Annotated in this window: 56 protein-coding genes and 1 pseudogene (2 of these 57 cut by a window edge); 30 read left to right on the forward strand and 27 right to left on the reverse strand. The window is 40.8% G+C overall.

What is annotated here, in order from left to right:
- The 4 genes from hisH to gshA form a co-directional block, all read left to right on the forward strand.
- Window positions 1-413 carry the 3' portion of an imidazole glycerol phosphate synthase subunit HisH gene (gene hisH, locus ACMUMJ_RS07205; protein WP_414678137.1) on the forward strand. The gene continues 250 nt to the left of window position 1, outside the view, so 413 of the gene's 663 nt are visible here — the last part of the coding sequence; its start codon lies off the left edge, out of view; it ends in the stop codon at window positions 411-413.
- A 47-nt stretch (window positions 414-460) separates the two neighbouring features.
- Window positions 461-1234, forward strand: coding sequence for an imidazole glycerol phosphate synthase subunit HisF (gene hisF / locus ACMUMJ_RS07210; protein ID WP_414678138.1), 774 nt, complete (start codon window positions 461-463; stop codon window positions 1232-1234).
- 357 nt (window positions 1235-1591) lie between these two features.
- On the forward strand, window positions 1592-2011 hold the full coding sequence (locus ACMUMJ_RS07215; protein WP_414678139.1) for a hypothetical protein: 420 nt from the start codon (window positions 1592-1594) through the stop codon (window positions 2009-2011).
- Between the two features lie 183 nt (window positions 2012-2194).
- Window positions 2195-3889 (forward strand): glutamate--cysteine ligase, encoded by a 1695-nt coding sequence (gene gshA, locus ACMUMJ_RS07220; protein WP_414678140.1) that lies wholly within the window; start codon window positions 2195-2197, stop codon window positions 3887-3889.
- 68 nt (window positions 3890-3957) lie between these two features.
- Here gshA and yihA read toward each other — a convergent pair whose 3' ends face one another.
- Complete coding sequence (yihA, locus tag ACMUMJ_RS07225) at window positions 3958-4584, reverse strand: ribosome biogenesis GTP-binding protein YihA/YsxC (RefSeq protein WP_414678141.1); 627 nt, start codon at window positions 4582-4584, stop codon at window positions 3958-3960.
- Window positions 4585-4793: 209 nt separating this feature from the next.
- Here yihA and ACMUMJ_RS07230 point away from each other — a divergent pair, with 209 nt between their 5' ends.
- The 10 genes from ACMUMJ_RS07230 to ACMUMJ_RS07275 all read left to right on the forward strand — a co-directional run bounded on the left by ACMUMJ_RS07230 (window position 4794) and on the right by ACMUMJ_RS07275 (window position 13197).
- Entirely contained in the window at window positions 4794-5396 is a 603-nt protein-coding gene (locus tag ACMUMJ_RS07230) for a c-type cytochrome (protein ID WP_414678142.1), read from the forward strand.
- A gap of 220 nt (window positions 5397-5616) precedes the next feature.
- Window positions 5617-6240 carry a thiol:disulfide interchange protein DsbA/DsbL gene (locus ACMUMJ_RS07235; protein ID WP_414678143.1) on the forward strand — a complete coding sequence of 208 codons (624 nt, stop codon included), beginning with the start codon at window positions 5617-5619 and terminating at the stop codon, window positions 6238-6240.
- Window positions 6241-6255: 15 nt separating this feature from the next.
- The gene (locus ACMUMJ_RS07240; RefSeq protein ID WP_414678144.1) at window positions 6256-7797 is read left to right on the forward strand and encodes a GGDEF domain-containing protein; all 1542 of its coding nucleotides are present in this window, start codon (window positions 6256-6258) and stop codon (window positions 7795-7797) included.
- A gap of 148 nt (window positions 7798-7945) precedes the next feature.
- The gene (gene ubiE, locus ACMUMJ_RS07245) at window positions 7946-8701 is read left to right on the forward strand and encodes a bifunctional demethylmenaquinone methyltransferase/2-methoxy-6-polyprenyl-1,4-benzoquinol methylase UbiE (protein ID WP_414678145.1); all 756 of its coding nucleotides are present in this window, start codon (window positions 7946-7948) and stop codon (window positions 8699-8701) included.
- Between the two features lie 2 nt (window positions 8702-8703).
- Window positions 8704-10347, forward strand: coding sequence for a ubiquinone biosynthesis regulatory protein kinase UbiB (gene ubiB, locus ACMUMJ_RS07250; RefSeq protein WP_414678147.1), 1644 nt, complete (start codon window positions 8704-8706; stop codon window positions 10345-10347).
- 16 nt (window positions 10348-10363) lie between these two features.
- Window positions 10364-10696, forward strand: coding sequence for a phosphoribosyl-ATP diphosphatase (locus tag ACMUMJ_RS07255; protein ID WP_414678148.1), 333 nt, complete (start codon window positions 10364-10366; stop codon window positions 10694-10696).
- 10 nt (window positions 10697-10706) lie between these two features.
- A complete protein-coding gene (gene tatA, locus ACMUMJ_RS07260; RefSeq protein WP_414678149.1) occupies window positions 10707-10919 on the forward strand; it encodes a Sec-independent protein translocase subunit TatA in 213 nt (70 codons plus the stop codon).
- Window positions 10920-10922: 3 nt separating this feature from the next.
- The gene (tatB, locus tag ACMUMJ_RS07265) at window positions 10923-11327 is read left to right on the forward strand and encodes a Sec-independent protein translocase protein TatB (RefSeq protein WP_414678150.1); all 405 of its coding nucleotides are present in this window, start codon (window positions 10923-10925) and stop codon (window positions 11325-11327) included.
- 38 nt (window positions 11328-11365) lie between these two features.
- A complete protein-coding gene (tatC, locus tag ACMUMJ_RS07270; RefSeq protein ID WP_414678151.1) occupies window positions 11366-12133 on the forward strand; it encodes a twin-arginine translocase subunit TatC in 768 nt (255 codons plus the stop codon).
- Window positions 12134-12336: 203 nt separating this feature from the next.
- A complete protein-coding gene (locus ACMUMJ_RS07275; protein ID WP_414678152.1) occupies window positions 12337-13197 on the forward strand; it encodes a TauD/TfdA family dioxygenase in 861 nt (286 codons plus the stop codon).
- A gap of 245 nt (window positions 13198-13442) precedes the next feature.
- Here the strand turns inward: ACMUMJ_RS07275 and dtd are convergent, their stop codons facing one another.
- The 8 genes from dtd to ACMUMJ_RS07315 all read right to left on the reverse strand — a co-directional run bounded on the left by dtd (window position 13443) and on the right by ACMUMJ_RS07315 (window position 22575).
- Window positions 13443-13877 carry a D-aminoacyl-tRNA deacylase gene (gene dtd / locus ACMUMJ_RS07280; RefSeq protein ID WP_414678153.1) on the reverse strand — a complete coding sequence of 145 codons (435 nt, stop codon included), beginning with the start codon at window positions 13875-13877 and terminating at the stop codon, window positions 13443-13445.
- A 151-nt stretch (window positions 13878-14028) separates the two neighbouring features.
- Window positions 14029-15660 carry a GMC family oxidoreductase gene (locus tag ACMUMJ_RS07285; RefSeq protein WP_414678154.1) on the reverse strand — a complete coding sequence of 544 codons (1632 nt, stop codon included), beginning with the start codon at window positions 15658-15660 and terminating at the stop codon, window positions 14029-14031.
- A gap of 43 nt (window positions 15661-15703) precedes the next feature.
- Window positions 15704-17095, reverse strand: coding sequence for an aldehyde dehydrogenase family protein (locus ACMUMJ_RS07290; protein ID WP_414678155.1), 1392 nt, complete (start codon window positions 17093-17095; stop codon window positions 15704-15706).
- A 159-nt stretch (window positions 17096-17254) separates the two neighbouring features.
- Complete coding sequence (locus ACMUMJ_RS07295; protein ID WP_414678156.1) at window positions 17255-18619, reverse strand: glutamine synthetase family protein; 1365 nt, start codon at window positions 18617-18619, stop codon at window positions 17255-17257.
- A 76-nt stretch (window positions 18620-18695) separates the two neighbouring features.
- On the reverse strand, window positions 18696-19439 hold the full coding sequence (locus tag ACMUMJ_RS07300) for an N-formylglutamate amidohydrolase (protein WP_414678243.1): 744 nt from the start codon (window positions 19437-19439) through the stop codon (window positions 18696-18698).
- Between the two features lie 94 nt (window positions 19440-19533).
- A complete protein-coding gene (locus tag ACMUMJ_RS07305; protein ID WP_414678157.1) occupies window positions 19534-20856 on the reverse strand; it encodes a TRAP transporter large permease in 1323 nt (440 codons plus the stop codon).
- Window positions 20853-21392, reverse strand: a complete 540-nt coding sequence (locus ACMUMJ_RS07310; protein WP_414678158.1) for a TRAP transporter small permease subunit — start codon at window positions 21390-21392, stop codon at window positions 20853-20855. The genes ACMUMJ_RS07305 and ACMUMJ_RS07310 overlap by 4 nt, the downstream gene beginning before the upstream one ends.
- Window positions 21393-21528: 136 nt before the next feature.
- Window positions 21529-22575, reverse strand: coding sequence for a TRAP transporter substrate-binding protein (locus ACMUMJ_RS07315; RefSeq protein WP_414678159.1), 1047 nt, complete (start codon window positions 22573-22575; stop codon window positions 21529-21531).
- Between the two features lie 439 nt (window positions 22576-23014).
- Here ACMUMJ_RS07315 and ACMUMJ_RS07320 point away from each other — a divergent pair, with 439 nt between their 5' ends.
- Window positions 23015-23905, forward strand: coding sequence for a MurR/RpiR family transcriptional regulator (locus tag ACMUMJ_RS07320; RefSeq protein WP_414678160.1), 891 nt, complete (start codon window positions 23015-23017; stop codon window positions 23903-23905).
- Window positions 23906-24069: 164 nt separating this feature from the next.
- On the forward strand, window positions 24070-25251 hold the full coding sequence (locus tag ACMUMJ_RS07325) for a murein transglycosylase domain-containing protein (RefSeq protein ID WP_414678161.1): 1182 nt from the start codon (window positions 24070-24072) through the stop codon (window positions 25249-25251).
- 301 nt (window positions 25252-25552) lie between these two features.
- Here the strand turns inward: ACMUMJ_RS07325 and typA are convergent, their stop codons facing one another.
- Together typA and thiI are read right to left on the reverse strand one after the other, a co-directional pair.
- The gene (gene typA, locus ACMUMJ_RS07330; protein WP_414678162.1) at window positions 25553-27373 is read right to left on the reverse strand and encodes a translational GTPase TypA; all 1821 of its coding nucleotides are present in this window, start codon (window positions 27371-27373) and stop codon (window positions 25553-25555) included.
- Window positions 27374-27657: 284 nt separating this feature from the next.
- Window positions 27658-29109, reverse strand: coding sequence for a tRNA uracil 4-sulfurtransferase ThiI (gene thiI, locus ACMUMJ_RS07335; protein WP_414678163.1), 1452 nt, complete (start codon window positions 29107-29109; stop codon window positions 27658-27660).
- A 335-nt stretch (window positions 29110-29444) separates the two neighbouring features.
- Here thiI and glnA point away from each other — a divergent pair, with 335 nt between their 5' ends.
- The 5 genes from glnA to tsaC all read left to right on the forward strand — a co-directional run bounded on the left by glnA (window position 29445) and on the right by tsaC (window position 34702).
- Entirely contained in the window at window positions 29445-30851 is a 1407-nt protein-coding gene (gene glnA / locus ACMUMJ_RS07340; protein ID WP_414678164.1) for a glutamate--ammonia ligase, read from the forward strand.
- 208 nt (window positions 30852-31059) lie between these two features.
- Window positions 31060-32127, forward strand: coding sequence for a nitrogen regulation protein NR(II) (glnL, locus tag ACMUMJ_RS07345; protein WP_414678165.1), 1068 nt, complete (start codon window positions 31060-31062; stop codon window positions 32125-32127).
- A gap of 11 nt (window positions 32128-32138) precedes the next feature.
- Entirely contained in the window at window positions 32139-33578 is a 1440-nt protein-coding gene (glnG, locus tag ACMUMJ_RS07350) for a nitrogen regulation protein NR(I) (RefSeq protein WP_414678166.1), read from the forward strand.
- A 102-nt stretch (window positions 33579-33680) separates the two neighbouring features.
- Window positions 33681-34058 carry a DUF3461 family protein gene (locus ACMUMJ_RS07355; RefSeq protein ID WP_414678167.1) on the forward strand — a complete coding sequence of 126 codons (378 nt, stop codon included), beginning with the start codon at window positions 33681-33683 and terminating at the stop codon, window positions 34056-34058.
- 86 nt (window positions 34059-34144) lie between these two features.
- Window positions 34145-34702 carry an L-threonylcarbamoyladenylate synthase type 1 TsaC gene (tsaC, locus tag ACMUMJ_RS07360; protein ID WP_414678169.1) on the forward strand — a complete coding sequence of 186 codons (558 nt, stop codon included), beginning with the start codon at window positions 34145-34147 and terminating at the stop codon, window positions 34700-34702.
- A gap of 43 nt (window positions 34703-34745) precedes the next feature.
- On the opposite strand, the gene ACMUMJ_RS07365 is transcribed toward tsaC, so the two are convergent.
- From ACMUMJ_RS07365 to ACMUMJ_RS07385, 5 genes are all read right to left on the reverse strand, one after another.
- On the reverse strand, window positions 34746-35894 hold the full coding sequence (locus ACMUMJ_RS07365) for a divergent polysaccharide deacetylase family protein (protein WP_414678170.1): 1149 nt from the start codon (window positions 35892-35894) through the stop codon (window positions 34746-34748).
- Window position 35895: 1 nt separating this feature from the next.
- Window positions 35896-37179 (reverse strand): carboxyl-terminal processing protease CtpA, encoded by a 1284-nt coding sequence (gene ctpA, locus ACMUMJ_RS07370; RefSeq protein ID WP_414678171.1) that lies wholly within the window; start codon window positions 37177-37179, stop codon window positions 35896-35898.
- A 92-nt stretch (window positions 37180-37271) separates the two neighbouring features.
- Entirely contained in the window at window positions 37272-38393 is a 1122-nt protein-coding gene (locus ACMUMJ_RS07375) for a murein hydrolase activator EnvC family protein (protein ID WP_414678172.1), read from the reverse strand.
- A gap of 46 nt (window positions 38394-38439) precedes the next feature.
- Window positions 38440-39969: a 2,3-bisphosphoglycerate-independent phosphoglycerate mutase gene (gene gpmI / locus ACMUMJ_RS07380; protein ID WP_414678173.1), complete on the reverse strand. Its 1530-nt coding sequence runs from the start codon at window positions 39967-39969 to the stop codon at window positions 38440-38442.
- 104 nt (window positions 39970-40073) lie between these two features.
- Window positions 40074-40964, reverse strand: a complete 891-nt coding sequence (locus ACMUMJ_RS07385) for a LysR substrate-binding domain-containing protein (protein WP_414678174.1) — start codon at window positions 40962-40964, stop codon at window positions 40074-40076.
- 256 nt (window positions 40965-41220) lie between these two features.
- Between ACMUMJ_RS07385 and ACMUMJ_RS07390 the strand changes: the two genes are divergently transcribed.
- Window positions 41221-42021, forward strand: a complete 801-nt coding sequence (locus ACMUMJ_RS07390; protein WP_414678175.1) for a DUF1338 domain-containing protein — start codon at window positions 41221-41223, stop codon at window positions 42019-42021.
- 6 nt (window positions 42022-42027) lie between these two features.
- On the opposite strand, the gene ACMUMJ_RS07395 is transcribed toward ACMUMJ_RS07390, so the two are convergent.
- On the reverse strand, window positions 42028-42678 hold the full coding sequence (locus tag ACMUMJ_RS07395; RefSeq protein WP_414678176.1) for a hypothetical protein: 651 nt from the start codon (window positions 42676-42678) through the stop codon (window positions 42028-42030).
- A 130-nt stretch (window positions 42679-42808) separates the two neighbouring features.
- On the opposite strand from ACMUMJ_RS07395, the gene ACMUMJ_RS07400 reads away from it, so the two are divergent.
- The 6 genes from ACMUMJ_RS07400 to ACMUMJ_RS07425 all read left to right on the forward strand — a co-directional run bounded on the left by ACMUMJ_RS07400 (window position 42809) and on the right by ACMUMJ_RS07425 (window position 47646).
- Entirely contained in the window at window positions 42809-43225 is a 417-nt protein-coding gene (locus tag ACMUMJ_RS07400; protein ID WP_414678177.1) for a rhodanese-like domain-containing protein, read from the forward strand.
- Between the two features lie 13 nt (window positions 43226-43238).
- A complete protein-coding gene (gene grxC, locus ACMUMJ_RS07405) occupies window positions 43239-43493 on the forward strand; it encodes a glutaredoxin 3 (protein ID WP_414678178.1) in 255 nt (84 codons plus the stop codon).
- A gap of 27 nt (window positions 43494-43520) precedes the next feature.
- Window positions 43521-44009, forward strand: a complete 489-nt coding sequence (gene secB / locus ACMUMJ_RS07410; protein WP_414678179.1) for a protein-export chaperone SecB — start codon at window positions 43521-43523, stop codon at window positions 44007-44009.
- A 247-nt stretch (window positions 44010-44256) separates the two neighbouring features.
- Window positions 44257-45954 carry a COG3014 family protein gene (locus tag ACMUMJ_RS07415; protein WP_414678180.1) on the forward strand — a complete coding sequence of 566 codons (1698 nt, stop codon included), beginning with the start codon at window positions 44257-44259 and terminating at the stop codon, window positions 45952-45954.
- Between the two features lie 55 nt (window positions 45955-46009).
- A complete protein-coding gene (locus tag ACMUMJ_RS07420) occupies window positions 46010-46609 on the forward strand; it encodes a penicillin-binding protein activator LpoB (protein WP_414678181.1) in 600 nt (199 codons plus the stop codon).
- Between the two features lie 2 nt (window positions 46610-46611).
- Window positions 46612-47646, forward strand: coding sequence for an LPP20 family lipoprotein (locus ACMUMJ_RS07425; protein WP_414678182.1), 1035 nt, complete (start codon window positions 46612-46614; stop codon window positions 47644-47646).
- 237 nt (window positions 47647-47883) lie between these two features.
- On the opposite strand, the gene ACMUMJ_RS07430 is transcribed toward ACMUMJ_RS07425, so the two are convergent.
- Window positions 47884-48453 (reverse strand): TetR/AcrR family transcriptional regulator, encoded by a 570-nt coding sequence (locus tag ACMUMJ_RS07430; RefSeq protein WP_414678183.1) that lies wholly within the window; start codon window positions 48451-48453, stop codon window positions 47884-47886.
- Between the two features lie 131 nt (window positions 48454-48584).
- On the opposite strand from ACMUMJ_RS07430, the gene trpB reads away from it, so the two are divergent.
- On the forward strand, window positions 48585-49838 hold the full coding sequence (trpB, locus tag ACMUMJ_RS07435; protein WP_414678184.1) for a tryptophan synthase subunit beta: 1254 nt from the start codon (window positions 48585-48587) through the stop codon (window positions 49836-49838).
- Window positions 49839-49852: 14 nt separating this feature from the next.
- Window positions 49853-50668, forward strand: coding sequence for a tryptophan synthase subunit alpha (gene trpA, locus ACMUMJ_RS07440; RefSeq protein ID WP_414678185.1), 816 nt, complete (start codon window positions 49853-49855; stop codon window positions 50666-50668).
- A 60-nt stretch (window positions 50669-50728) separates the two neighbouring features.
- Here trpA and ACMUMJ_RS07445 read toward each other — a convergent pair whose 3' ends face one another.
- The 9 genes and pseudogenes from ACMUMJ_RS07445 to ACMUMJ_RS07485 all read right to left on the reverse strand — a co-directional run.
- Window positions 50729-51769 carry a sensor domain-containing diguanylate cyclase gene (locus ACMUMJ_RS07445; RefSeq protein ID WP_414678186.1) on the reverse strand — a complete coding sequence of 347 codons (1041 nt, stop codon included), beginning with the start codon at window positions 51767-51769 and terminating at the stop codon, window positions 50729-50731.
- Between the two features lie 161 nt (window positions 51770-51930).
- The gene (locus ACMUMJ_RS07450; protein ID WP_414678187.1) at window positions 51931-52587 is read right to left on the reverse strand and encodes an anthranilate synthase component II; all 657 of its coding nucleotides are present in this window, start codon (window positions 52585-52587) and stop codon (window positions 51931-51933) included.
- A gap of 14 nt (window positions 52588-52601) precedes the next feature.
- Window positions 52602-54008 (reverse strand): anthranilate synthase component I family protein, encoded by a 1407-nt coding sequence (locus tag ACMUMJ_RS07455; protein WP_414678244.1) that lies wholly within the window; start codon window positions 54006-54008, stop codon window positions 52602-52604.
- Window positions 54008-54256 (reverse strand): annotated as a pseudogene (locus ACMUMJ_RS07460) (Trp family transcriptional regulator); the annotation flags it as partial. The pseudogene ACMUMJ_RS07460 and the gene ACMUMJ_RS07455, both read right to left, overlap by 1 nt.
- 117 nt (window positions 54257-54373) lie before the next feature.
- Window positions 54374-54730, reverse strand: a complete 357-nt coding sequence (locus ACMUMJ_RS07465; RefSeq protein WP_414678188.1) for a phosphorylase family protein — start codon at window positions 54728-54730, stop codon at window positions 54374-54376.
- A 373-nt stretch (window positions 54731-55103) separates the two neighbouring features.
- Entirely contained in the window at window positions 55104-55508 is a 405-nt protein-coding gene (gene cdd, locus ACMUMJ_RS07470; RefSeq protein ID WP_414678189.1) for a cytidine deaminase, read from the reverse strand.
- A 1-nt stretch (window position 55509) separates the two neighbouring features.
- Complete coding sequence (locus ACMUMJ_RS07475; RefSeq protein WP_414678190.1) at window positions 55510-56478, reverse strand: ABC transporter permease; 969 nt, start codon at window positions 56476-56478, stop codon at window positions 55510-55512.
- 9 nt (window positions 56479-56487) lie between these two features.
- Window positions 56488-57585: an ABC transporter permease gene (locus tag ACMUMJ_RS07480; RefSeq protein WP_414678191.1), complete on the reverse strand. Its 1098-nt coding sequence runs from the start codon at window positions 57583-57585 to the stop codon at window positions 56488-56490.
- Window positions 57582-57671 carry the 3' end of an ABC transporter ATP-binding protein gene (locus ACMUMJ_RS07485; RefSeq protein WP_414678192.1) on the reverse strand. It continues 1470 nt past the right edge of the window, so the window shows 90 of its 1560 coding nt (coding positions 1471-1560); the start codon falls outside the window, past its right edge — the gene reads right to left on this strand; its stop codon occupies window positions 57582-57584. The genes ACMUMJ_RS07480 and ACMUMJ_RS07485 overlap by 4 nt, the downstream gene beginning before the upstream one ends.

The raw sequence follows: 57671 nt of genomic DNA on the forward strand, positions 1-57671 counted from the left end.
TTTTAGCCATCTGTGTTGGTATTCAATCTTTAATGTCCCACAGTGAAGAAAACGATGGCGTTGATTGCTTGAATCATTTTCAAGGTACTGCCCTTTTTTTTGGTGAAGCACATAAAGATTATGATGGCAGCAAATTAAAAGTCCCTCATATAGGTTGGAACCAAGTATCACAAGCCATCAAGCACCCGCTATGGAAAGACATCCCAGATAATGAGCGTTTTTATTTTGTACACAGCTTTTATGTTGTGCCAGAGAATAAAAATGAAGTCGCTGGAACGTGTGATTATGGGTTGAACTTCTGTGTGGCCTTAGCAAAAGATAACGTCTTTGCTGTTCAATTCCACCCAGAGAAAAGCCACAAGTATGGCTTGCAACTTTATAAGAACTTCATCAATTGGGATGGTAAGCCTTAACTTTACCGCATCATCCTTTAGCGTAAACTGATTTTAGGAGCCGAAAAATGGGCTTAGCAAAACGCATCATTCCTTGCCTTGATGTTGACAATGGCCGTGTTGTAAAAGGCGTTCAATTCCTTGACATCCGAGATGCGGGAGACCCTGTTGAAGTAGCCAAGAGATACAATGAACAAGGTGCCGATGAGATTACTTTTTTAGACATCACCGCCAGTTCAGATGACAGAGCAACCACCGTGCATATGGTTGAGGCCATTGCCAGTGAAGTTTTTATACCCTTAACCGTCGGTGGCGGCATCCGCACTTGTGATGATATACGACTCATGTTGAATGCAGGCGCCGATAAAGTTGGCATTAACACAGCGGCGGTATTTAATCCTGAATTTGTACGAGAAGCCGCTCAGCGCTTTGGCTCGCAATGCATTGTTGTTGCTATTGATGCAAAAAAAGTCAGCAAAGAAGGTGAAGCAGACAAATGGGAAATATTCACTCATGGTGGCAGAAAACCTACGGGGCTTGATGCTGTTGAATGGGCGAAGAAAATGGTCAAGTTCGGTGCAGGTGAAATTCTGTTAACCAGCATGGATCGTGATGGTACAAAGAATGGTTTTGATCTTGGAGTCACACGTGCGATTAGCGAAGCCGTGCATGTTCCGGTCATTGCCTCTGGTGGTGTTGGCAATTTAGACCACTTAGTTGATGGCATAAAAGAAGGCAAAGCGGATGCGGTTCTTGCTGCAAGTATTTTTCATTTCGCAGAGTACAGCATTCAAGAAGCCAAAGAAAAGATGCAAACAGCCGGAATAGAAATGCGCTTATAAAACAAGCTAATCCATCAATATATAACTCATCAAAAAACATCTATTTTTTAAATAGTAGATGTTTTTTTCCTCTCCATGCTAATTTTAATAGTCGGCTCATACTTCTCTGACGTTCACATTACGTCTCAGCATGTGAAATGTCATGATAAATCCCGCCAATCTGACATTTCTTACTTATTAAAACCTTAATTCTTTCTCACAGCGTAAAAACCAAGATAATACTTTGAATGGTTTATTCATCCTATTGAGTGACATGCGTTTTTCTTTAGACTACGCCGCTTGCTCATTCAGACTATCTGGTATTCCTCGTCGGAATATCTTTTAGAAATCATTTTTTACACAATATAAGGTTTTGCTATGAATACTGTATCCGTACCACAAGAAAAACTAAGCTGGGTGTTATTTGGTATACGCGCAAGTGTTTTTCTTGTTTTTATCATGTGGACGTTGGATAAATTCGTCCATCCCGAGCATACTGCGGCTGTTTTCAAAGCCTTTTACGCCATTTCCGATATTAACCCTTCTATTATCTTACTCATTGGCATAATACAAGCAATTATCGTTCTCAGTTTTTTGGTAGGCTTTCAAAAACGCTGGATGACTTTGACTATCCTAATTCTTCACCTAGGGTCAACTATTGCACCGATGGCACGCTATTTCGATCCATTTGCTAATCTTTTATTTTTTGCGGCTTGGCCTATTCTAGCGGGCATTGTGACACTTTATGTTTTACGTGATTTCGATACAAAGTTCTCAATTGACAAACCGATAAAGTAAAAAACAAATAAAAAGCGTGGATTCATCTACATAAGCAATTGAATTCACGCTTTTATTCATACAAAACATACTTATCTAACTATCGTTATTTTTAAACCTCATCCTCATATATCGAACTCCGTATTACCACTGCGTACTGTTACAAGTAATAAATAATGGCTAAATCACCCCACGTAATCAGCAATGAATGTGGAAACTATTCCTTCCTCTATTGATGCTACGATTCACACAAGAGTACAATCAGCAAAACCGTTATTAAACGCCTTACGTAAGAAGGAAAACAATTTGACTACTCCGCTTTCCAATGCCTTAACGGCACTCGATTTATTCTGTGAGAAGAACATCGACGCGACACCATTAACCTTCCACCGAGGCGTTGAGCGTGAAGCCTTGAGGGTCAAAAAAAGTAACGGAAGAATCTCTCACCTTCCACACCCAAAAGCATTAGGGTCGGCTCTCACTCACGGATCAATTACTACTGATTATTCAGAATCATTAATGGAATTCATCACAGGCGTACATCCAAGTGTAGAAGAGGTTATTTCTGAATTAAAAACCATTCACCACGTTGTTAACCATACACTATCAAAACAAGATGAATGTTTGTGGCCTGCTAGCATGCCATGTTACTTAGACGATAATACCGACGTCCCAATTGCAGATTATGGTACATCCAACGTAGGTAAATTAAAGTACGTATATAGAGAAGGTTTATCAAATCGTTATGGTCGCATAATGCAATGCATTGCAGGTATGCACTATAATTTCTCTTTCGACAACAGCTTTTGGCACTTCTTACAATCTTATAGGACAGAGTCACGAACAAATGAATCATTACAAGATTTTAAATCCAACAACTACTTTGCATTAATTCGTAATTTTAGACGCAATTCTTGGTTGCTCTCTTATTTGTTTGGCGCGTCACCTGCCGTAGATGCAAGTTTTTTCACTAAAGGTACGGACAAGTTACAGACACTGGGCACAGATACTTATTATGGAAAGCACGCAACCTCACTTCGTATGAGTGATCTTGGTTATCAAAATAACGCTCAAGCGGACTTGTTTGTCTGCTATAACGAAGTGGGTACTTACATAGATACGCTGAAACAAGCCCTTAAGACCCCTTATGCAAAGTATCAAGACATTGGATTAAAAGTCGAAGGGGAATATCGGCAGTTAAACACCAATATTCTTCAAATCGAAAACGAATATTACAGCGATATTAGACCTAAAAGGGTCGCAAAGCCCGGTGAACACCCAAGTACAGCCCTTCATGCACGAGGTGTTGAATACATTGAAGTGCGTATCATGGACATTGACCCGTTTTCACCTATCGGAATGAACGAAGATACCTTATATTTCATCGATGTTTTCTTAGTCTTTTGTATGTTGGCTGGCGACAGTCAATTAGAAGAAGAAGAATGCCACGCCCTTAGGGATCTCCAACAAGAAATCGCAACACATGGTCGAGACAACAATTACTTATTCGACTTTGGAAAAGGCAAAGTACCATTACAAACTCAGGGCCTAGATCTACTTAATGAACTCAAAAAAGTTGCCGAGTTTTTAACTGCTAAAACAGGTAATGAGAATTATCTACTCTCAATCGAAAAAGAAATTTCTGTCTTTAACGCCCCAACCAATTTACCTTCCAATAAAATATTAGCTTTGACAGAAAATGCCTCTGGATATAAAACAGCCATGTTGGAATTGGCAAACAGTCAACAAGAAGGTTGGTTAACGACACAACTCCCTAATGAAATAGCAAAGAAATTCTCTCAATTAGCGGAAGAATCATTGAAAAATCAACTAGATATTGAATCCTCTGACGAGATGGACTTTGATACTTACTTAACCGAATACTTACAGCCACAATAAAAAAATGGGGCTGATATGCTTTATATCAGCCCCATTTTTAGAGTATTCGATGGAGGTTTCAAGAGAGTTTACTCTTTAGTAAATTCGCCTAACTCTAACCACTCTCCAAGCTTCATTCTTAACTCATCTAAACCTTCACCAGAAAGCCCTGAAAAAGTCTGTACTGATCCGATCACGCCACGATCATTTAAGTTCCTCTGAACTCTCAACATCGTCGATTTGGCAGGACCTCGCTTTAACTTATCTGATTTTGTTAATAAAACATGCACCGGCATTTTATTCGCTTGAGCCCAATCTAGCATTAATTCATCGAACTCTTTTAGTGGATGACGGATGTCCATCACCAAAACAAATCCAATCAATGAATGTCGATTCATTAAATAGTCTTGCATATGAGCCTGCCAATTTACCTTCATAGCAATAGGCACTTTAGCAAAACCATAACCTGGCAAATCAATTAGCCGTCTGTTTTCAACATTTAAGCCAAAGCAATTAATCAGCTGAGTTCGACCTGGTGTCTTAGATGTTCTTGCTAATTTCTTTTGGTCAGTCAATGTATTCAGTGCCGTAGATTTGCCAGCATTCGACCGGCCAGCAAATGCGACCTCGAAACCTTGGTCAACAGGGCACTGGGACAGTTTCTCAGCACTTTTAATAAAATGAGCTGAGTGAAAAATAGGATCAAAGGGGGTCATAAGTTGATATTCGTCAATAGAGTCTGATTAGCGTTCACGTTTTTCATTTGGTTGTATATAATGCCTTCTAAATTGTTTATTTACCATGCTTTAACTCGGTACTTCTTGATTACTCTAGTGCAGTAGGTAAGTATACAGACCATATATAGGTTTATTTTGTCATGCCAGTCAAAATAAACGCATTTTTATCGATATTTCAGGGGCAGCGAATGAAAAAAGTAATAGTAGGTATGTTGATCTCAATTGGAGCAACTTCAGTAGCTATGGCGGAAGGCAATGCCGAAGCTGGAAAAGAATTGACCGCTGTTTGCGCTGCGTGTCATGCCACAGACGGCAACAGCCTAGCGCCTAGTTTTCCAAAACTCGCTGGCCAGCAAGAAAAATACCTTCTGAAACAATTAAACGATATTAAGTCTGGTAGTCGTCCTGTTGCTCAAATGACAGGCTTACTTGATAACTTAACAAAAGAAAATTTGGCTGATATTGCTGCTTATTTTGCAAGTAACCCCACTGTTATTGGCCAAGCAGACCCTGAATTAGTTGCAGCAGGTGAAGCTATTTATCGTACAGGTAATCCAAAAACAGGCGTTCCAGCTTGTACCGCGTGCCATGGGCCAGCAGGAAAAGGTCTAGGGTCAGCCGCGTTTCCAGCCTTAAGTGGACAACATGCAGATTATACTAACGCGCAATTAAAATCTTTCCAGAAAGGTGAACGTGCAAACGACCCCTCTAAAATCATGAGAGACATTGCGTTTAAAATGAATGATCGTGAAATTGAAGCTGTGTCCAGCTACATTCAGGGTTTATATTAGGGCTGATAGCAAAATCTAATGTTTTATAAGGGCATAATAGTCAGAAAGCATGATTCACGAAGCCTCTCTTGACAGGATGTTTAGGAGGGGTCGTCGTAAACATTACGTAAAGTTAACGAAAACAACCGCTTTTAACGCCTATGTAATGTCAAAATCTAGGTAAAATTTCTACGAAAAATTCGTACAACTATTTGCTTAATAACATTATTTGGAGAATACAATGAAAAGATTGTTGATATCGCTTGTACTTGCTTTTGTTTTACCGGCACTCGCCCTTGCAGCTGAATACAGCCCAGGAAACGGCTACACACTTATAAAAACACCGGTAAGAACAGCATCACCTGATAAGATAGAAGTCGTTGAAATCTTTTGGTACGGCTGCCCACATTGTTTTGCATTAGAACCGTTAACGCACGCATGGTTAGCAGACCTACCTAGCGATGTTGATTTTAAATTCACTCCAGCCGTTTTTGGTCGTAATTGGCTTGCTCACGCAAAAGCTTATCATATTGCTGATATTCTTGATGTTTTAGATAAAACACATATGGCTCTATTTAACAGCATACATTTAGACAAACGTCGTCTAAACTCAGAAGACGATTTAGCAGAGTTTTTTGCTCAGCATGGTGTTAGTAAAGCCGAGTTTAAAAAGCAATATAATTCTTTCGCAGTTAATAGTCGCTTAAAACAAGCTGATGCAAAAATTAGAGCGTACGGTGCTCGTGGTGTACCTGGTTTGATTGTGAATGGAAAATATTTGGTAACGGCAGAAACAGCAAATGGTAGCAATAATATCTACAATGTCGTTGACTATCTAATTGAGCAAGAACGTAAAACAATGTAGTTAAAGAGAGGCAAAATGTCAGATCCAGCAACAACACAGCTGATAGAAGCACTCCGTAAGGCTGTTTCAAGAACAAGCATTATGGCAGAGGGCATCGACCCTCAGCTGGATCTGGCACTTAAAGAAATACGAAATATCATTACATCAAACATAGATGTGGATACAATGAACAAGGCATTAAAAGACCTTGAGCCAAAGTTATTACAAGCCGATAAAGCACGAGATTTACGCTCAAAAAAACTTCGTGACACTTTGCATGATTTGGTAGATCTATTAGAACACATTCTAGGTCACTCCGTACCGCAAAAACAAAAGAAAGATTTACTTACGAAAATACGTAGCAATTGGCAATATATTCACCAATGGCCAGATTTAATTGAATCTTATATCAACTTAATAGAAACGACCTTAGAGCAGTCTGCCGGAGAAAAAACGGAGAAACATTCACTTTTTCAAAAACTTTTTTCTAAAGAGGATAATAAGAACCAAGGAGCGTCAAACCAGGATTATACAAGTGTCGTATTAGATGTATCTCAAACACTCACCACCTTGTTAGACAATTTATCATTACCTGAAAACTTTGATGACCAAATCAGTGATATAAAATCTTTTCTCAATGAGTCCAAAGAGTTACAACACATTCCTAAAATGGTTGCAGAAACCACCAATTTAGCCATGATTGCGCTTGGAAAAAATCAGAAAGATTTGACCTCTTATTTAAGTCAGCTCAACTCCCAACTGGCTTCCATCAATGCCAGCATTGTCACCAGTTATAAAAGCCAAAAAACGCTAACAAATACACGCAATGATTTTAATTCAAATTTGCAACAACAAGTTGCTGACACTTCATCTCATGTATCTCAAGCCACTGATTTAGGCAGTTTGAAAAGCCTAATCGGAGAAAGATTAGGCACGATAGCCTCAACAATGGATCAATATCAGAAACAGATGATTGAGCAAGATAAACAAGCCGCTCAATCGATCTCCCAATTACGCAATAAAGTTAGTAGAATGGAGAAAGACGCCTCCACTCTACGCCTTAATTTGCAGCATAAATTGGCTCAAGCAATGACAGACAGCCTCACGAATCTACCCAACCGTGCCGCATACCAAGATTCAGTTTTACCTCTGTGTAATATAAACAAAAAAGCCAATACTCAACTGGCACTTGCGGTATGCGACATCGATCATTTTAAAAATGTAAATGACACGTGGGGGCATTTAGCAGGAGATAAAGTTCTGAGATTAATTCCTAGACAAATCCGCAGTGCTTTAACAGAAAAAGACATGGTGTTTCGCTACGGAGGAGAAGAGTTTGTCATATTAATATCCAATACCACCCCTGACGAAGCAAAAATGAAAATGGAAGCCATTCGTCAAGCTGTCGAAGAAATGCCATTTAATGTTCAAGGCCAACCAGTACCGATTACTATTTCTATTGGCATTGCTTTATTAACAGGCAACGAAACACATGAAGAGCTGTTTGAGCGTGCGGACAAAAACCTTTATGTTGCGAAAGAACAAGGTCGAAACCAAGTAATATTCAACTCTAACTAACACGTTTTTCTATAAAATTTAAATAGGTATCTAAATCATCTACAGATTAAGGTATCCTATCCAAGAATTGATGTATTTTTAAAAATACTGTGTTTTTTATTGAGTGTTGAATAATAAACACAGAACAGCCTTTTGATTGAGTTTAATTATGCAAGAGTCTTCAAGTAAAACCACACACTTTGGATTTAAAGAAATCCCTACCGATGAGAAAGTCGATGCGGTTGCTCAAGTATTCCATTCTGTTGCCGCAAAATACGACATTATGAATGACTTGATGTCAGGTGGTATTCACCGCCTTTGGAAAATGCACACTATTAACCAATCGGGTGTCCGATCTGGTCATCAAGTACTAGACATTGCAGGTGGAACGGGGGACTTAACCCTTAGGTTTTCTCGTATCGTCGGCTCTACTGGGCAAGTAGTACTGGCCGATATCAACGATTCAATGTTAAAAGTTGGGCGAGACAAGCTTGCAAATAAGGGCGTTGTTGGCAATGTAAAGTTTGCTCAAGCAAACGCAGAAGCACTGCCTTTCGCAGACAATACGTTTGACTGTATTACTATTGCGCTTGGTTTGAGAAACGTGACAGACAAAGATGCCGCTTTAAAATCAATGTATCGCGTTCTTAAACCTGGTGGAAGATTACTGGTATTAGAGTTTTCCAAGCCTGAATCTGGGTGCTTATCTACAATCTACGACCATTACTCTTTTAAACTTCTTCCTCTAATGGGTCAAATCATTGCTAATGATGCCGACAGTTATCGATATTTAGCAGAATCCATTCGTATGCACCCAGATCAAGAAACACTAAAAGACATGATGAGCAATGCAGGTTTCGAACGTACTTCTTATCAAAATCTCACTGGTGGTATCGTTGCTTTACACAAAGGGTTTAAATATTAATTATGTGGCAAAACCTAACACGTGCATGGCGCATTTTTTATGTCGTTATACGTTATCGACTAGACACTTTCATACCGCTTGATAAATTACCCTGGTTTATAAGATCGACTCTGGGTTACCTATCTTCTAAAGGAAGAGAAAAACTAACAGAGACCAGAGGAGAGCGTCTTCGTCTTGCTCTGGAAGACTTAGGCCCTATTTTTGTCAAATTCGGACAACTGCTATCCACTCGCCGTGATTTATTAGACGATGACTTAGCTGATCAACTGGCCAAACTGCAAGATAAAGTCCCTCCCTTTTCTGGAGAACAAGCAAAGCACATCATCGAAACAGCCTTACATACCCCAATTGATGAGCACTTTATCAACTTTTCTTTAGAACCACTTGCTTCTGCGTCCATCGCACAAGTACATACAGCCACACTTAAAACAGGCGAAGACGTTGTTATTAAAGTAATTCGCCCAAATATTGAACACACTATTAACCAAGATATCGGATTACTGTATAGCATCGCTAAGCTAATCAATAAGTACAGTAAGGATGGTCGTCGTCTAAAACCCATCGAAGTTGTAAACGACTACGAATACACCATTTTAGATGAGTTAGATCTTGCTAAAGAAGCAGCGAATACAGGTCTTCTACAACGAAACTTCCAAGATTCAGAACTTTTGTATGTTCCTCAGGTACATTGGGATTATTGCCGTAATAACATCATGGTAATTGAGCGTATTTCTGGTATTCCTGTTGCTAATATTGATGATCTTAATAACGCCAATGTTGACATGAAATGCTTGGCGGAAAGAGGAGTAGAAATCTTTTTCACTCAGGTATTTGATCACAGTTTTTTCCATGCGGACATGCACCCTGGCAACATTTTCGTTGACTCGAGTAAACCAGAATCACCAAAATACATTGCAATTGATTGCGCCATTATGGGCAGCTTAACCGATGAAGATAAAAGTTATTTAGCACGAAATCTCCTCGCATTTTTTGAAAGAGACTACCGTATGGTAGCTCAACTGCATGTTGAAAGTGGCTGGGTGCCAAAAGATACACCCGTTCATGCTTTTGAAACGGCCATTCGTAGTGTGTGTGAGCCAATGTTTGCAAAACCCCTGAAAGACATCTCTTTTGGTCAAGTTTTGATTGGACTGTTTCAAACGGCCAGACGCTTTAATATGGAAGTTCAGCCACAGCTCGTGTTATTAGAAAAGACATTGTTAAACATAGAAGGTCTAGGCAGACAACTGTATCCAGATCTAGATTTATGGGTGACCGCTAAACCATTTTTAGAAAAGTGGATGAAACGACAAATTGGCCCTCAACGAATCTGGGAGGAGCTAAAAAAACAAGCACCTGAGTGGGCAGGACAGTTTCCACAAATACCGAATCTTGTTTATTCAGCACTTGCCCAAGCCAGCCAACAAGAACAAAGGTCAAACGCTCAAACAATGGCAATACTCAGCCTCAATAAAGAGTTCAAACGTAACCGCCGTAACACCCCTTTTAAAGTATTAGGCATATTAAGCATAATTAGTGCTTGGATTGTATCGGATCCCGTTGCCTTAGAGCATTTAGCCAGTGCCGATATAATGAGCTTAGGACTTTTTATTGCAGGTATATACCTGCTAGTATTAAAACCGTAACATTTGAGAGCGTATAATGAGTACTGACATTTTAACCGAATTAGCTAAAACGCTTGAACAAAGGAAGTCTGAATCACCAGACACCTCTTATGTTGCTAGCTTACACGCTAAAGGCTTAAATAAAATCTTAGAAAAAGTGGGCGAAGAGAGTATTGAAACCATTCTTGCCGCAAAAGATGCAAACCACGCTGATAGCAAGAATCACCTTGTGTATGAAACAGCCGATTTGTGGTTCCACACTTTAGTCATGCTATCTCATTTAGATTTAGGTCCTGAAGACGTTCTAAATGAGCTTGCTCGTCGATTTAACTTATCTGGCTTAGATGAAAAAGCCAGTCGATCTCAGTAGGAGAAACATCATGCTTGGTGGTATTAGTATCTGGCAATTACTTATTGTATTAGCCATTCTTATCCTTATTTTTGGCACAAAAAAATTAAAAAATCTAGGCTCTGATTTGGGTGGTGCCGTGAAAGGTTTTAAAGAAGCGGTAAATAAGGAAGATGAAAATAAAGACGAACCTCAAGCTCAAAGCAAAACGATCGAAAACGATAAAAATGACAAGAGTGCATAATCTGTGTTTGATATAGGTTTCTCAGAACTTCTTATCGTTTTCATTGTGGGTCTACTAATCCTAGGCCCTGAACGTCTTCCCCATGCAGCAAAAACAGCGGGCTTATGGATCAGAAAAATCAAACGAAGTATTGGTTCTGTACAGCGTGAGATAAATGAACAGCTTGATCAAGAAGAGTTACAGCAAAAGATTCTAGAAACAAACAATCGGATTATGGCTGAATCCAATGCGATTCAAAATACCATTACTCCATTGCCTGAAAACCCAGATGAAAAAGAAAAGTATCAAGAAAAACAAGAATTTAAAACTCACGAGCCAGCAGATACGCCATTAGACACAAACACTGAAGCGGCAATACCTTCACAGTTATCTGATGAAACGAAAGTCGCTCAAACAGAAAAAACTTAGTTCTATTTATTAGACATTCATTACAGGGCGCCTCTCTAATGAGTCATAACAGTACCACGTCTCCAACTCCTTTAGTTTCTCATTTAATTGAATTACGCAATCGTTTATTAAAAACCGTTGTGGTTATTTTAGTCTTGTTTCTTGGGCTGTACGTTTTTGCCAATGATCTTTATTTAATTGTGTCTGAGCCATTGAGACTCCTATTACCAGAGGGAAGTTCTCTTATTGCAACCGAAGTGGCATCCCCATTCCTTGCACCATTAAAACTAACATTTGCTATTGCGGTATTATTGTCTATTCCGTTTACTCTTTATCAAGTATGGGCATTCATTGCGCCAGCCTTGTATAAAAATGAAAAGCAGATCGCTATCCCCTTATTAATCTCCAGTATTTTTTTGTTTTACGCAGGCATTGTGTTCGCTTACTACATTGTGTTGCCTCTCATATTCGGCTTTTTTACTTCCATTGGCCCAAGTGAAGTCACTGTCATGACAGACATAAACCACTACTTAAACTTTGTGTTGAAGTTATTTTTTGCGTTCGGAGCAACGTTTGAAATACCTGTTGCCACTTACCTATTGATCAAAGCAGGTGTTACCAGCGTGAAAGCCCTATCAGCCAAACGCCCTTATATCATTCTAGGGTGCTTTGTAATGGGAATGCTGCTTACGCCTCCTGATATTTTCTCTCAAACCTTATTAGCCATTCCTATGTGGTTATTGTTTGAAGTTGGACTTATCGCTGGACGCTCTGTTCCAGTAGAAGAAGAGACCGCTGAGCAACCAAATTTAAAAGAAACGTCATAATAAATTATTAACTAACAAAAAAGAGAAGCATCGCTTCTCTTTTTTTATACCTATACTCCCGTATTTTCTCTATTTCCTCCTTAAAATGACGTCTATGTATAAAAGATAGTCGACTTAGTATCACGAATAAAACACGAGCGTACTATAAGATAATTCAACAACGGCTCCAAAAAAAACACTGAATTATTATCTAGGATAACGTGATGCAAGCACTTGATAATCAAAACGAATTGGCGTCTTTTACACCCTATCCAATCAAACAACGTCCTGTTGCAATAGAATTAGGTGACGATTCATTAACCCTCCAATGGGATGATGGTCATCACAGTGAATTCCATTATCTATGGCTTAGAGACAATTGTCAGTGTTCTCAATGTGTGACTTATCTAACGAGAGAACAAGTGTTTGAAATTTGTGATGCACCTCTGACTATAAAACCGGTAAAAGCATCCCTCTCTGATGAACACAGACTTGTAATTGAGTGGGATCATGAACAACATATCAGCCAATTCCACCCTGGTTGGTTACGTGCTCACTGTTACAGTGAGTCAAGCTTAGCAGAGAAGCAATGGGTACCTAAAATATGGGATAAAGCCAGTATTACTCAAGAGCTTGCAACTTATCAATATCACAATGTTATGCAATCCGATGCCGAGCTACTTAACTGGCTTCGCGATCTGAATGAATATGGTCTTACCCTGATTCAACAGGTCGATACCGCACCAGAAACCGTTGTAAAAGTAGCCAATCGTATTTCTTTTATCCGTGAAACCAATTTTGGTACTGTCTTCAATGTCCGCGCTAAAATGAATACCAACAGTGCGGCTTATACAGACCTACGCTTACCTCTACATACAGACTTACCGACTAGAGAGTTACAACCGGGATTGCAATTTCTGCATTGTTTAGTCAATGACGCAACTGGAGGAGAGTCTATCTTAGTCAATGGATTTAAAATTGCGAAACACATGCAAGAAAATTACCCTGAGGACTTTCATAACTTAAGTTCGATTCCGATGTCATTTGGATATAAAAGAACACAGAGCCGCGCCTTTCCTACCTGAAACACTCGCCATTGTTGAAAAAATGCACACATCGCACGCCTTGCTTCCAGCGCCTGATAACGCAGGTAATGGCATCCGTTTAAAGCGCAAAAAATAAATATAAAAAAGAAGAAGCAAAAGAAGACACCTGATAGATGCCTTCTTTTTCAGGTCTAAATACAGTATCAAACTTCTAAAAAGTCATTAATCCAACATAAAAGTCACAGGGCCGTCATTAATCCAACATAAAAGTCACAGGGCCGTCATTAATCCAACATAAAAGTCACAGGGCCGTCATTAATAAGGCTAACCTGCATATCCGCACCAAACTGCCCTGTTTCCACGTTATCGTGCTGTTTTCGCACCATTTCAACGAAGATATTAAACAAGCGTTCCGCCTCGGTAGGTATCGCTGCTGTTGAAAATCCGGGTCTTAGACCTTTCTTTGTTTCTGCCGCGAGAGTAAACTGAGAAACAAGTAACACACCGCCCTCTGCTTGTTTAACGTTTAAATTCATTTTTCCATCTTCATCACTGAACATTCGGTATTTTAATAACTTGTCAGCTAATCGCTGCAAATCCGCTTCTGTGTCCGCCTTTTCAATACCAACTAATACCATTTGACCGTGCTCAATGGCCCCGATTACTTTACCCTCTACGGTAACACTCGCATTTTTTGCTCTCTGTACTAATAACTTCATTACCATTCCTTAACAGGGTTCTAATATACTAGCGATTGCTCATGTACTCGCGGTGCTAATGTACGATTAAACTGTGTTACACCATAAATCAAGCCCACAAAAAAAGCATCCGAAGACGCTTTTGAGTATTTATATCTAAGATAAGGCGGCATTAATGGTTAGCATCACTCAATATCATACGAGCCCCTTTCTCTGCAATCATCATAGAAGGGGAAGAGGTATTACCGCTAATCAAAGTCGGCATAATAGACGCATCGATCACTCTCACGTTTTTTAAACCTCTTACTTTTAATGATTCAGGGTCAACGACCGACATCTCATCTATTCCCATTTTACAGGTTCCAACAGGGTGATACACAGTGCTGGCGGTATCACGTAAATAGTGCACGATCTCTTCGTCTGTTTGAACCGCTGCACCAGGAGCCATTTCTATTCCACGAATTTCGTCAAATTCAGGGGATGCCAATATCTCTCGGGCTTTTTTAATGCCTTCCACCAATACTTGCTGATCTCGTTCATCAGAGAAAAAGTTATGATCAATTAACACCTGCCGATGAGTACCGTCTTTCGCCAGTTTTACGGACCCTTTACTCCTTGGACGCAATACACAAGTAAAGACAGAATAACCATGGCCAAATTCAAACTTCTTACCACGATGGCTACGATACAACGGCGTAAAGTGAAACTGGATATCCGGGGCCGCATCGGCTGAACCCTGCACGGCTATTTCAGCGAACTTCGTTTTAGCAAAACCACCCGCTTCAACGTAATTGGTTGTTAACCAACCTTTACGTTGCAGTGCGTATTTAATCGGAGCCAATACAACATGAGGCAACAAAGAATGCAAAGACACACCTATCGTAGCAGGCGTTTTCGCTCTGACCGTCACCATGCTATCAATGTGGTCTTGCAAGTTTTCACCCACACCAGGTAAATCAAGTTGGCACTTTATGCCTAGCGCTTCCAATTCTGCTTTATTTCCAATACCAGACGCTAATAAAATCCTCGGAGAGACAATGCTACCTGACGATACAATCACTTCTTTATTCGCTAATATCTGTTTCACACTACCGTCAGACTCAGCATTCACGCCTTTCGCCAGATCTCCGTCTAATATCAAAGAAAGGACATCAGTATGGGTTAATATGGTTAAATTGTTACGTGATAACACAGGTTCAACAAAAGCACGGTAACTGCTGACTCTCTGACCTTCATTTTGATTCACGTCGTACACACCTAAACCAAATTGAGTCGGCCCATTAAAATCCGTATTTTCAGGAAGTGACGCAGCCGCACCAGCTTTAATAAACCGAGTGCATACTGAATGAGGATCTTGCTGTTTTGTAACCATCAATTCACCATTAAAGCCATGATACTCCGCAGCTTGATGACTTTGATTCGCTTCTAGTGCTTTAAAGACGGGCAATACCTCTTGATAAGACCAACCTTTACAGCCTAATGCCTCCCAGCCATTATAATCATTCTGATTGCCACGGATATACACCATACTGTTAATCGCCGTTGACCCACCTAAGGTTTTACCTCGATTCACCATCATTTTACGATTGTGCAAATGCGTTTGTGGTATGCCTTCAAAAGCATAATCGTATTTTTTATTGCCATAAAGACCAAAAATTCCAGCCGGAATCGTTATCCACGGACTGTTACTGTTGCCACCGGCTTCAATAAGACAAACACTGACGTTAGGGTCTGCACTTAAGCGATTGGCCAACACACAACCCGCGGCACCCGCGCCAACAATAATGTAATCGTAAGCGTTCATCGCATCGCTCCTATTGCTTTTGTCTGATCAGTTTTTTGCCTGATCAATTAGTCGTTGTTTTAAAGTGAAAACTTTTTGGTCTTGTTAATGCATCGAAGCCCATTTTAGAGAGCGAGCAACCACGGCCTGTACTTTTCACGCCAGTCCAAGCCAAAGCAGGGTCTAAATAATCACAACGATTCATAAAAACGGTCCCCGCCTCTAACTGGGGAGCGATACGTTCTGCGGCGGTCACATCTTCTGTCCAAATACTCGCCGTTAGACCAAATTCAGAATCATTCATGAGTGCAATTGCTTCTTCATCGCTAGATACTTTGATAACGCCCACAACTGGGCCAAAGCTTTCTTCTGTCATTATCGACATCTCATGCGTTACATTACTTAATACTTGAGGAGCCATATAAGCCGAACCGGGGTTGTCTAAAGTAAACAGTCTCGTGTCTATGTGCGTTTTTGCCCCTGCCGCTACGGCATCTGCCACTTGCTGACGCACAAAATCCGCTGCAGTTGGTTTAATCATCGGCCCTAAGTTTGTCGCTGCGTCTAATGGGTCACCTAATCTATACGCCTGACCCGCCGTCGCTAACCCTGCCACCAATTCATCGTGTACGTTTTCATGTACGTAAATTCGTTCGATGCTGCAACAAGACTGACCACTGTTAAAAAAGGCACCATCTGCAAGGTTTTCAATCGTATAAGGCATATTACAATCGGCCCTAACATAAGCAGGATCTTTACCTCCAAGCTCTAACCCCAAAGGAATAAACTGACCAGCGGCAGCCTGTTCCATTGCTTTACCGCCTCCAACTGAACCAGTGAAACACACCATATCAAGATTGCCAGAAGCGATAAGATCACTTGTCGTGGCATGATCAAGAACAATGTGTTGAAACAATCCTTCAGGCAACCCTGTTTGATCAAATGCATCTTGAATACGTTCAGCCACCAGCAAAGTATTGGCAGCGTGTTTTAAAACCACCGCATTACCCGCAAGTAACGCAGGAATGATGGAATTCAGAGCGGTCATAAATGGAAAGTTCCAAGGCGCAATGGTCATAATCACACCCAATGGTTCACGGATTATTTTGCGTTTAAAACCTTCTTTAAAACCCGGATCAAAAGGCATTAAAGACGCTTCCGCAATGGAGATCATATGACGTGCACGCTCTTCCAGTCCTTTCACTTCACCCGAACCTTGGCTAATCGGACGGCCCATTTGCCATGCTAATTCTTCCGCAATGCGCTCCGACATGCTAACCATAGCGTCCACCGCTAACGTACAATAATCGCAACGCTCCGCCACACTTTTTTGTGCCCAAAGGTACTGAACGGCTTTGGCTTTAGCAAATACGGTCGCCACTTGATCACTGGTCGCGACATCACGTTCCGCATAAACACGACCATCGACTGGAGATACACATTGAATTTTTTTCATTTTCTTACCTAAACTTAAAATACCGTGAGTTCATACCGTCGTTTTTGCTTCTGCTTTCTCTCATTAAAAAAGTCCATAAAGAAACGTCTCAAGCAGCACACAAATGAGGCTTCAGAATATGTATCTCTAAAACCTCATAAAATACGACCCTTCATTTATTTAGCAACGTTCAAAACCACGAGCCACTTCCCAATCAGTCACTTGCTGGTCATATACTTGCTGCTCCCAACGGGCCGCTCGCACATAATGATCAACCACCTCATCCCCAAACGCGTCTCGCAGCATGGTTGAATCGTTCATTTTTTCAATGGCAACACGCAATGTGTTTGGCACTCGGTGGGCATTTTCACTCGCATAAGCATCACCCACAAACGCCTCTTCCAAGGGCAGTTTATTCTCTATCCCAGCGATACCTGCCGCAAGCTGGCCAGCCAACGCAAGATAAGGGTTCAAATCCGAGCCACCAATACGACATTCTATACGGATGCCTTTTGTTTCTGCACCACATAAACGGAACCCTGCCGTCCGGTTATCCAGACTCCATACCGCTTTTGTCGGTGCAAACGTACCTTCTTGAAAACGTTTATAAGAATTTATATAAGGCGCTAATAAGCAAGTAACGTCATCCGCATACGCTAATAACCCAGCTAAATAATGGCGCATCAATTCAGACATACCATAGGGCTGAGTTTCATCTAAGAACAGTGGTTTGCCCTCTTTGCTCCACAAAGATTGATGAACATGCGAAGCGCTGCCTGTTGCGTCTTTATCCCACTTCGCCATAAAAGTAATGGCTTTGCCATTTTGCCATGCGATTTCTTTGCAAGCGTGTTTCGCAATGGAGTGATGATCGGCGGTTGTTAAGGCGTTATCGTACTTTATGTTTAATTCTTCTTGCCCTGCACTGGCTTCACCTTTAGAGCATTCAACCACAATCCCTGCGCCATACACACCGTTACGGATCGCGCGGATCACACCTTCTTCTTTGGTGGTTTGGAAAATATGGTAATCTTCATTATAAGAACTGACAGGCTTCATATCTTTATAACCTGAGACACAAGCATCGGCATAACTTTGATCAAACATGAAAAACTCTAACTCTGTCGCCATTATTGGCACAATACCCATAGCGTCTAATCGGTCTATTTGCTTACGTAGAATGGCGCGTGGTGAATGCGCTACAGGGTAGTAATGATGGTCTAATACATCACACAACACCAACGCCGTACCTTCTAGCCAAGGCACTCTCCTTAATGTCGTCAGATCCGGTTTCATCACATAATCACCGTAGCCCGCTTCCCAACTGGTCGACTTATAGCCGGATACCGTCTCCATCTCTAAATCCGTCGCCAGCAAATAATTGCAAGAATGGGTTTCATCAACAGCATGATTAATAAAATAGTCGATATGAAAACGTTTGCCCATTAAACGGCCTTGCATATCAATTTGGCACGCCAGAACCGTATCTAGGCTGCCAGCCGCAAACTCTTCTTTCAATTGTTCCAGAGTTAACATTCCGTTCATCGGTTTTCCTCTTACTATTCAATAATATTCGTTCATGTCAAAAAGCAATTCATCACTAGAAGGTAGATGTCTGTCACTATCCCTGTATTTGGCTCAAGGCAGTACCAATTAACTGCGCCCATTCTTGCTGGCCATTAGCGTGTTTAATCAGATCGTTTCGAACTTCTAACATCACATTAGGAATATGATTGTCCGTGCCATGTCTAGTCACCATATGAAGAACCGGGTCAGAAGGGCCATATGGCTCATTGATACGAATATCGTGCTGACTCAACGCTTGCGCTTGCTGATAAAAGCGTTTGGCATAATCATTTCCCTCATCACAAATGACACCTAATTCAACCGTTCGTACTTGCCCTTTGAATGTCGGTGTAAAGCTGTGAATCGTGACAATAATAGTGCGTCTGCCTGCCTTTTTTCGATCTTTAATGTGTGTGTCTATGGCCTCATGAAACGGTTGATAAACTCGCTGAACTCGATAATCACGTTGCTCAGCCGTTAATCCACTGTTACCAGGGATCACAGTCACCTCACTCAAGGGCGGTATCGCACTCAATTCATTCGGTGGTCGATTGCAATCGTAAAGCAACCTTGAGTAACGTTGTAAAATCAGGCTCGCATCAAGTTGCTGACTTAATTTTTTCGCCAAATCCGCTGCCCCAATGTCCCAACCGATGTGACTTAAACACTCTTCTTCCGTCAGTCCTAAGTTGCTAAAACTTTCAGGGATAAAGTGACTAGCGTGTTCACAAATCAGGAGAATATCGGACGTTCCTGTCAGGTTTACCTGCTCGGCTGGCGATTCTTTTAACCCGTACATAACCACAATAATAAGTCTCCTTTTTTATAATATGCGTTTTACATAGTCTGTCCGGTTTTAATCGTTTTAATCGCATGCTTTCCAAGCCGTTTTACTACCCAAAAACAAGCTCAGGCAACCACAAAGTAATCTCTGGAAACACCATAAATAGGATTAAAGCAAACATCATGATGATCACAAACGGAGTGATGGATTTATAAATATCGATCAATCCAACCTCTTTAGGTGCCATGGCACGCATTAAGAATAAATTATAGCCAAATGGCGGTGTCATATAAGCAATTTGGCACGTTACCGTATAAAGAACACCGTACCAGATAGGATTAAATTCGAGAGCGATAATTAAAGGAATATACAATGGAGCAACAATTACCAGCATCGCAGTATCATCTAGGAACATACCCATAATGATATAAGATACCTGCATCATCACTAACACTTGCCAAGGACTTAAGCCCCACTCCTCTAGGAACAAGGCTTCAATGGCTTTTACCGCCCCTAAACCATCAAACACGGCCCCAAAGCACAATGCGGCCATAATGATCCACATAAACATGCAACTGATGCCCAAGGTTTTTCTTAGCGTTGTGTGGATCAAACGAAAATTCAATCGACCTTTTACCAACGCCGCTAACATAGCCACCGTAGCACCAACAGCAGAACACTCAACCAAACTGGTATAGCCCATTAAAAACAAACCAATCACAGAAAAAATAACCACCAGCGGCAAGACACCTGCACCCAACAATATATATTTTTCTTTGCGGGTAATCAGGTCCCGCTCGGCCTGTGGTAACGGTGGGCCAAGTTCAGGCTGTAGGCGACAACGAATAACAATGTACGCAATAAACATGACCGCTAAAATCAACCCCGGAATTACGCCAGCTAACCATAATTGGCTGACGGGTTGACGAGCAATCATGCCATATAGAACCAATACAATACTGGGAGGCACAAGAATTCCTAAAGAGCTCCCTGCCTGTATAACTCCCGTTACCATCCGTTTATCATAACCACGCTTTAACATTTCAGGCAGTGCAATGCTGGTGCCGATGGCCATACCCGCAACACTTAAACCGTTCATCGCAGAGATCGCCACCATTAAAATAATGGTCCCGATACCCAGACCACCTTTTAAAGACCCCATCCAAACGTGCAGCATCCTGTAGAGATCACTCGCAATACCAGATTCGGATAACATATACCCCATAAAAACAAACAGCGGCAAAGTAAGCAGTGGATACCAATTCATGAGCTTCATGCTGGCATTAAAGGCCATTTCAGAGCCCCCATCTCCCCACAAGAAGAACGCTGCCACCACAGCAACAAAGCCAACAGCACCAAAGACTCTTTGCCCTGTCAGTAACATCAACATCAAAGAAGAAAACATCAATATCGCGATCATTTCGTAGCTCATATTGATGAATCCTCTGGATGGCACTCTATCTTAAATGGTTTACCCATGGCTTCCGCGACATTTTGTGCAAACGTTGCTAATACTTGCAGCAGCATCAAAAAGATTCCTGTCGTCATTAGAATTTTTACGGGGGCAAGCGGTGGACGCCATGAAGAGTAATTCTTTTGTCCGTACTCTATCGCATACGCCGTACTGGAAACCGCGCCATAAAACAGCATAATCAAATACGTAATTAAACAAAGAACCGTGAACGCATCAGTGATGGCTTGTCTTTTTGCTGACCAATTGCCATAAAAGACATCCATTCGTACATGCGAATCCATTTGCATCGAATAGCCGCCACCTAATAAGTAGTAAGCCGCCATGGTAAATTGTGCCATTTCAATTACCCAAATTTGTGGTGACCCAACACTTTTGGATATGGATGAAAAAAGCAAAATACCCATCATAATCAACACTAAATACATAGCGATGACACCCATACCACGATTGAATTTATAGATGAATCTTATGTAGGCTTGAATTGCGTTATACACAATAACGTCCTCAGAATAGAGAGGTTATTAAGAGTCGCCCTCTAATAAGAGAACGTCATTATTTCCCCATATCTCGCATTGCGATGACGCGGGTCTTTTTAAACAGAACCAAAAAGACCAACGTAATCATGACACATTAACTGTAACGATATGGCCTACCCGCCTTCGACATGGTGTCATTGTATTTCTTAAAGATGTCGACAACCTTTTTGGTACGATCACTTGTTTCCGCAACTTCATCCCAGAATTTATGCGCCTCGTCTTCCACAATGGCCCATTCTTCATCAGGAATGGATGTCAGCTCCATCTTAGTGCCTTCTGTTCTCAGTTTCGCCTCTCCCCCCCAATACCAGTGCTGGCGATAGTAATGAGAACTATCCATACACAACTTCCACAACTCTTTTAAATGTTCTGGCAGTTCATTCCAAGAATCATTGTTGGCAAAGAAAGAACCACTCCATGCCCCTGAAATATTATTGGTTAAGAAATAGTTCGTCGCATCGGCCCAACCGACCGTGTAATCCTCAGTTATGCCCGACCACGCAATACCATCTAATTCGCCCGTTTGCAGTGCCACTTCAATGTCTTCCCAAGGTAAAGTGACGGGAATAACACCAAAGCGATTTAGGAAACGGCCAGCGGTTGGGAAGGTGAAAATTCTTTTTCCTTTTAAATCGGCCAAACTACGGATGGGTTCTTTTGTTGCAAAATGGCATGGGTCCCACGCGCCTGCACTCAACCATTTCACACCCACTTCATCATAGGCTTCTGCCCAAATTTCTTTTAAACCGTATTGTTCAAACAGCACAGGTACATCAAGGCTATAACGGGTAGCAAAAGGAAAATAACCACCGAAAACCGAGATATCAACAGGTGCACCCATGGAATCATCATCACTTTGAACCGCATCAATCGTGCCGTTTTGCAGAGCACGGAAAAGCTCTGGCGTAGGAACAAGTTGGTCGGCATAATACAGTTCGATTTCCATTTCCCCATTGGCCGCTTTATTAAACGCATCCACCGCAGGTTTAATAACATGTTCGCCTAATGCCGCGCCAGCGTACGTTTGTAAGCGCCATTTAATCGGAGCTGTTTTTGCCTGAGCATTAGATGCCCCTAACGTTGCAGCGGCAGCCCCACCTACGACGGCTTTTTTAATAAAATCGCGTTTGTTCTTATTCATTTTCTTTCCTCTCCATAACGATCAATAGTTTTAGGCTTTTGCATTATGAAAAACAGCTTATATAAAAAATTTGCATAAACTGCTGAAACAAAAGGCACTCTGTATTACGAACTTCAAGAAATTTTTCAGACCTTCTAGCGCTTACTGCTCATTATTACTATCAATCAAATAGACAACGATAAATAATAACCTAGTAAATATTTATACATCATATTTGATTTATGTCAATTTATTAACACAATAGAAATATGTTTATTATTTAAACAAATCTAATAACTTGAAAACGCACCCATTACGCACACCTAAGCACCTATTTTGAGCACATATTCAGAGCTTACCTATTGGGAAAAAACACGTAAGGGAGGGTTGTTAGTGCCGTGCTCAAATAACGTATAATGCCGAACACAACACTATTTAGAGCGGCAACAGAGTGCATATTATGAATAACACACCAATCAATACCGATAGCCATACCATTGCTGAGCTGTTTCGCTCCCAGCTCAATCTCTTTAGCCCAGCAGAGTTAAAGCTGGTTAATTACTTACTGATCAATTACCCTATGTCGGGTTTGGTCTCGATTACAGAGTTATCCGAAAACGGTGGCATCTCGACCCCCACCGTCATGCGTACTTTGAAAAGAATTGGCTTTACCAGCTTTACAACATTTCAAAAAGAACTCAAAGAAGAGCTGCAACAAACCCTATCAGACCCGATTGCTAAGCACGATCGGTGGGCAGCAGACGCACCAAAAGAGCACACCTTAAATCGAGTCGCGGACACAGTCACGACAAATCTACGTCACAGTCTGAATCAAATTAATCACGAGCAATTCGATGCGATTATCGATCTACTAGCCGATCAAGAACACGCCCTTCATATTCTTGGAGGTCGTATTACCAGTGCGTTTGCCCGATATTTAAATACGCACCTAAATGTCATTCGTGAAGATGTTCATCTCTTTCCTGAAGCGGCGTCTTTGTGGCCACATCATTTACTGAAAATACAAGAAAACGACGTTGTTATTATGTTTGATGTACGTCGCTACGAGCAGGACCTTATTACCGCTGGTCGCCTACTAAAAGCACGCGGCGCAAAAATCATCCTTTTCACGGATCAATGGCTTTCTCCCGTTGCGGATTATTCTGAACATACGTTACCGATTCGTATAGAAGGAAAGTCTGGCTGGGATTCTGGCGTGGTTACGCTATTTTTCGCCGAATCAATAATTGTCGCCCTTGAAGAAAGATTGTGGTCACAAACATCAAAACGCATGCGAGAATTAGAAGACATGTTCGACCTAACCGAGCGATTTAAAAAGAGAACCAAATAAAGTACAAAAACTACCAGCATCAATCAGCCGCAGCACATTCTTGGCTTTACGGTTTTTTATTTTTTGTATACTGTGAAACCTCTGCCCAGTGGTACCCATATCGTTAACAAACGTGCAAGGGCCAAACATAAACACGACAGAGCACACATTTACAGCGTCTTTATATGAGTAACTATTTGATGTTTAAAAAAATCATTCGCACATCGACTTTTGTTTCCGTTGGCTTATTACTACTCACATTAAATGGCTGCAAATCCGTTTCGTCTATTGAGAAATTGTCGAAGCAGATAAAAAACATCGATGACATTGAAGATATAAAATCCATAGCGGAACAAGTGAAAAGCAGCCGTAATGTCATTAAAGACGAGATCAAGGCAGTGAAAGCGCTCTATGAAGAGCTTAATCAAAAAGTAAATGACATTTGGGGTGATAAGAACAGTGAACTGCCCGAAAAGAAAAAGTACGTCAAATACATTAACGATTATCAAGCAAGAGCCATTGTTGATTTTGATCGAGGCTTGGTACGTGTCGAGACCTTAACCACAGACTCACCTGTGGAGACCTTAAAGCACGCGGTCACCACTACCCTATTAACCACCTCCGACCCAAGCAAAACCGATATCTTTTCCAGTGCCACACCAAACACCGACGGGGTGCCTTTTCTGTACCCTCAAGTGATGGATCATGATGGCAAACTCGTAAGATACCCTTGGCGTGCGCGCCGGTATTCAGAGTATCTCGTTACTAATAAACTGAAAAAGTCCAACAGCAACAACGCCACCGTGTATGCGGTTGAATTCAAACTGGTAGAACAACACCAACATCTTCGCCAAGAAAAATACAGCGATTACGTTCTCGCCGCCGCGAACCGCTATGGCCTATCTCCCGCTCTTATCTATGGCATCATTGAAACAGAAAGCTCGTTTAACCCTTACGCCGTAAGCCCAGCAAATGCTTATGGTTTAATGCAAGTCGTGCCTTCTACCGCAGGAAAAGACGTTTATAACCTAGTGAAGAAAAGATCAGGCCAACCTACAAAAGAAGTGCTCTTCTCCCCTGAAAGCAACATCGATATCGGCAGCGCTTACCTCTATATATTACAAACACGATATCTCGTGAAAGTGACCAATAAACTCAGCCAAGAATACTCCATGATCTCAGCCTATAATGGCGGCACAGGGAATGTATTGAAAACCTTTGACAGCAACCGAACACGTGCTATGGAAAAGATAAACCAAACCTCCACCAGCAATGTGTATAAAAAGTTACGCTACGATCACCCTAGATCTGAATCTCGATACTATTTAGAAAAAGTGACCAAAGCCAAGGCAGGTTATGAAAGGTGAACAATGAAAATAACAATCAATACTGTGTCACAAGCGAGCCTAAGAAAAACTCACTACGCCTATAAAATATAAAAGCTATTTTTTGATGTCTATATGTCTAGCATTTGTGTTTGATATAGACTGTGGGCAAAGAGATCACCCTCAACCCTATGACATATATGAGAAGAAGTAAGGAAGGGAATCATTATCAACCAAACAAAAAAATCCTCACCATTGGCGAGGATTTTTAAACCATTAAATTGCTTATGTCAGTCACGTTGAAGCAATGCCTAATTCAAACATTGCTTGCAACAATGAATGATTACTTACGACCGCTACGTTTACGCTCGTTTTCTGTTAGCAATTTCTTACGAAGACGGATGCTTTCAGGTGTCACTTCTACTAATTCATCATCTTCGATGAACTCAAGCGCTTGTTCAAGTGTGTGCTTAATTGGTGGAGTCAAGGTTAACGCCTCGTCAGTACCAGAAGCACGTACGTTAGTTAGCTGCTTACCCTTAATTGGGTTAATCGCTAAATCGTTATCACGTGAATGAATACCAATAATTTGACCTTCATACACTTCAACACCATGCCCTAAGAACATACGACCACGGCTTTGTAGATTAAACAGTGCATAAGCGGCTGTTTTACCCGTAAGCATACTGACTAGTACACCGTTTTTACGGCTCTGTACTTCGCCATCTTTTACTGGGCCATAGTGATCAAATACACTGGTCAAAATGCCAGAACCAGAAGTTAAGGTTAGGAACAAACCACGAAAACCAATTAGACCACGTGAAGGCATCATAAACTCAAGGCGTGTACGACCTTTACCATCTGGCTCCATGTTTGTTAGCTCACCTTTACGTAAACCAAGCTCTTCCATGATTGAACCTTGATGCTGATCTTCAACATCAATAACAACACGTTCAAACGGTTCGCACATTTTGCCGTCGATTTCTTTAGTCACTACTTCTGGGCGAGATACACCCATTTCAAAACCTTCACGACGCATCGTTTCGATCAATACAGAAAGGTGTAATTCACCACGACCAGAGACGATAAACTTATCTGGCGTATCACCTTCAGCAACACGTAACGCGACGTTGTGAATCAACTCTTGATCCAAACGATCTTTAATATTACGTGTTGTTACGAACTTACCTTCCTTACCCGCAAAGGGAGAGTTATTTACGATGAAGTTCATGCTTACTGTCGGCTCGTCAACACTTAGTGCAGGCAAAGCTTCAACACACAATGGGTCGCACAAAGTATCCGAAATACTGAGTTTATCGATACCATTAATACAAACGATGTCACCTGCACCAGCAAGATCTGTATCGATACGTTCAAGACCTAAGTAGCCTTTAACATTTAATACTTTACCTTTACGCTCAGAACCATCAGCGGATTTCACCACAACTTGCTGGTTTGGCGCTAAAGAACCACGAGTGATACGGCCTACACCAATTACGCCAACATAGCTGTCATAGTCCAATGCTGAGATTTGCATTTGGAAGGTGCCTTCTGGATCAACGTCTGGAGCAGGAACGCTATCAACAATCATTTGATAAAGAGGAGTCATGTCTTCCGCTAGGTTTTCTGGATCATCACCAGCAATACCATTGATTGCCGAAGCATAAATAACAGGGAAGTCTAATTGCTCTTCTGTTGCTCCAAGGCTATCAAAAAGATCAAAAACTTGATCCATAACCCAATCAGGGCGAGCACCAGGACGGTCAACTTTGTTGATAACAACAATTGGACGCAGACCTTGTTCAAATGCTTTCGACGTTACAAAACGCGTTTGCGGCATTGGACCATCAACCGCATCAACCAACAAACAAACACAGTCAACCATAGACAATACACGCTCAACTTCACCACCGAAATCAGCGTGTCCAGGTGTGTCTACGATATTAATACGGTAATCATTCCAGCGAATGGCAGTGTTCTTCGCCAAAATGGTAATCCCACGCTCCTTTTCTTGATCGTTTGAGTCCATGATACGCTCGGAATCTGCATCTTTACGATCTAGTGTACCTGATTGGCTCAGAAGCTTATCAACCAACGTTGTTTTGCCATGGTCAACGTGGGCAATAATAGCTACATTACGTAACTTATCGATATTATTAGACATTGAGTTTTTTCTGCCTTTAGCATGTGCAATATTTCACAACAAAAGCACCTAGCCTTAAATAAGACTAAATGCTTAATTATTGTTCATTTGGGATAAAATTTCGCGCAATTGTACCCTTATATTCATGAAGTTCCCATGACAGAAACGAAAAATAAGAAAAAAACATTTCCTCTTAACGTCGCTTTACTTTCAGTATTCGTTGGTTATGTGTACGAAAAAACAAAAAAGCGGCTTCTCAAAATTGGGTAAATCGTTTGAAAACAATACAAAAGCACAGTTCAAAACTAAGGTAAATACACACCAATATTTTGCCTACCTTGCCCCAATAAACTCGATGCATGAATCCGGCTCATTACGCCCTTACCACAGTAAAGAAGATACGATGCCTCCTGATCTAAGGAGGACCAACGGGTGTTAATGGTAAAAAACGGCATTTCAATGACTTGATGCCCCATTACTTTTAGCGGTTTTTTGTCAATCTCATCTGGATGACGAATATCGACAATTATTTCATCTGATACTGGCACACGAACAACAGGAACATCGCCTTGATGTTGTTTTTCCACATCATCTAACACATTTTGAATGGATTCGATTTTCGCATTTTCAACGGCTAGATCTAATACATCAAAATCAAACTTCGTTTCTTGATGCTCTATTTTAAACAACTTAGCACGTGTGGTTGGCTTAACAGAAATGACGCCGCAATATTCAGGAATACTGGCTGCAAAAGGCGCCGTGCCGATGGATTTAGCAAGATCGATAATTTCTTGCTTATTTTCCGTAATCAAAGGCCTTAGCACCAATTCTTCCGTCACTTGATCAATTACTTTCAGGTTAATCAGTGTTTGACTTGATACTTGAGCCACACTTTCACCCGTGACCAATGCTTGAGCGCCGACTACGGGCATTATTTTAGTCGCCGCTCTTAGCATCATTCGTTTGAGAATAACGCCCATTTGTGAATTGTCGACTTTCGTAAGGATTTCCGTCACCACATCTTCGAACGGTATGGTGACAAATTTCACATTAATTTCGGAGCCGTACTTTTTCCAAATAAAGTTGGACACCTGTTTCACACCGATTTCATGCGTATCACCACCTAGATTAAAGAAACAAAAATGCGTTTTTAAGCCTCGACTGATAGTTAAATAAGAAGATACGGTTGAGTCATAACCACCAGAGATTAATGACAATACAGGATCTTGAGAGCCGATAGGATAACCGCCTAAACCGGTTGTTTTTTGTTCAATGATCCAAACAGTGTTATTTCTAATTTCAATGGGCACCAAGACATCTGGTTTTTTCAAACGCACCGAATCAGCTTCACACCATTCTTTTAAACAGCCACCAATATGGCACTCCGCTTCTACTGAGCTAAAATTGTGACTACCAACGCGGCGTACTCTCACTGCAAATACAGCGCCTTTTAGTGCATCGCTGTAAGATTTTTTTGCTTCTAATGCAACACCATCTAAATCCGTAAATTCAAATTCACGTACAAAATGAAAATGAGCGATACCCGCTATACGACTTAAATGCTCAATAAATTCATCTCGTAGGTGATCTTGATCAGACATGACTTCAATAAAGTCCCAGTTTCCGGACACAACAACGTCCCCGTCTAGCTTACGCAGTACTAAACGAACGTTATGCCTTAACTGTTTGATAAGGGCTTTTCTAACGGGGCGGCTTTTGACCGTAATTTCAGCAAAAAACTTAACAACAAATTTCATATTAAACTGACTTCAAGGGGTTATTATTCGTTCGGCCATTATAGAGAACTTTAATCGTGCATAAAAATTTATATTCGCACCAAAACAAATCATAAAACATTTCAGACGCACTAAAAGATCACAATACGTATCGTTTTAACGCACTCAATTGAGCCATTTACGTGCAAAGAATTCCATCAAAAACCTAAAACATTGAAAAACAAAGGTTTTTAATTTCTCTCTTTTATTTTGGCACAAGATGTGCTTTCTTAATGGTAACACGGCTTCCACTTTGAAGCCTTTTATAGACTGATCGAAATTTTTATTTCGCCTAAACTTTTAATGGAGAACAACTTATGTCAATCAAGACCCTTGAGTTGATTGCTGAAAACGATGCGAAGTGGGTAGACCTTCGTTTTACCGATTTCAAAGGTAAAGAACAACACGTTACTATTCCAGCAAGCACTGTTGATGAAGAATTCTTTGAGAATGGTCAAATGTTCGATGGTTCTTCCATTGCTGGTTGGAAAGGCATTAACGAATCTGACATGATCATGTTGCCACAAGATGATACAGCTCTATTAGACCCTTTTACTGAAGATACAACAATTATCGTACGTTGTAACATCATCGAACCTTCAACAATGCAAGGCTATGATCGTGATCCACGTTCTGTTGCATTACGCGCAGAAGATTTTCTAAAATCAACGGGGTTAGGTGATACTGCTTTCTTTGGCCCTGAACCTGAGTTTTTCATCTTTGATGATGTGAAATGGAAATCAGACATGTCTGGCTCTTCCGTTGAAATAAACTCTGAAGAAGCGGCTTGGTCTTCTAACAAGAAAATCGAAGGTGGCAACATGGGTCACCGCCCTTTCGTTAAAGGTGGATATTTCCCAGTACCTCCTGTAGATTCTCATCACGACCTTCGTGGCGCTATGTGTAACGCCATGGAAGCAATGGGCTTAGACATCGAAGTACATCACCACGAAGTAGCGACTGCTGGTCAAAACGAAATTGGTGTTAAGTTCAACACATTGGTTAAAAAAGCCGATGAAGTTCAAGTACTTAAATACTGCGTACACAATGTTGCTCACGCTTACGGCAAAACAGCGACATTCATGCCTAAGCCAATCGTTGGTGATAACGGCTCTGGTATGCACGTTCACCAGTCTTTCTGGAAAGATGGCGAAAACCAATTTGCTGGCGATCAATACGCTGGTCTTTCAGAGATGGCGCTTTACTACATTGGCGGTATCATCAAGCACGCTAAAGCATTGAACGCATTCACAAACGCTTCAACCAACTCTTACAAGCGCCTTGTTCCTGGTTTCGAAGCACCTGTTATGTTGGCATACTCTGCACGCAACCGTTCTGCGTCTATCCGTATTCCTTATGTAGCTAGCCCTAAAGGTAAGCGCATTGAAGCACGTTTCCCTGATCCAACGGCAAACCCATACCTAGCATTCTCTGCAATGTTAATGGCAGGTATCGACGGAATCAAAAACAAGATTCACCCAGGCGATGCAGCAGATAAAGATTTGTATGATTTACCCGCTGAAGAAGCGCTCGCGATTCCTACAGTAGCCGCTAGCCTAGAAGAAGCATTAAGCTGTCTAGACGAAGATCGCGCTTTCTTAACTCAAGGAGGTGTTTTCACTGATGAGATGATTGATGCTTATATCGATCTTAAGTCTGGTGAAGCACAACGCATTTCAATGACAACTCATCCACTTGAGTTTGAATTGTACTACAGCGTTTAATCACAGTTCAGTTAACCGCACTAAAAAAGCCCTGAACTATATCAGGGCTTTTTTTTGCCCTCAAAAAGACAAAAAAGATAAAAATGCACTAAAATAGAGCAACAAACGAGTCAACCTCCCTCTTCTACTCACTTAAATCGATACTTTATAAAGCAAAATGTTGGTTCGTATTTTGCAGTTGCTAGAATGTCATTAAAGAGGCCACATTGTGCATAACGTATTAATTGATCATTTATCTACCGCAGTACTACAGCTCAATCGAGATCTGCAAATTGAATATCTAAACCCAGCAGCAGAAATACTGTTGGCGATCAGTCGTCGACGGATTTATGGGCAAAAAATTAGCCAAGCATTTTTTGAAAATGAAAGCAGTTTAGCGGCATTAGAAGCGGCTGTGATTTCGGGTTACCCATATACCAAACGAGAAACAGAAATACTACTGACTAATGGTAAGAAGCTGCTACTCGATTATACGGTTACCCCTATCATGAGCTTACACTCAACGGACAGCTTGCTAATCGAACTGTATCCTAGAGACCATATGAAACGGATTTCTCAAGAGGATGAGTTTATCGCCACTCATCAGACCAGCAAAGAGCTTGTGAGAAGCTTAGCCCACGAAATAAAAAACCCTCTAGGAGGAATTCGTGGCGCTGCGCAACTGATCAGCCGTTCTTTCAAAGATGAAGCACTGAAAGATTACACTCAAGTCATCATTGAAGAGTCCGATCGTTTACGAGACCTCGTAGACCGATTACTAGGTCCTCGTAAATTGCCGCAAACCGAAAATCTTAATATTCACAAAGTAATTGAACGAGTAAACCAGTTGATTAGCGTTGAGTCAGAACAGCAGTTGACGATCTTAAGAGACTACGACCCAAGCATTCCAAATCTTATTGGGGATAAATCACAACTAATACAAGCACTCTTAAACATTACTCGTAATGCCATGCAGGCACTACTCGAAAACCCTCAAACCAATGATAAATGCATCACCATCGTTACCCGAGCATTAAGGCAGTTCACAATAGGAACCAGGCGTCATCGTTTAGTTTGTTGCATTAGCGTGATTGATAATGGGCCTGGCATCCCAGAAGCATTACTAAAAACACTATTTTACCCAATGGTAAGTGGTCGTCCAGATGGCACAGGATTAGGCCTATCCATTGCTCAATCTATCGTTCATCAGCATCACGGCCTTATTGAATGCAATAGCCAGCCGGAGAACACTGAATTTAATATTTACTTGCCAATAGAGACAGCAGTCCAAGGCTAAAAGGAGACATAATGACTACTTCTGAAACTGTATGGATAGTAGATGATGACAAATCTATTCGTTGGGTATTAGAAAAAACCCTTGAGCAAGAAGGCATTCAATGTCGACTCTTTGATAATGCGACAACGTTAGTCAAACTGCTTGATCAAGAGCAGCCAAGCGCCATCATAAGCGACATTCGCATGCCAGAAATGGACGGCTTGAGTTTATTGAAAAAATTGCAAATAGACTACCCATATCTACCTGTTATTATCATGACCGCTCATTCTGATTTAGACAGTGCCGTTGCATCTTATCAGGGTGGTGCATTTGAATATTTACCCAAACCATTCGATGTTGAAGACGCCGTTACTCTCGTAAAACGCGCACTGCTTCACTACAAAGAGTCGATGCCATCTATTGAAGAAAAACAAAATTCAGAACCAGAAAATGAATCTGTAGAGCGAGATATCATTGGTGAAGCACCTGCAATGCAAGAGGTATTTCGAGCCATTGGGCGTCTAGCCAACTCAAATATAACGGTTCTTATTAATGGTGAATCAGGAACAGGGAAAGAACTGGTTGCACATGCTCTCCATAAACACAGCCCAAGAGCAGCCAGCCCTTTTATTGCACTAAATATGGCGGCAATCCCTAGAGACCTTATAGAGTCAGAATTGTTTGGCCATGAAAAAGGAGCATTTACGGGAGCAAATACCCAACGTAGAGGACGCTTTGAACAAGCCAATGGCGGAACGCTATTTTTAGACGAAATTGGCGATATGCCAGCAGAAACACAAACCAGATTACTGCGTGTTTTAGCGGACGGAGAGTTTTATCGAGTAGGTGGACACACACCGGTAAAAGTGGACGTTAGAATTATTGCCGCCACTCATCAGAACTTAGAAGATTTAGTCACGAACGGTTCTTTCCGTGAAGATTTATTTCACCGCTTGAATGTTATTCGCGTCCATCTTCCTAAACTGTCAGAACGACGTGAAGATATTCCACAACTAGCACGTTATTTCTTAAAAAAAGCAGCGGAAGAGCTGGATGTTGAAAGTAAATTTTTAACAACAGAAACTGAAGACTATTTGATGCGTTTGAATTGGCCTGGAAATGTCAGACAATTGGAAAATACCTGCCGTTGGATTATTGTAATGGCATCCAGTCGAGAGGTGTTGGTAGAAGATCTTCCTCCAGAGTTATTGGTTACCACACCAAGCGAGCAGGCATTCAGTAGTTGGGAAGACGCACTTAAAACATGGGTTGATAGAGCACTCAGTCAAGGGCAGAAAGCCATCCTTGATGAAGCAGTTCCCAAATTTGAACGCATTATGATTGAAACCGCACTCACACATACAGCAGGGCGCAGAAGAGATGCATCGTTATTACTTGGATGGGGAAGAAACACCCTTACTAGGAAAATAAAAGAATTAGGAATCGATGATGAAGACAATGATGAAGAATAATGCATTCATGTTCTAAATTGTAATATTACATTTACTTGCTTTTAGAATAACAATATCCTAGGCCATAGTATCATCTTCCAACATTTTAATAGGAAATTCACTATGTACCCTACTTTAGACTCAATGGGCGTTACCAGTTTTGAAGACATTGAAAAATTCACTTTACGTTTTGAAAATGGCTTTGATGTCTTAAAAGTTTATTACCGTCGTGAAAAAGGCTCTTTACTTCCAAAAAGTAAAAAGTTCAAATTTGGCCGCTCAACTAAGACCGTATTAACAGACGGTGGTCAACAAACTTATCAACAAGTACAAGAGCCTTCATTGGTTGTGCTTCGAGCAGTCGACGAGTTAGGTCAAATTGTTGGTAAGCAGCAAGAAGATAAACTCACAAAAGAAGACTTAATTAATGAAATGGAACACCTAGAAAAGACCGTTCATAACAAGTTGAATGAAATTAAAGGGAAGCTTTCAAAGCTATAAGTTATGCACTCCTTAGTACGCTGGTTTATTGAAAATAAGCCAGCATTTTCTTTTCATACTTACTGTCCATCCCGTAAACATTCTCCATGATTATTACTTCATCCCTATCTGAACTTTCATCTATTTTACAGCAGGGCGGTGTTATTGCGTATCCGACAGAAGCTGTTTGGGGTCTTGGCTGTGACCCTTTTGATGAAAAAGCAGTACTTCGAATTCTCACATTAAAGCAACGCCCAGTTGAAAAAGGTTTGATTCTCGTCGCTGGCGAAGTGAATCATCTGTCTCTATGGAAAGAATCCCTTTCTTCTGCTCTCTATAATTTACTGATTGCTAAGACAGATAAACCTACATCCTGGGTTGTTCCTGATATAAAAGTAGCGCCGAACTGGGTTCGTGGAAATCATCAAAGTGTTGCTATTCGCTTGATTCAGCATGAGCCAATCAAAGCATTGTGCTCAGCATTTGGCCAAGTATTAGTCTCTACGTCCGCAAACACGGCAGGGCAACCACCAGCAATGACTAAAGACGATGTTATTCATTATTTTGGTAATCAGATAGATGCCATTTTTGATGCGCCACTAGGCAGTACAAAACAGCCTTCTCAAGTAAAAGATCTGCTGACAAACAAGCTGTATCGCGATTAATAAATAAGAACAGCACTCTCTGTAAATGCCTCTTTTACTCATTTCACTCAACTGTGGCTAGCTTTTTATCCAGTAACTCTGTTAACGGCACTAATTCGACATTCAATTCGTCTAAATTCCTGAGCCGATTTGCTAAATACTTCATCGTTGCAGGATAAGGGTGGCCAATTGCGAGTGCATGGCCTTTTTTTCGAGCTATTTTAAGCAGCTTTTCAAACTGGGTATCAATGGCTTTTTCTGTGACTTTATTGTCTAGGAACACATCTCGCTTCATTGTACGAATGTTGCTGTTTACCGCTTCTTGCCAGCCAACACTTTTCGAACTGGTCACACTGTCTATAAAAAACAAATTCTTTTCTTGAAGAACCTGCATTATCCATTTCATTGTGTCTGTTTTTTGCGTTAGGAGACTGCCCATATGATTATTCACACCAATCACATTTGGCAGTGATAACAAATCGTCATTTAGTGTCTTAATGACCTGCTCTTGTGTCATCGAAGTATAAAGCCCACCTGGACCAAGATTATGCTGATTGATACTTTCCATAGGAGCATGCAACAAAATCACTCGGCCAGTCTGAGAGGAGATTAATGCTGTTTTTTTACCGAATGGCGTATGAGGCAAAATAGCCAATGCGACTTCATTAGGAAGCGCCAAAGACAACTCCATACCTTTGCGATTGTATCCAAGATCATCAATTAAAATAGCGATTTTTACAGGGGGGCTCGATAAGTAATCGTCTGCTTTAATACTTCCTTGATCCAGCACCTCATTCACCATTGGCTGACGCTCTTGCAACACTTCGTCGTTTAAATCACTGGTGAGTTGCTCCAAACTCGGCACCGCTTTTTTATTAGATGATGTTGCCTTCTCTATTAATAGAGGACCTAAATAGTCTTCTTGTAATATTACAGAGAGGTTTGTTTTCTCATCCGCAGTGTTGCACAAATCATTTTTCGATACAGAGCTGGAGAATCGAAAAATAGAAGGTAAACAAAACGCTTTTTCTGCGGTGGGAAGAACAATAGGGCCTTTAAGTAAAGAATCAATCTCAACTGCACCGTCACTCTGCCTTACCTTATCCAATTCATTGTCTATTACGCTTTGAGCATAAGACAAATCAAAGAAAAACAAAGAAACACACAACACCGTCAGCACCCCCTTCAAGGGGCTTTTATTATTACAGTACATATCAACGCTGTCTTTTCAAAAGTTGAGGAAAGGCGCTCAAAACCGTATAAGCTTGATACAATTGGAAGTCGTCTTTAGCTAATCCATCAATAGACACATCAACGTCGGCACTGGTTCTGTCTTGCCCTCCTGTCCCATTCTTTAAATGTCCACTCAATTCAGCCTCTTTAACAAAGAACGTCTCTTCATTACTCACTAGACTGGCATTTGGAACTAAAATATCAGGTTCAATGCCCTGAGCTTGAATAGAGCGACCATTCGGTGTGAAATATAGAGCGGTGGTTAATTTCACTGCGGCCCCGTCGGTTAACGGAACAACCGTTTGAACAGAGCCTTTACCAAAACTTTCTGTCCCCATAACCACACCTCTTCCATGATCTTGCAACGCACCGGCAACAATTTCAGATGCCGATGCAGAGCCTTCATTTATCAATACAACCACCGGAGCATCAGGCAGTGCCGTTTGATTCGTTGCAGAAAATTGTAGTTTTGATTGAGCGTGTCGACCTTCTGTATATACGATTAATCCGTCATCAATTAATGTATCAACAATGCCCACAGCACTTTGCAATACACCACCTGGATTGTTACGTAGATCTAACACCAACCCTTGTATCTCACGCTTAGATTGAAGTTTATTCAGTTCCTTATTGAACTCCTTATCACTGTCTCCCTGAAATTGACTGATACGAATATAAGCAATGTTTTCGCCTAGCCAACGGCTAACTAAACTTTGACGGTCCAACAACGACCGTTTTATTGATAACGTTAATATTTCAGTATCACGTTCAATGTCTAACGTGACAGTAGAACCCACTTCACCTCGCATCAACATGGTAATTTCTTGTATGCCCACATCGGATACCAAGCGGTCATCAATACGAATCACAACATCCCCAGATACAATGCCGGCTTTTGCGGCTGGAGAGTCATCTAAAGGAGAGATGACCACTAAACGCCCATCCTGAATTTCAACTTCAATACCAATACCTGCGTAGTTACCAGACGTAATTTCTTGAAAACTACTGATTTCATCTTGAGTAAGGTATTCTGAATGAGGGTCAAGTGCAGACACCATACCTTTTAAGGCTTTCTGTAAAATTTGCTTATCGCTTAATTCTTCAACATACCCTTCTCGAATAGTTTCAAAGACATTAACGAACGTTTGGATTTCTTCTAATGGAACAGGGCCAGACTGTTTGTCAATCACGTCAGCCGAAATAGGGAGTGCACTTAATAGCAGCCCACATGAAACGAATCGCTTAACTTTTTTCTTAATGCTCATAGTTTGATCCAATCTAATAACTGCACGTTCATTTCATTCATATCTAATTAATGATTACTCTACTGATGCAAAGGGATTCACAAGTTCAATGGCTAACGAATCCAATCAAGCGGTTTTAAAGGCGTACCATTATGTCTAATAGCGAAAAACAAGCCTGTCTCTGATCTTCCACCGGAGCTGCCTGCTGTTGCAATGACTTCATTTGACTTCACCCATTCCCCCACTTCCTTTAATAAACTTTGATTGTAACCATACAAAGACATATAGCCACCACCGTGGTCTAAAATCACTAAAAAACCGAAACCTCGTAGCCACTCAGAAAAAATAACCCGTCCATGATATACTGATTTTACATTCTCTCCTGCTTGAGCTCTAAGGCTGACGCCTCCTAAATTCACGGTTCCAGTTTCTGCGATCACACGTATTTTATTTAATGGTCGAGAGAGCTTACCTTTTAATTCAGAAAAACTCACATTTTCTTCCAGAAGATTGATGTCAGACAATGCTTCTTCTAATTTTTTCAACAAATGTTTCAACTGAGCTTCATCTTGTTTCAAACGCTCAGATTGTTTATTGCCTTTTAATAAATCTGCATTGATTTGAGCCAACAAGCGTTGTCGTTTAGCACTTTCTTTTTCCAAACTGTCTTTTTCATTTTTAAGTAAAACTTCATCACGCGCCAGTTGCGCTCTTTGGCTACGAATGCTTTTTTCTACAAGATTAAGTTCATTCACCTCCAAAGAGAACCCATTAATTAAAGACTGTCTAGCATTTGAGAAATAGCGATTGTAGTACACCAAACGCATCGACTCTTCGGGAGTGGCACCATTCAATAGTAACTTAATGCTTTTTTGCTCTCCTGAACGATAAACCGCCCTAAGTTGGGCGGCTATTTGTTCATTCTGTTTTTGAATACTCAATTGCAGTCCTTGCTGTTGCCGCTGCAAGGCACCTAATTGTTTGTCTCCTTTTTTCAAATCCGTTTGAATCTTATCAATCTTCTGAATCAATTCTTGAATGGCCTTTTCTTGGTTTTCGAGTGATTTTTCAACGTGACTTTTTTGAGATTTAATATCATTTAACCAACCTCGCAACTTCTTCATTTCTTTTTGTAATAGCTCAATCTGCTGTTGTGCTTCCTCAGGAGAAGACGGTTCTGACGCCTGCCCAAAAGACACACTCAGTATTAGCATAACTATTAAGAAGTAACGCATGATATTTACCCTGTAACATTGAAAAATCGTATTTAATATAAGAACCTTAAGAACGAATTAATAAACTCTTACCCGTCATTTCTATTGGCTTTTCCATTCCCATCATATCAAGTAACGTAGGAGCGATGTCACAAAGAGCACCGCTTTGAATACCCCAATCAGATTCACTTGAATACAGGACTAATGGCACGGGTTCCAACGTATGTGAGGTTAATGGTTGAGTACCATCTTCGCTTAACATCTGCTCAACGTTACCATGATCTGCGGTAATCAAACATTGGCTACCAGTGTCATCTAATGCGGTTATCAATCGTCCAAGACAATGATCGACCGCTTCAACTGCTTTGACGGCCGCCTCAAAGACACCACTGTGTCCAACCATATCACCATTAGCAAAATTACAAATGATCGTATCGTACTTTCCGGCTAAGATGACTTCGACTAATTTATCTGTTACTTCTGGAGCACTCATCTCCGGTTTCAAGTCATACGTTGCCACATTTGGAGAAGGAATCAATTCACGTTCTTCTCCTTCAAAAACCGCTTCTTCACCACCATTAAAGAAGAAAGTAACGTGCGCATATTTTTCGGTTTCTGCAATTCTTAACTGCTTCTTACCCGTCTTAGACAGGACCTCACCCAACGTATTACTTAATGCAACAGGAGGATAAGCAACATTGGCATTGATATCAGAAGCAAATTCCGTAAAAGTAACAAAATCCGCTAATTTTGGACGTGATTGGCGAGCAAAGCCTGTAAAATCCTCTTCAGTAAAGGCTCTCGTTAACTGACGTGCTCTATCTGGGCGGAAGTTTGCAAAGATCACTGCATCGCCATCTACGATTGGAGCAGGCTCACCAATCACAGTCGCTTTTACAAACTCATCATTTTCATCTCGCGCATACGCTTGTGCGATGGCCTCTTCTGCGGTTTCTGCTGCAAACACACCCTGTCCTGAAACAATAGCATCATAAGCCGCTTGCACTCGTTCCCAACGATTATCACGATCCATCGCATAATAACGCCCTGTTAAGGTCGCAATTTTACCAACACCAAGAGATTCTAGCTTATTATTAAGTGCTTCAATTGGACCACTCGCGGATCGAGGTGGCGTATCGCGACCATCGGTGAAGCCATGAACGTATATCGCTTTTACTCCACGAGAAGCCGCCATGTCACACATTGCCATAATTTGTTCATGGTGGCTGTGTACACCGCCGCCAGACAATAGACCTAAAACATGTACTGCTTTATTGTGGGACGCCGCTTGATCAACTGCGGCAACCAGCACTGGGTTTTCTTTAAAACTGCCGTCTTCAATCGCTTTACCGATACGGGTAAAATTCTGATACACAGTTCGGCCAGCACCAAGATTCATATGGCCAACTTCTGAATTGCCCATCTGCCCTTCAGGAAGACCCACAGCCATACCAGATGTTTGAATGAGGCTATGAGGACGAGTTGACCATAATGCATCCCAATTTGGCGTATTGGCAGCAGCAATCGCATTTGATGTGGATGTTTCACTGTAACCCCAACCATCTAGAATAAAGAGTGCGGTGGTTTTTTTGCTCATTATATTCATTCCCATACTATGATTCTTAAAAAACTTTTTCGATATTATCACAGCATTGTAATTTTGTTACAAAATAGGTCTGATCGGTTGTATGAAAAGACCAATTAGTCATCAATACAGCGCAACAACCAATCACGAAAAACCATTATTTGCTCTAAATCGGCCTTATCAGCCGAGTAAGATAAAAAATATTCATTAGATGTTGTCATCGAATCACCAAATGGCGCAATTAACACACCTGAGTTCAATGTATCCTTCACCATTAACGTTGGTATTAAAGCGACTCCCATCCCGAGTTTGGCGGCCTCAATAAGCATCTGGAAATGATCAAAACTCACTCCAGAAAACAAATCCCGCTCTATAGGTTGTGCAATGCCTTGATAGGAGAACCAATCGGGCCATGAGTTCATTCTGGACGCTAAATTTAACAAAGGATAATTAACTATTTCCTCTATCGACACGGAATCATATGCAATAGTAGGAGAACAAACCGGAATCACACTTTCACTTAAAAGATGATGAGTAACTGCTTTAGGCCAATGATCTCCGCCATAATGTAAAATAACATCCACTGCATTTAAATCAATGTCACCGCCCTCTAAGGCTTTTACATTTAACTGAAACTGAGGATTTATCTGTTGAAAAGTAACCAACCGTGGGATAAGCCAATGTATCGCAAACGTTGGTAACGAAGCCAGTGTTAAGGCCGTTTTTTCGTCTTCTCTATGACGCATTTTAAAACACGCATTCTCCATACCATCCAGTAAGGGTAAAATCTCTCTATAATACGATGCACCTGCGCTTGTAAGCACAAGACGTTTATTCAAACGTATAAACAGATCACGTGATAGAAAATCTTCTAAGTTCCGAATTTGCCGACTAACGGCACTTTGGCTCAGGTGTAGTTCTTGTGCAGCTCGAGTAAAGCTTAAATGTCTAACCGACGCTTCAAAACACTTTAATGACATAGAAGAAGGAAGATAACGACGCATCATGAAAGCCTACTGCTAAAATAGTATCCCGTAATCAAAACAAGTACGAACCACTAAAACAAATACGAACCACTAAATCATAATAAATGATTTATTTACGCGCTCAAGATGAAATGATCAATTTTTTTGCATGACAACATGCATTATTACCTTTTGTATCAAGCATTCATTCACCGTAAAGTATTTACCATCAGCGGCCAAAATCGAGACTCTGGCACTTATTTCACTCACCAAATTCACCCTTTGTAGGAGCCAATTTATGAAGGCTTACGATTTTTTTCACTCACTTTGGCAAAATTACATAGCAATAACACCACAAGCCAAAAACATTCAATCATTGTTTCAAGAGGCAGGAGAAAAGGTTATCAACGATCACGTTGCTTTTCGTACTTTTGCGAATTCTCCTATTTCTTTAGAGAAACTCGAGTCAATATTAACTCAGTTAGGTTATCAGGCTTACGGCGCTTTTCGATTTGAGAAGAAACACCTTTTTGCCCGTTGCTATAAACATTCAGATTCATCCTTACCGAAAGTATTTTTAAGCGAATTGTTAACACACGAATTGTCTGAAAAATCTCAGCTCATTCTGAATTCATACATTGCTCAAATTCCAAACGATTGCCTCCAATCTCCCTCCGTGTTTTGGCAAGGGCGTTTATGGAACAAACCGTCTTCAGAAGAATATCAAACACTGTCGCAAGAAAGCGAATACGCAGCATGGCTTTCTACTATTGGGTTAGGTGCCAACCACTTCACAGTAAGTATCAACCATTTATCAGGGTTTGATGATATAGAGTCAGTAAATCAACTTTTGCTTGATAAAGGCTACACTCTCAATACGGTTGGAGGTCTGGTAAAAGGAACGCCTGAGGTTTTCTTAGAGCAATCATCAACTATGGCCGATAAAATCGACTTTGAGTTTTCTGACGGTGTGAGCAAGCAGATTCCCAGCTGTTTTTATGAATTTGCTATTCGTCATAAACAAGCGGATGGCACTCTTTTTGATAGCTTTATTGAAGGTAACGCAGACAAAATCTTTGATTCAACGAACCAAAGATAAGCCAAGCTACTGCAATGAAGGTTGCAAAGTTAAGTTCAATTGACCTTGTGACCTGATTGCTTGATTAAACCAACTTATACTTGTCACAAAAGGATCGAAGCTCATCCAAGGTGTGACCGTCAATACACCTTGCTCTTCAATAAATAACTCACCCGTTTCACTTAATATAAGCGTCATGGTGATGGGGTCATGTACGTTTTCAAATGCGACACGCCACACTTTCTCCTCACCTTTAACGAGAGAAATAAAACGCGTCCGTTCATTAATGTCTAGTTTCTTACCATTAAGTTCGATATCGACTAAATTTATTGTCAGGTAATCAAGTGCATTCCCGTGCTGCAAACGTCTTTGAACACGATGATTAACCGCACTGATTTTTTCTTGGGCATGAAAAATCTGTCGACGTAAATCGACTTTTATTTTTTCCACCGTTGCCGGATCAGCCGACGTTAAAGGCAGGTTAGATTCCATAAAAATAAGCTCTCCAGTTCGCAGCCAAACCGCATCCGAAAGTTGACTGAGCTGAAGTTGTAATTGTGTGCGTGTTAGCTCAGCTTGCCCCTGATCTGAAACGTTTTGAGGTGATTCAATGCCCTTTGCACAACCTAACAGCATCCACGAAACGAAACCTATCACTAATATTTGCCAGTTTTTCATTCATACCCTCGACAACACACCTTATGAAACATCCATTTAAAATAACTAAAATAGAATCTTCTTTGAAGCAGATGTACCGTAAAGCCTAGGTGTGTATAATGCCATCAGTTTTTTTATAGGTTAAATAGTTATGATGAATCAATTTATTGAATTTACAATGAATCATTGGGCGTTGGTTGCAACTTTTGTTACGACCGCTTTGGTCGTGCTTTGGTATGAAAACAAAGGCAGTGCAGCCACCCTTTCCCCTGCGGCTGCAACGAGTCTCATGAATACAGAAGATGCCGTTGTTGTAGACATTCGACCTGCAACAGAATTCCGAACAGGTCATATTACCCGTGCTATTAACATTCCTGCATCCACACTAAAAGATCAAATCGGCACCCTTGAGAAGCATAAAAACACCCCCATCATTTTAGTCTGTAAGTCCGGTTTAACAGCAGGTGCCAGTGCGGCCGAATTGAAAAAATCTGGCTTTAATGTCTTCAAGTTACAAGGTGGAATTACAGAATGGCAAGCCGCCAGCCTGCCCCTTATCAAGAACTAACAGTGAGGAAAACATGGCTGATATAACCATTTATTCAAGTGACTACTGCCCGTATTGTTCACGAGCTAAACAGCTTTTACAAATGAAGAATGCTAAGTTTAATGAAATTAAAGTGGATGGCAGTAATAAACTTCGTCAAGAGATGATGGCAAAAAGCGGTCAACGTACTGTCCCTCAAATTTGGATAGGTAATACTCACGTTGGTGGCTGCGATGAATTGTTCGCGTTAGAAAGAGCAAGCAAACTAGACATACTTCTTTCTAATTAATTTGAAAATAAAACTAAGGACACCAAAATGGCAGAGAATACAGAAGCAAACGCAGCAGCAACTGAAGCAGCAAGCGAAGCCGCTCCACAACTTGCTCTACAACGTATTTTTTTAAAAGATATTTCTTTTGAATCACCACGTTCACCGATGGTTTTTCAGGAAGAATGGAAGCCAGAAATTGGCTTAGAACTTAATACTAAAAGCCGCCAAGTTGGTGAAGATTTATACGAAGTCGTATTGGAAATCACTGTAAACGTTAAAAATGAATCTGAAACGGCATTTTTAGTACAGGTTCAGCAAGGCGGTTTGTTTAATATTTCTGGTCTTGACGAAAGACAACTGCATCATGCCCTTGGTGCATTCTGTCCTGGTACTGTGTTCCCTTATGCTCGTGAAAACATTGATTCACTTTGCATTAAAGGCAGCTTCCCTGCATTGATGTTAGCACCAATCAACTTTGATGCTCTATACCTAGACAGCTTACAAAAGCAACAAGCTGAAGCGACTGAACAATAAGTTTTTGTAGCGCTTAAGTTGATCATAGTGATAGAGTAAAAGAGGCTGTATAGCCTCTTTTTTTATGCTTCTTTTCACGATCAATAGACGTGCGGATGATTGATGTAGTAGGGATTACAAATAATGAAAAAAAAGAAGAAACCTTGCCCAAATTGCTTAAGAATACGTTGGTTTCTATTATATCTAGGGTGTGCAGGGTTACTGTCTGTTTTATTCATTCATGAGTTCTTAAATAAAGGACTTTAATGTGCCCGTTTGTCTTCTTCTCGTTCTTATTCTATTTCTCCAAGGTTGCACTACCTACTCTCAAAGCATTGATAAAGGACTGACTTTTGCCCACAATGGGAACTGGCAAGCGGCCGAATCGGCACTGTCAGAAGCTTTAGACTCACCAGAAGACAGGTTACTGTATTTACTCGAAACAGGCGCATTAGCGCAATACCAAGGCAATTACAGTCACAGTAATCAACTACTAGAAGCCGCAGAAGAGATTAGCGATACGTTTTTTAATCAAAGCTTTTCTGACAGATCATGGGCTTTATTAACGAACCCAAGACAAGGTAGTTATCGTGGCAATAGTATTGAACGCGTTTATATTAGTTATTTTAAATCATTAAACTATTTAGCCCTTGCTGAGCAGACAAACATACCGCAAGAAAAGACAGCACTCCTAGATGCCGCATTAGTTGAAAGTCGACGCATCGATTTAAAACTCGATGAAATTACTCGACAAACTCCAAGCTACTCCGATATCAAAAGTGAAAATAAGTCTTTTTTAGAGCAAACCCTTCATTTTTTTTCCGGGTTTTATACCGGGGCTCTTGATAGGGATAAGTACGCTTATCGAGATGATGCTTGGGCGAGATATATGGAAGGGCTGCTGTATGAAGTTGCGCAAGAGTATGACGACGCTCGCATTTCCTATCAAACCGCTGCAATACTCTATGAAGAAGGCTACGCACAGCAATATGATTTACCCACTGTGACAGCGGAAAGAGCATGGTTGGATACCATAAGAATGATGAAGAAAACAGGTGGATGGTCATCTGAATACCCGAAACTAATCAAAGAGAAACTGACAGAAAAGTCACAAGCCATACTGGCTCAATACAACCAAAAAAATGCCGAAGTTGTTCTCTTAGAACACCAAGGCTTCCTACCCGCTAAACAAGAAATGAGCGTGCTTTTATATGGTGACCCCCAAAGCTACTCCTTAGTTTTAGAGCCTTTTTTTGGCGGTCACCTAACATCAGGAGACGAAGCACAAAGCTGGTTTACTATGGTTTATGCGGATATCAATCCATTAAGTATGATAGCGAATTATAAAGCAGGGAAATCTATCGCAGCATTGGATGGCTTCTTCACAAAAAGAGTCATTTTAGGATCTAAAGTTTGGAAAGAGCTTTCTAGAATAGAGCTTGACGATACTCTTTTGAGCACACCATTAAGGGTTACTATTCCTTATTATCATAGATTTAGTTTAGACAACAGCAACACTCAACTATCCATTAACCCAAGAAAAATCGACACCCGTTTACTCGCTGACAAAAAGGCGCCACTTCCTATTAAAAGTAGCATTCGTATGGCATCACTGGCAGATATCGCAGTACAAGAACAGCTAAACCAATCCCAACGAGACATCTACGAAAGCTTATTACGAGAAGTACTGCGAGCGTGGCTTGCACATAAAGTAGCCGCTTCTACGAAAGATGAAGGTACCAAGCAATTGCTAGACTTATTGAGTAAAGTCGCTATCTTTGTCTCTTCTGCTGCAGAAACTCGCAATTGGCTTACTTTACCCGCTCAAGTTAGATTGATACGACAACCGTTAGACCCAGGAGAATACGATTTTTCTTACTTGGTAAATGAACAACATTTTTCTTTAGATCAGGTTAAACTGAGACGAGGAAGTGTCAAAGTCTGGAACATCCGGAACCCTAATTAAACACTAATAAGACAACTGAATAATGTATATTGCTCAACCCTTATGAGGACTCAAAATGAAAATAGCACGCTATAGAATGGTATTACTTGCTTGCCTAAGCACCTTCTTATTTGCCTGTAGCTCTGGCAGCGTACAAAGAATAGAACTCGACAAAGAAGTGGCTCTGTCCGATAAGTGGAATGACACAGACTCTCAATTAGTTGCCGAAGAAATGATGGGGGATATGCTTACTTTCCCTTGGTTTAGAGACTTCCAGTTTAATCAATCAGGTAATCCGACTGTCATTATTCAAACTATTCGAAATAAAAGCCATGACCATATCCCCGTCGATACTTTTATTAATGACATCAAACGCAATCTATTACGCAGCGGAAAAATTGATTTCGTCGTATCCGGTGAAGAACGAGAAGACATCCGATCAGAGCGTGAAGATCAAGAATTGAATTCCGCTGTAGGCACAAATGCAGAGTTTGGCTTAGAACAAGGCGCTGGGTTTGCATTGTCAGGGTCAATCAACTCCATCATTGATTCAAATGGGGATCAGCGAGTCAGTTTTTACCAAATAGATTTAAAGCTTATTGACATGACAACAAACAAAGAAGTGTGGAATGGCCAGAAGAAAATTAAAAAACTCGCAGATAAAGGCTTCTTTTAACGATGAAATTGCATGGCACGTTTTTAGAAAATTGCATCAAACTAAGCCTGTTGTCTTTGATCGTGCTTCTTTCAGCGTGCTCATCCGCCCCCAAGAAAGTGGAGCAAGCGCTTCCTGAATGGGTTACTTTCCCACCTCAAAATGAGCAGTTTATTTATGGTGTAGGCAGTGCGGAAATTGTGCCTGACATCAACTCATCTTTTGATTTAGCGACAAAAAGAGCCAACTTAGACATTGCAAACCAGCTCAAAGTGACGATACAAAGTGTTAATTTTGAAAACTCACAAGTTTATCGATTTGATACACAACAAGAACAAGTGATGCAGTCTCTGTCTCAATTTATTCGTGTTGAAACCAATCCCATAACACTGGAATCGACTGAAACAGACCAGCGCTTTGTACACACTCACTATGTCTATGTGTTACAACGATTGGATAGACAAAACCTCATTCAGCAACTTAAAAGCAAAATAGCTTCCGTCGATAAGAATATTTTAAACATCAACAACACAATCCAGTACGATCGACTATTAACAGAACAGTGGAGCCTTTTATTGCCTGCACTGTCGTTATTATCAGAAAGACGTAAATTGAATGAGTCATTAAGCTTATACTCCAAAGGAGAGGTAATTCAACGACCTCAATATGTACTCAAAGTACAAGCAAAAACGGCACAATTAATTCGCGATTTTAGAATTGCTATTGATAAGGACGGTTTTGCGGATGAGCTGAGCCAAGAAGTCGGCAGCGTGTTAAGTAAAAAAGGCCTAACACCTTCCCTTGTGAGCTATGCAAGTAGCAACCTAGCCTTATCCCTCAAGCCCTCTTATGAATACAAAACTCAAAAGCAACGCCATTACGTTTTTATCAATGTGAACGCCTCTCTTATGAATAACGATCAGATTACCTTAGCAACATGGTCTTCCTCTGCTAGGGGGATTTCTAGCAGTCAAGAACAGGCAACAATCATGGCTAATCAAGAAGTTGCAGAAAACTTAGTAGAGAAAATTTTTCTCTGGTTAACTGGTCAAGAGTAATCAAATTGATGCTGCGCTGCTTGCAAAACTCGGCTTGAGTTAAGTCAAACAGCTCGAAGACCTCAAATAGTGCTGGCCAATTGTCCTTGCGATAGACCGCCATTACATTCGCCTTGAATAATAAGAAGCGAGAAGACTGTCGACTGAAGTCAGTCATCGATAGGATTGGATGGACGCTTACATCGTTATCATAAAAACCTTGAAACTTAGCTTCTCCACCCATCAACCTCTACGCTATCATTTACCGTTTTTATCCGATTTGGGCAAGATAACTTCTAATAAATCTCTATTTTTGCACTCTGTAATACTTTGTCTCTTATATAGATTTTTACTAATAAATAAATAATAACTTGTCGAATACAAAGCAAAATAAACGCTATCTTCTAATAATAAACCGCTTTTTTCGCGGATGATATTTAAACGTGAATTTAATACCGTCTCAAAATTAGAGAATAAAACAAGCGCTTCTTCTTCCATCTTCACACTTTCTCCTAAAATAATTCTATAAAGACTGAGCCGTTCTGAGGATGCTTGCCACTTTTCCCATGTTGCTATCCATTGAGATAAAAAATCGTCATCTGTACTTTCTAATGATTGCATATCTATTGCTGCACTTGCGATCACTTGTTTCATTACTTCAACCCACAATACTTGTTTTGATGAGAAGTTACTGTAGACCGTTGGTTTAGAAACACCAGATAAAACAACAACTTGATCGATACTGGTTCCTTGATAACCTTGTTTTTGAAAAAGGGATTTTGCGCATGCCGCAATTTCTAATTTTTTTGATGGGCGACCACGTGTCATAGAGCTGCTCCGTTAAAACCTAAAGTTATGGGTATTTTTTCACAAAGGCACTTGACCTACCAGTAATAAGCGATTAATTTATTAACTAAACGGTAAAGTTAATAAATTAATCGCATATACGGAGACACACAATGAAAAGCCAGCAAGGTTACTACGGACAATATGGAGGCAGCTACATTCCAGAAATCCTTTACACCAGTCAACAGCAGATACTAAACGCTTTTGAAGAGGCTAAAAATGACCCTACTTTTATTCAAGAGCTTCATAAGCAATGGCAACAGTTTTCTGGGCGTCCAACGCCTTTAACCCATTGTGAAAATTTAAGTAATCATTTCGGTGGCGCGAAAATCTACCTTAAACGAGAAGATTTAAACCACAGTGGTGCCCATAAGATGAACAATGTTATTGGACAAGGTTTATTAGTAAAACGAATGGGAAAAAGCCGTGTTATTGCAGAAACTGGAGCAGGGCAACACGGCATAGCAACGGCTTTGGTTGCTGCACGTCTAGGATTAGAGTGCACCATTTATATGGGGAAAAAAGACATTGCCCGACAATACCCAAATGTCTTTTGGATGAAACAACTTGGAGCCACAGTCGTGTCAGTAAATACAGGCTCTCAAACCCTTAAAGACGCCCTTGATGAGGCCTTAAGGGATTGGTCCAGTAGTCACGACACCAGCCATTACCTTATTGGTACGGCATGTGGATGTGCTCCTTTTCCAGAAATGGTGTCGTACTTTCAATCGGTTATTGGCAAAGAAGTAAGAGAGCAAAGCCAGATTCAATTTAATGCATTACCTAATAAATTATATGCCTGTGTAGGCGGAGGTTCTAATGCGATTGGTTTATTTGAAAATTTCATTGCAGATAAACAGATAGAAATGATTGGTGTAGAAGCCGCAGGCAAGGGAGCCAAAATAGGTGAACACTCTATACGGCTTTCCCATGGTTTAGGATCAAAAGGCATTGCACAAGGCTTCTCAAGTATTTTTTTGCAGAATGAATCCGGACAGCTACAAGACACTCACTCCATTGCTGCCGGCTTAGACTATGTGGGCGTTTCACCTATTATCGCTCATCTAGCCGAAACCCAGAGGATTAGAATGACGTACGCAACAGACGAAGAAGTACTACAAGCTTGCTCTTTACTGCTAACTAAAGAAGGCATTATTCCTGCCTTGGAATCGTCTCATGCCTTGGCAGCGGCTTTTCGTGAAGCCAAGCAACTCTCAAACAAAGAGAACATTGTCATTAACTTATCTGGACGGGGTGACAAAGACATTTTTAATGTGGCAAAAGCGTTCCAAGATGAGGAATTTGTACCTTTTATTCAAGAGTACGTCAAAGATTTTTATCAAGACAAGACAACCCAGCAAACTTAACTGAGATCTAAATAATGAGCCAACTAGAGCAATTTATTCTAAAGCAAAAAGAAGTACCTTCAACAGAATCAACCAAAACACTGGCCATGACACATGTTATATATGGCTATCCATCGGTTCAAGAAAGCTTAGCGTGGATGGAAAATCTGTTAACCATAGGAGTTGAATTACTCGAAGTACAATTTCCTTTTTCTGATCCTGTTGCAGATGGGGAAACCATTGTTAATGCATGTCATCACGCTTTAGAAAACGAATTCACAATGCAAGATTGTTTAGCGCATTTAGCCGCATTAAGTAATGCGTTTCCAAACAGTAAAATACTTCTGATGAGTTACTTAAACCCTATATTTAAATTCGGCATTCATCACTTTGTTGAACATGCGGCTCAATCAAACATTAGCGGAATTATTATTCCAGATCTTTCCATTGAGAACGCCCAAGAATATAAGCAGGCTTGTTTGGTTAATAAAATAGAGCCTATATGGCTTGTCACGCCAAACACACCTTCGGATAGGTTGAAAATGATTGCAAAAAAGGCAACAGGTCTTTTATATTGCGTGAGCCGATCAGGTGTAACAGGTGATGTACAGCAACACTCAAATCGTGACCTTAACACTTATTTAAGCGAGATCAAACGCTACACCAATATTCCTTTAGCCGTTGGATTTGGTATTAGAAGGAAGGCACAAGTTGATGCTATTTCAGAATACGCAGATGTCGCTATTATAGGGTCTGCATTACTGGAAAAATACGATGAGGATGGTGCACAAAAAGCATTAAATTACGTAAGAGAGCTCTATCCCCATTTGAATTTAAGTCATCCAAAATAAGGAGTATTATTGCATTAGCGATTTAGTAGCAAATATATAGCTCTAATAAATCGCTAAGCATTATTCTTTAGTGCGCTTTTTTGAATCTTCTCTCATCATTTCTTTGCACTTATACATATTTTGATCCGCCAATCTAATTAAATCTGCCAACGTCAAAGACACGCTTGGAACCGCTTCAGAAATACCTACTGAAAAGTTAACACGTTCTGTAAGATCCAGTCTGTTTTGTTCTTTTTGAAAGTTATTACACACACGATGAAGATATACTTCGGCTCCCCTTTTAGTGGTTCCGGTTAAGCCAACTAAAAACTCGTCACCACCACGGCGACACACAATATCTGACTCTCGTAATTCACTCTCCAGAACCTGCGCAAATAAGATTAATACCTTGTCTCCTACATCATGACCGTATTGATCATTAACTTCTTTAAAATTATTCAAATCAAAAAACAACAAGCTCATAGAAAGCTGATTGAGCTCTAGTTGCAACAGCATTTTATTTGCAAGTATCTCAAACTGAGTACGATTTAATAGATGGGTTAATACATCATGGGTGGCTGCAAATTTCAATTTTTCCTCAAAAAGAGACTTTTCAATTGCCACACTACCAATGTGAGCCGCCATGCTTAGTATTTCTAATTCATCCTCACTAGGTGCTGCTTTTTCTTGAGAGTAAATAGCAAAAGACCCAAAAATACTGCCATCAGACAAAGCGATAGGAACCGACCAGCATGCCCTTAGTCCTGACTTATTTGTTAATTCGCGGTATGGCTTCCAATTAGGATGGGACTGGATATCATCAGCAATCACCGTTTTTCCAAGATAAACCGCGGATCCACAGCAACCAATAAATTCGCCAATCTCAACCCCTTCAATGGCATCGTTATAAAATCCCGGTAGGTCATTCTCTACATAACTGTGCAGTGTTTTTGAGGATTTATCTAAATATAGAACACTGGCTATACGTCCTTTTTCCATGGACTCTACAATTTTCTGCAATTGTAAAAACACATCCTGTGTATCAGCACCTAAAGCAATACTCGACAACACTTTTTGGCAACGTCTAAAATAATCAAGTAAAAACACATGATCTGAGCCCATACATCACTGCCTTACTAGCCACGAAGTTAATATTTTGGTAGAGTATTTAAAGTAATAAGCTCATAATACGCTGTACATAATATGAGCTTATTACTCTATATTCACCCAATTATTAAAAGAATACAAGACTCAGTAAATACACTCTATTTAAAAGTCGACCCTTACACTTGAAATAAGAAATTTCGGATCAAGTCTTTACCACCTTCAGTGGCAAACGATTCAGGATGAAACTGAATGCCTTGAATAGGGTATTTTTTATGACGTACTCCCATAATTTCAAACTCACCACCCGCTCGAATTTTATTCAAATTACCAAAATCCACGTTAGATAAATCACCGACTGCCGCCGTAACATTTAAGCAATCAGGAAAGGTTTCATTGTCAGCGACTAAAGAGTGGTAACGCATCACTTCAAGCTGATCAGGTATGTCCTTGAAAATGCCTTGCCCATCTTGTTGAATTGGACTGGTTTTTCCATGCATTGGCAGTGGCGCTTTGATCACTCGACCACTAAACACGTGAACAATTCCTTGCATTCCTAAACAGACCCCCATCAATGGGATGGTTTTCCCCAACTCTTTAATCACTTCTGAACATTGACCAAAATACGACTCGTCTTCTGGCGAACCAGGACCAGGAGAAATAATGATTCTATCTGCATCCTTTAAGTCGTCTAAAACAAAATCGTCATTACGCTTTACAACAACTTGAAAATCGTTGATCTGCCCGCGATTCTTTTCACTGGTTAATATCTCACCTATGTATTGATACAGGTTGTAAGTAAAAGAATCATAATTATCAATAATATACACTTTCATTTTAATACAACCCTTTAACCTAAATCCGATGGAATAAATTGATCAAGCACACGTTTCGTTCCTGCAAATTTTCGTTGAATTTCTTCATACTCATCTTCTGCATTCGAATCAAAAACATTGCCACCACAAGTCTGAACATAGGCTTTTTCATTGTTAGCAAAGACTGTACGTATTGGTATCGCAAAGGTACAATCACCATTAAAGGAAAAGTGCCCGACTGCTCCACCATAAGGACCGCGGCCTTCCGCCTCCAAATCATCGATAATTTTCATTGCTTCAATTTTCGGTGCACCTGTTAACGTTCCTGCAGGGAAATTACTTGCAAGGCCCGAAAACATGTCTTCATTTTCAGCCATAATACCGACAATCTCGCTCGATATATGTTGCACGTGACTGAAACGCTTTATATCCATAAGACTACGAACTTTAACGGTACCGAATTGGGCGACACGTCCAATATCATTACGGTGTAAGTCAACAATCATATTGTGTTCGGCAATTTCTTTTGGGTCATTTAAGAGAATGCGAGCCAATTCTCTGTCTTCTGCTTCTGTTTCGCCTCGTTTGGCCGTGCCAGCAAGTGGGAAGGTTTCCATTTCTCCCTGTCTAAGGCGGAACAACATTTCAGGGCTTGCACCAATGATTTTTTGCTCACCAAATTTAATAAAATACATCTGAGGTGATGGGTTAATTTGGCGCATCTGCTCATAAATATTGATGCAGTCACCGTCCAGACTAAACCATTTTTTAAAGCCCACTTCCGTTTGAAAAATTTTGCCATCGACAATGTCTTGCTTAACTTTCGCGACCGCATCAGCGTGATCTGCTTTTGTCATGGACTCGCCCTGAGGCTTAACAATCAGAGGGCCATTTTCAGGAGTCGTTTCAGCTAACATCTCGTCGATAAGAGACATACGATTGCTGCTACTGTTTTGATCACCATAATAAAAGTAAAAAATAACACCCGTCATTTTGTCTAAAATAAGGCCATCTGTGTACAGCCCAAATTTAAACGCTTCAAACATATCGCTTGTATGCAATTTCAAGCTGGGTTCAAAATAATTCATGGCATCATAGCCAATGTAGCCGGTTAATCCGCCCGAATATTTACGCGATAAAATATTTTGAGGGACAATGTCTCTCAATAAATAGTAAGGGTTATCAGATAGGTAAGTATTCACTTCACCATCATAATCTTGAATATGAAGTTTATTGCCTTCAGCCCACAGTATTTTTTCTGGATCGAACCCAATGATAGAGTAACGAGAGATAAAACTTTCTTCTCCTAACGATTCAAGCATGAAGCAAGTCTCGAAGCGTTTCTCTACTTTTTTAAATAATTCAAAGAAATCACACCTTTCTGATACAGTAACGTAATGGGGCTTGCGCGGTAACTTAAATGGTTCTGGTTTTGCCTGCATCATTCTTCTTCCAATTCTTTCAAAGCCCGTGAGCCTCGGGTTACTGTGGCAATTCCCACCCCCAACTGTTTTGCAATTTCTCTTTGAGAAACCCCTTTTTTAAGCAATGCAAAAATTTCCAAACGCTTACTCATTTCGTTCACTTCATTAGGTGTAAGCAACCCTTGTAACAGTTTTTGCATTGCTTTTTCATCTTTGGCTGTCAGCAAATATTTTGCTATCTCTTGCATATCATTGTTCCTGACGTTTTTGAACTAGCGTACTAGTACAGTATACTCGATATTATCTCCGTGTAAATACGCCATCTCTCTGCTTTTTCCTTTTTAAAATGCTCATGAAAAAACACCCTAGCTCTGGGTTCAGAATTAGGGTGTTTTAAATGTTGGGCCAATTACCCATAGAGACACTCCTTTGTGCAACTCAATGTCCATCTCTTTTGCTACGCGCTGAATGCTTTCGCTCATATTAATATCGTAAGCTTGGGTTAAATCTTGGAATCGTGGCCCTGCAGCATCGTCGTTTATGCCGATTAAAGGATTGATCCCCGTAAAATTAATGTGGTCTTCAATCAACATTAAGCTTCCAGGCCCCATTTTTTGATGCAGACTGCCAGCAGCATTGGTTAATAGAACTTGTTCACAACCAATCAACTTTAACGCTCGTAGGGGAATTTGCAGAACATCAGGGGCAATGCCTTCGTAGATATGGAAGCGCCCTTGCATACAAGCCACTTATTGGTTGCCTAGCTTCCCTATGACTAGTTGACCTTTATGTCCATGAACCGTAGACGAAGGGAAGCCGGGTATGTCGTAATAAGGGACAATCAGTGGATCTTCAATTGCATCCGCTAACGCACCTAGACCACTGCCTAAAGCAATGACTATCTTAAGCTTACGTTACCCCATTTTATTGCGCAAATACCCTGCACTTAATTGATACGCTTTCATTACACCTTCCTTCTTAAACTATAAAAAGTAACCCACTGATAGCGCAGGCTATTCCCTATGGTTCTTACGCGGTTCCATGGCGGTTTGAAAACAATTTTTTGCGTGATAAACCTTAAACTGACTCTTAATCCATTACTACTATTTCTGTTTATTTTAGATTCTCTGGCCCAAAGGAGAAAGGCAATAATTCTTCCATTGTCATGGATTTTTTCACTCCTTCTGGATCACAAATATGAATCATGGTTTTCGATGTAGAGAACTCACGAATCTTCTGACGGCAGCCGCCACAAGGTGTTACCAAAGCATCACCCTTACCTATGACGTAAATACTTTCGATTTTCGTTTGCCCATCCAAGACCATCGAAGCAATGGCACCTGCTTCGGCACACATACCCTCTGGATAAGATGCATTTTCTACATTGCACCCTGAATACGTTGACCCACTTGATGTACGAATAGCGGCTCCAACAGTAAACTTAGAGTAAGGCACATAGGCCTTACTCATCGCGTGTGCCGCTAAATCAAATAACTCATTATCTTGATCCTGAGCCATTTTACGCTCTCTCTTTTACATAAGGTCGGCCAACCGCTTTTGGCCCAACGGCTTTACCAATGAATCCAGCCAACAATAGAACAGTAAGAAGATAAGGCAGTACTTCAATTGCCTGTACAGGAATTTCTCCAATGCCAGGTATTGAAACACCTTGCATACGCACTGCGACCGCATCCAAGAAGCCAAATAATAAACACGCCAACAAAACAGGAACCGGCTTCCACTTACCAAAAATAAGAGCAGCCAATGCAATATAGCCTTTACCCGCACTCATATCCCTCAAGAACCCGGCGTTATGTGCTGTAGACAAGTAAGCACCCGCAAGACCACACAAGAGGCCACAAATAATCACCGCTCTATAACGTAAGAATGCAACAGAGATACCAGCCGTATCCACTGCGTGAGGATTTTCCCCCACAGCGCGTAATCGCAAGCCAAAACGCGTTTTATAAACAGCCCAGTAAGTTACAGGAACACATGCAAACGCAATGTAGACCAATATATTGTGCCCGCTTAATAGCTCGGAATAAACAAGACCAATAATAGGCACATCCGCCAACGTATTCGCAAATGGTAAAGTAATCGATAAGAAACGACCATCCCCCGAAAGTGTCGGTGTTTGACCACCCATACCAAACCAATCTAAGCCAAGAGTTACCGTCAGGCCAGCCACAATCGTGTTAATAGCAACACCACTCACGATATGATCACCACGGTGAGTAATACAGGCAAAACCATGAATCAAAGCCAAGCCAATCGATGCTAACATTGCAAAAGCTAAACCGACCCAAGCCGAACCAAATACAGACGCTGCTGCCGCAGCAGCAAATGCACCGCCTAAGATTTTCCCTTCCAAACCAATATCAACAATACCAGAACGCTCAGAAAACAGGCCAGCAAGAGCGGCTAGGATCAAAGGTGTCGAAACGCGCATTGTTGCGTCAAGAATCAAAATTAGTGTTTCAAACATGATCTACCCCTACGCCACAGATTTACGAATAAATAGGCCTTCAATACGGCCTTTCAACATATTTTCTAACGCACCAGAAAATAGAATAACCAGACCCTGAATCACCACAACGATCTCCGGCGTAATACTGGGAATCTCAAAAGCTAATTCAGCTCCGCCCTGATACAGCGCACCAAACAAAATGGCCGCAATAACAATACCAACGGGATGATTACGCCCCATTAGAGAAACGGCAATACCAGCAAACCCATAGCCCGCAGTAAAATTCAGCAATAAGCTGTGGTTAACACCCATGATTTCATTTAGACCAACAAAACCCGCTAACGCACCTGAAATCAACATCACCCAGATAGTTACTTTTGGATTATCAATACCCGCATACAATGCAGCAGTAGCATTGGTACCAATGGTTCTTAACTGAAACCCCCATCGTGTATGCCAAATTAATACCCAAACAAACACACAGCAAATTAATGCCCATAGAAAAGCCGCATTTAAAGGAGACTCACTGATTTCAATACCAAAAGGAGCCAACATTTCATGCATATATGGTAACCAAGCTGACTCGTCAAATGTTCTACTATTGGGAGACATACGACCATCTTGTTTTAGCCAGTTAACCATTAAATACACCATCAAGGACGATGCAATAAAGTTAAACATAATGGTTGTAATAACAACGTGACTGCCACGACGTGCTTGTAAATAAGCCGGGATATAAGCCCAAGCCGCACCAAATAACGCACCACCGATAATGGCAAGAGGCACAATAACAAAAAGAGACATAGTCGAATCAAGCCAAAGACATACTAAACCAACACCCAATCCCCCAATATACGCCTGACCTTCACCACCTATGTTAAATAAGCCCGCCTTAAAGGCCACCGAGACAGCAAGTCCCGTAAAAATAAGATTCGTTGCATAATATAATGTGTATCCAATGCCTTCATCGTAACCAAAAGCACCGTATATCAGATAGCCAGCCGCTTCTATTGGATCTTCACCTAAGGCTAAAATAACCAAAGCTGAGACAATAAACGCGAGCATCACATTAATAAAAGGAATCAGTGCAATGCTTACCCACGCAGGAACTTTTGCTTGGCTCATTCTTTTTCTCCTGCTTTAGCTGATGGGTCGCTATAAGCATTGGCCATCATTAAGCCCAAAATGCGTTCGTCTGCTTCACTCGCAAG

The sequence above is a fragment of the Marinomonas phycocola genome, assembly GCF_047525455.1.
Lineage (GTDB): Bacteria > Pseudomonadota > Gammaproteobacteria > Pseudomonadales > Marinomonadaceae > Marinomonas.

Coding starts and splice junctions, on each gene's coding strand:
- ACMUMJ_RS07300 (WP_414678243.1), bottom strand. CDS start 19,439: ATGTACGGGTTAAAAGAATCGCCAGCCGAGCAGGTAAACCTGACAGGA.
- ACMUMJ_RS07430 (WP_414678183.1), bottom strand. CDS start 48,453: ATGACACGTGGTCGCCCATCAAAAAAATTAGAAATTGCGGCATGCGCA.
- typA (WP_414678162.1), bottom strand. CDS start 27,373: ATGTCTAATAATATCGATAAGTTACGTAATGTAGCTATTATTGCCCAC.
- ACMUMJ_RS07325 (WP_414678161.1), top strand. CDS start 24,070: ATGAGTAACTATTTGATGTTTAAAAAAATCATTCGCACATCGACTTTT.
- ACMUMJ_RS07455 (WP_414678244.1), bottom strand. CDS start 54,008: ATGCAGGCAAAACCAGAACCATTTAAGTTACCGCGCAAGCCCCATTAC.
- trpB (WP_414678184.1), top strand. CDS start 48,585: ATGAAAAGCCAGCAAGGTTACTACGGACAATATGGAGGCAGCTACATT.
- dtd (WP_414678153.1), bottom strand. CDS start 13,877: ATGAAGTTATTAGTACAGAGAGCAAAAAATGCGAGTGTTACCGTAGAG.
- ACMUMJ_RS07305 (WP_414678157.1), bottom strand. CDS start 20,856: ATGAGCTACGAAATGATCGCGATATTGATGTTTTCTTCTTTGATGTTG.
- ctpA (WP_414678171.1), bottom strand. CDS start 37,179: ATGAGCATTAAGAAAAAAGTTAAGCGATTCGTTTCATGTGGGCTGCTA.
- ubiE (WP_414678145.1), top strand. CDS start 7,946: ATGCAAGAGTCTTCAAGTAAAACCACACACTTTGGATTTAAAGAAATC.
- cdd (WP_414678189.1), bottom strand. CDS start 55,508: ATGGCTCAGGATCAAGATAATGAGTTATTTGATTTAGCGGCACACGCG.
- ACMUMJ_RS07450 (WP_414678187.1), bottom strand. CDS start 52,587: ATGAAAGTGTATATTATTGATAATTATGATTCTTTTACTTACAACCTG.
- hisF (WP_414678138.1), top strand. CDS start 461: ATGGGCTTAGCAAAACGCATCATTCCTTGCCTTGATGTTGACAATGGC.
- ACMUMJ_RS07295 (WP_414678156.1), bottom strand. CDS start 18,619: ATGAACGGAATGTTAACTCTGGAACAATTGAAAGAAGAGTTTGCGGCT.
- secB (WP_414678179.1), top strand. CDS start 43,521: ATGGCAGAGAATACAGAAGCAAACGCAGCAGCAACTGAAGCAGCAAGC.
- thiI (WP_414678163.1), bottom strand. CDS start 29,109: ATGAAATTTGTTGTTAAGTTTTTTGCTGAAATTACGGTCAAAAGCCGC.
- gpmI (WP_414678173.1), bottom strand. CDS start 39,969: ATGAGCAAAAAAACCACCGCACTCTTTATTCTAGATGGTTGGGGTTAC.
- ACMUMJ_RS07235 (WP_414678143.1), top strand. CDS start 5,617: ATGAAAAGATTGTTGATATCGCTTGTACTTGCTTTTGTTTTACCGGCA.
- ACMUMJ_RS07375 (WP_414678172.1), bottom strand. CDS start 38,393: ATGCGTTACTTCTTAATAGTTATGCTAATACTGAGTGTGTCTTTTGGG.
- ACMUMJ_RS07400 (WP_414678177.1), top strand. CDS start 42,809: ATGATGAATCAATTTATTGAATTTACAATGAATCATTGGGCGTTGGTT.
- tsaC (WP_414678169.1), top strand. CDS start 34,145: ATGATTATTACTTCATCCCTATCTGAACTTTCATCTATTTTACAGCAG.
- ACMUMJ_RS07320 (WP_414678160.1), top strand. CDS start 23,015: ATGAATAACACACCAATCAATACCGATAGCCATACCATTGCTGAGCTG.
- ACMUMJ_RS07290 (WP_414678155.1), bottom strand. CDS start 17,095: ATGAAAAAAATTCAATGTGTATCTCCAGTCGATGGTCGTGTTTATGCG.
- ACMUMJ_RS07230 (WP_414678142.1), top strand. CDS start 4,794: ATGAAAAAAGTAATAGTAGGTATGTTGATCTCAATTGGAGCAACTTCA.
- ACMUMJ_RS07275 (WP_414678152.1), top strand. CDS start 12,337: ATGCAAGCACTTGATAATCAAAACGAATTGGCGTCTTTTACACCCTAT.
- grxC (WP_414678178.1), top strand. CDS start 43,239: ATGGCTGATATAACCATTTATTCAAGTGACTACTGCCCGTATTGTTCA.
- ACMUMJ_RS07420 (WP_414678181.1), top strand. CDS start 46,010: ATGAAAATAGCACGCTATAGAATGGTATTACTTGCTTGCCTAAGCACC.
- ACMUMJ_RS07445 (WP_414678186.1), bottom strand. CDS start 51,769: ATGGGCTCAGATCATGTGTTTTTACTTGATTATTTTAGACGTTGCCAA.
- trpA (WP_414678185.1), top strand. CDS start 49,853: ATGAGCCAACTAGAGCAATTTATTCTAAAGCAAAAAGAAGTACCTTCA.
- gshA (WP_414678140.1), top strand. CDS start 2,195: ATGAATGTGGAAACTATTCCTTCCTCTATTGATGCTACGATTCACACA.
- tatC (WP_414678151.1), top strand. CDS start 11,366: ATGAGTCATAACAGTACCACGTCTCCAACTCCTTTAGTTTCTCATTTA.
- ACMUMJ_RS07385 (WP_414678174.1), bottom strand. CDS start 40,964: ATGATGCGTCGTTATCTTCCTTCTTCTATGTCATTAAAGTGTTTTGAA.
- glnA (WP_414678164.1), top strand. CDS start 29,445: ATGTCAATCAAGACCCTTGAGTTGATTGCTGAAAACGATGCGAAGTGG.
- ACMUMJ_RS07475 (WP_414678190.1), bottom strand. CDS start 56,478: ATGTTTGAAACACTAATTTTGATTCTTGACGCAACAATGCGCGTTTCG.
- ACMUMJ_RS07315 (WP_414678159.1), bottom strand. CDS start 22,575: ATGAATAAGAACAAACGCGATTTTATTAAAAAAGCCGTCGTAGGTGGG.
- ubiB (WP_414678147.1), top strand. CDS start 8,704: ATGTGGCAAAACCTAACACGTGCATGGCGCATTTTTTATGTCGTTATA.
- tatA (WP_414678149.1), top strand. CDS start 10,707: ATGCTTGGTGGTATTAGTATCTGGCAATTACTTATTGTATTAGCCATT.
- ACMUMJ_RS07390 (WP_414678175.1), top strand. CDS start 41,221: ATGAAGGCTTACGATTTTTTTCACTCACTTTGGCAAAATTACATAGCA.
- ACMUMJ_RS07255 (WP_414678148.1), top strand. CDS start 10,364: ATGAGTACTGACATTTTAACCGAATTAGCTAAAACGCTTGAACAAAGG.
- ACMUMJ_RS07215 (WP_414678139.1), top strand. CDS start 1,592: ATGAATACTGTATCCGTACCACAAGAAAAACTAAGCTGGGTGTTATTT.
- glnG (WP_414678166.1), top strand. CDS start 32,139: ATGACTACTTCTGAAACTGTATGGATAGTAGATGATGACAAATCTATT.
- ACMUMJ_RS07285 (WP_414678154.1), bottom strand. CDS start 15,660: ATGAACGCTTACGATTACATTATTGTTGGCGCGGGTGCCGCGGGTTGT.
- ACMUMJ_RS07425 (WP_414678182.1), top strand. CDS start 46,612: ATGAAATTGCATGGCACGTTTTTAGAAAATTGCATCAAACTAAGCCTG.
- ACMUMJ_RS07395 (WP_414678176.1), bottom strand. CDS start 42,678: ATGAAAAACTGGCAAATATTAGTGATAGGTTTCGTTTCGTGGATGCTG.
- yihA (WP_414678141.1), bottom strand. CDS start 4,584: ATGACCCCCTTTGATCCTATTTTTCACTCAGCTCATTTTATTAAAAGT.
- ACMUMJ_RS07240 (WP_414678144.1), top strand. CDS start 6,256: ATGTCAGATCCAGCAACAACACAGCTGATAGAAGCACTCCGTAAGGCT.
- ACMUMJ_RS07365 (WP_414678170.1), bottom strand. CDS start 35,894: ATGTACTGTAATAATAAAAGCCCCTTGAAGGGGGTGCTGACGGTGTTG.
- ACMUMJ_RS07480 (WP_414678191.1), bottom strand. CDS start 57,585: ATGAGCCAAGCAAAAGTTCCTGCGTGGGTAAGCATTGCACTGATTCCT.
- ACMUMJ_RS07465 (WP_414678188.1), bottom strand. CDS start 54,730: ATGCAAGGGCGCTTCCATATCTACGAAGGCATTGCCCCTGATGTTCTG.
- ACMUMJ_RS07355 (WP_414678167.1), top strand. CDS start 33,681: ATGTACCCTACTTTAGACTCAATGGGCGTTACCAGTTTTGAAGACATT.